The organism is Arachnia propionica, from assembly GCF_003859805.1.
Taxonomy (GTDB): Bacteria; Actinomycetota; Actinomycetes; order Propionibacteriales; family Propionibacteriaceae; genus Arachnia; species Arachnia propionica_C.
Map to the genome: position 1 here is coordinate 1 of NZ_RQZG01000014.1, position 57,671 is coordinate 57,671.

Here is a 57,671-nt window from a genome sequence, read left to right on the forward strand (position 1 = left end):
ATCATCACTTTGCTTGCCGCCCCCAATCCCACCAGCCCAACGTCCCCGGAGCCGTCAAGTTGGACCTCGTATCCCCACGGATGATAGGCGATCACGGTCCCCCGCTCGCCCTCAAGAGCTTCGTCATCAAATTTCATTGCTCAACCTCCACTATATTCCCTTCCTGCAGGCTCGCAAGAACTCCCTATCAGTAGTCCCAGATCCATTCTCGAGACTGAGTCATCTCATTGAATTGCGGGATCTTGTCGGCCGGCACAGCCCACTCCCTTCCCAAGTCCCCGCCCTGGTAAGGGTGACCTTTACCGAAAGCTTCCTCGAATTCGCTGCGCGGAACCTCGAAGCGGGTATAGCCGTTCTCATGGGTTCCAACGTCGTAGTTGGAGTATTCCTGGGCGACCCGTTCATCTCCAACATAAGCAGACCTGTCACCCGACTGGAAGTTGGCTGGGTCAAGACCATGCTCTGCCTCTGCTTGTCCTCTTCCGTTTGGCGGCGTCCGGTACACCGACATCATATCGTCGCCACAGCCGTCGTTGTTGTGGACCAGGACCCACGTCCCAGCTTCGGTGGCCACGTGGTAGTTGTGCAGGCCTTCGACCTCGATGTTGTACACCGTTTGACGGCGGCCCGTGGACTGGATGCTCAGCACCTCGACGGTGTCGCCGTCGGGGGTGCGGAGCTGATCGCCCTCGTGGAGTTCCCCTGCCGGGGTGTAGCCGCGGCCCTCCACGTAGAACGGGTGCGTCGCGGTGGTGGTGACCTCACCCTGCTCGGTGCGCACCACCAGGGTTTCGACGTCCTCGTGGACGAAGGTGCGTGCCACGCTGGCCGCCTCGTTCATCCCGGTCTCGGCGTTGAAGGCCATCACCTCGTCGCCTGCCACCACGTCCTGGATCGGCTTGGCGGAGCCGTCGGCCATCAGCACGTCGGTGTCCTCAGCGAAACAGCCGTAACGGGACACGTCGCTGAGCTTCGCCAGTGCGCCACCGGCACCACCGGTCACGGATCCTTCGAGCGCGCCCTGACCGGTCGCCGACACGAAGCCCTCCACCGTGAGCGGCTGGCCGCTGGTCAGGTACTGGAAGCCGCCGGAGACCCCGCCGTCAATACCGCCCTCGATCGCTCCCGCGAGGACGTTGCGGCCCAAGCAGGAGGTGACCCCGGAGGTCATCCTCGCGGCTGCGGCCGCGGCGCCACCACCGGCCAGGCCGGTGACCGCACCAACCGCCCCGTCGATGGCGACCTTGCCCCAGTCGACGCTGCCGTTGCTGGACTTCTGCGACCAGATCGACGACCCGGCCCCCATCGCAGCACCGGCGATCATCGCCGCACCGATCGGACCACCGATACCGGTGCACATCACCGCGACACCGCCGACGATCAGGGCACCCGCTGCGATGTACTCCCAGTTGTTCGACACCCAGTCGCTGGCCGCGGCCGCCGCGTTGCCCAGGGTCCCGTTGTTGGAGTCCCGGTAGGCCTGCAGCTCGTCCTCGGTGATGGGCCTCAGGCCCTGTGGATCGGACTGGTTGACCGGGTCATTGCCCGCGAACGAGTACGGGTTGCCCGCCCACCCGGTGCCTGCCACTGGAGGCCACGGATCCGTGGAGAGGAAACCGTGCGTGGTCGGGTCGTAGGTGCGGGCCTGCATCCACTCCAGGCCACCGATGTTCACCCCGCCCATCGAGGTGACCGACGTGCCCTGCGGCAGCCCGGCCTCGTGAAGGCCCTGGACCAGCCCCCACGGCGATCCTGCCCCGGTGTCACGGCCGTGGGAATCAGGCATCACCCACGCCGCATCCCCGCCGCCGGCAGCGGTCAGGGCCGTGGCCGCGAGCGCGTTGACCACCACCGTCGCCCCGATCTGCGCGATCGATGCGGCCGCCGACGCAGAATCCCAGTACACCGGGGTGTCATCGATGCGTTCCAGCTCACCCAGCGCATCAACGCGCAGCCGCTGGGTGGCCGTGACCATCCGGTCACCATCTGGGCGTACCGCCGTGATGCGGGCCAGGAAACCCTGCGGGTCCCAGGCGAAGTGCCGCTCGGCGGATGGTCCACGCTCACGCACCCGACGCCCCGAACCGTCGTAGGCGTACTCGGTGCGCGACCCGTCCGGGGCCGTCGCGGTCAGCAGCTGGCCCCCGGCGTCGTAGCTGTACCGGGTGGTCCGGCCGTCAGCGGTCTCGGCCACCAGACGACCATTCGCATCCCACTCGTAGCAGAACTCGGACCCCTCCGACGTGCGACCACCGGTCAGCTGGCCCGCCTCGTCGTAGCTGTACTCGGTGCGCAAGCCGTCGCGCACCTGGGCCAGCACCCGGCCGTCGGTGTCGCGTTCGATGCGCGTCACCTGCAGGAAACCCCGACGGTTCACCCGGTGCTCGACCACCAGCCCGTCGGCATAGGTCCACGTGGCGTGCAGCCCGTCCGCCGCGAGGGAGACCACACGCCCCAGGGCGTCACGTTCCAGCACCGCACGTCCCACCCCGGGATGTTCCAGGGCAGCGACCCGCCCGTTGCCGTCGTACTCGTAACGCGTCACCGACCCGTCGGGGCGCTCCAAGGTGGTGCGACGACCGTTCGCGTCGTAGCCGTAGCGCACGCCCACGCCGTTGCGCAGCCGCGACAGCAGCTGGCCGGTGGTGTTCCACGCCAACTCGTGCACCGTCTCGCCCTCGACGACCCGCATCGTCCGGGCCGCTGGATCACGCTCGACCGAGCTCAGCACCTTGCCGTCGGCCAGCGTCATCGACCTGCGACCACGCTCGTAGCGCCACTCCAGGGCGTGACCGTCCGCATCGAGGCGACGCACCGGCCGCCCGGTGGCGTCGTAGCTGTACCGGGTCACCCGTCCCAGCGGGTCGGTGACACTCAGCACCCGGCCGAGCTGATCGAAGGTGCGCTCCGTCCGCCCACCCAGCGGGTCGATCACCGCGACCTGCTGGCCGAGCTCGTTGTACTCGAACCGGGTCACCCCACCCAGCGCATTCGTGGCGGCGACCAGCTGCCCCGCCTCGTCGTAGGCGAAGGAACGTTTCCCGTTCCACGGGTCACGGATACCGACGATGCGCCCCGCCTTGTCATAGCGGAACCGGATCCGACCCCGGCCCGGCTCGACCCGCTCGACGATACGACCGCACACGTCGAAGGTGGTCATCACCTGGTCGCCGTTCGGCCACAGCTCCTGGGCGATCCGGCCGTCGGCATCCCGGGTCACCTCGTAGCGCTGCCCACCGGTGCTGATCGTGGCAGCCCAGCGTCCCGCGGCGTCGTACTCGTAGTGGAAGGTCCGCCCCATCGGCTGGGTCACCGCCACCACGCGTCCCGCGGCATCGCGTGCGATGCGGGTCACCCCACCCTCGGGGTCCACCGACTCGACCACCCGACCGCACGCGTCGAAACGACGGGTCGTGGCCTCACCGTCGGCCCCGGCGTCCGAGACGATGCGGCCCAACTGGTCGCGCACCACGTCGACCCGGTTGTCACCGTCGATGAACGACAGCGGCAACCCGGTGGGGTCGGTGACCACCTCACGGCGGACCCCGGTGGCATCCGTCGCGCTGGTCATGTACCCCGTCGGGCCGAACTCCATCCGCCAGGTGGCGCCGGTGGCGTCCGTGCTCTCCACCAGCCGGGACAGCAGGTCGTAGCCGAACGACCAGGTGGAACCATCGGGCAGCTCGACGGCGGTCAGCCGCCCCAGGTCGTCATGGCTGGAGGTCATGGTCCGCCCCAGCGCATCCGTCGTGGCATGGCGCTCACCGTCGTCGCCGTAGGCCATCACGGTGCGTGCCCCGGTGGGATCGATCACCGCGGTCATCCGGCCCGCCGCCGAGTGCTCGAACCGCGTCGTGGCCCCGGAGGGATCGCTCCGGGAGACCAGCACCCCGGTGGTCTCGTCGTAGCGGTAGGTGGTGCGATGCCCGAGCGGGGTGATCGCCGCGACCACACGACCAGCGGCGTCCCGCTCCAGACGCGCGGTGTTGCCCAGCGCATCGGTGGTGGCGATCAGGTCACCGTGCTCGTCGTGGGTGAAGGCAACCCTCACCCCGGTCGGGTCGACCACCTCCGTCAGCAGACCACGCTGCCACGTGAAGCGGGTCTCGCCACCACTCGGGTCGACGGCGAGCGACGGGTTGCGGTCCTCGCCGTCATAGCCGTACCGGGTGACCGCGCGCTCACCGTCGGCCTCGACGCTGACCTCTGTGACCCGGTCCCGGTCGTCGAAGACCCAGTCCTGACGTGCCCCGCTCGGACCCTGCTGCGTGACGCAGCGACCACGCTCGTCGAACACCCGCACCGTGGTCGAACCGTCACGCTCCGTGACGATCGCCGGGTTGCCGTGACGGTCGTAGCCCGTCGACTGCCGGTTGCCATCGGCGTCGACCACACCGACCAGCCGACCCCTGGCATCGTGCAGCCACGTGTTGGCCCGGGACCCGTCGGCATCGGCGACCACCGTCACCTGGTTGGTGACATAGGTGAAATGAGTGGTACGACCGTGCTGCGAGACCTGGGTCGTCACCCGCCCCCGGTCGTCATAGGTGTTGGCCGCCTCGACGACCCCGTCGGCGTCGGTGACGGTCGCGATCAGGCCCTCGTCGTTCCATCCGTACGAGCGTCGCCCACCCGGCCCGGATGCGGCGAGCAGCCGTCCGGCCTCGTCGTAGGAGTAGTCGACCCGACGCCCGTCTGAGGCCTGCACCGCGGCGATGCGCTCGCCCTCCCAGAGCACCGTGAGCCAGCGACCGAACTCATGGCTCAGGCGGGCCAGGCGGCCCTCATCGCGCTCAAAGGACACACGGGTTCCGGGGCCGCCGTCGACGGCCAGCAGGACCCCGGTGCTGCTCAACTCGAAGGCCAGGCCGGTGTTGGTGGAGATCCGCAACCCGTACGGGGCGCTCTCCAGCCACAGGTTCTCACCGACGGCGCGTCCCCAGCCCGCTCCCTCGCGGGGGAAGACCACGACGCGGCCGTCCGGCAGCCGGAACCGGGCCACGTCGTCGCTGATCGTCAGCCCACACTCGACCCAGGACGACCAACCGGGCCCGAAGGCACCGGAGGTGGGATCCATCGAGTTGTAGAGGCGCGACCACACCAAGGAGGCCGCCGGTCCGGAGAAGCCCAGGTCGGTCTCGTTCTCCAGGAAGTTGCCCGTCGCGGTGTTCACGGGGTCATTCGAGTACCCCGTCGTGGGCGGGGAACCGTACGCGGTCGGCGGATCGACCTCGATGTCGGTGCGGTTCTCCGCGATCCCCGCAGCCTGGAGTGCGGCGCTGATCGCCGCGTCCGGCAGGGTGATGACCCCCTCACCTCCCGCGCTCTCGAAGGCCTGGGCCACCACATCCGCCCACTGGGCGTCGAGCTCGTTGGCCTCGAGCCATGCCGTGAAGGCGCTGATGACACCGGAGGCGTCCAGGGTCGCCCATGAGCACGAGGTGGTGAACGAGGTGCAGTGGTTGGTCAGGGTGGTCGGGTACGAGGTGAGTTCCTGGTCCGCGGTACGTGTCGACGAGGCGAAGGTCCTGAGGTTCGACGGGCGGGCCGACGACGATCCTCCCGTGTTGGACCCGCCCGAGCCGGGCTGCGGGGTCTCAGGATTCTTCGGGGCCGGTGAGGTCACCGTCTGGCTCGGACCGGTGTCGGGCAGGTCCGTGACCGGCGGGTCCTCCTCGCCGAACAGGGAGTCCCAGAACTTGTCCCACCCGTTGCGGTTCGCCAGCCGTTCCGCCCAGGCCCTGGCCTGGGCGCGACGCCCGTTCTCCTCCCGGGCCGCAGTCTCCAGCTCCAACACCTTGGTGGAGACCAACTTCAAATTGGTGACGATCTCGTCCAGGTCGGTCAACTGCTGGGTGCCGTTGTCCTTGAACACCCGTGAGAAATGCCCCGCGAAGTCGGTCAGCCCATCGGTCCGGTATGTCGAACGCGAACTGCGTTGTCCCTCCAGCGCGCTGGCGGCGTTGTTGAATGCGGTTCGCAATGACGACGACACCTCGAAGTCGTACTCGACATCGGGCATCCCGGCTATCTGACCCAAGGATGAAGTGTTGACCGAAACCATCGTGTCCCCTCAGTGAAGTGTGTGTCTCTCCCAGGAGGCGTACCGTCACAGGAGTCTACGTGAGGTGAGGGTCAGCCCCGGGGCACTGGTTCCTGCGAGGTGCTCTCCGGCCTTGTCATGCACGACCGGCGGAGACGACGGGATCGCTCCTCGGACACGACGTGCCGAGCAGGACCACCAGGGTGTGGTGCAACTCGCGGGCCGGGATCACAGGGTCCAGGCCTCCAGGTGGTGGCTGCGCTCCCAGAACAGTTCCTCGTAGCGGGTGGCATCGGCGAAGACACTGAGCATCTGGGTGCGCGTCGCCTCGTCGGCGGACTCGGCCGCCTCGTCGAGCAGGTCGATGGCGGTCGCCGTGGCCTGCTGGAAGGCCGGGTCGGCGTAGGCCGCCACCCAGGTGCCGTACGGATGCTCCTGCACCGTCGCTGCACGCTCTGCCAGGTCCAGTCCCACCTGGGCGTAGACCCAGTAGCAGGGCAGCACCGCCGCGACCCCGACGGGGTAGGGTTCGTAGGCGACGGCGGTCTGGATGAAGTTCACGTACCCGCGGGTCGTCGGTGAGGGGGTGCTCGCGTGGGGGACGTCCTTCAGCAGCGGATCGTTCAGCAGCGCGTCGTGCATCAGGACCTCCGCCTCGACGGCCTCGCCGGCGCTCCTGGCCCAGAACGCCCGGGCCCGGGCCTGCGGGGCACGGGCCGCGAGTTGGGCCAGGGCCCGGGAGTAGCCGCGCAGGTAGAAGTCGTCCTGCACGATGTACTCGACGAACCGCCTGGCCTCCAGGGTGCCGTCGGCCAGCTCCACCAGCAGCGGCAACCGGTCGATGCGTTGCCTGATCGGGGCGATGTGTTGCCAGCAGGCGGCGGAGAAATCGCGGGTGGGCCAGGTCATGACGCTCCTTCGACGAGGTGGTTGACCGGTCCGTGACCGGCCTCGGGGGTGCGGGAGAGCCGCCACGCCGCACCGGCGGCGATGGCCCGGTGCAGGTAGTCACGTGCCATGGTCACCGCATCGACGGTGAAGCCGCCGGTCAGGGCGGAGGCGGCCGCGACGGCGGAGCTGAGCGTGCATCCCGTGCCGTGGGTGTTGCGGGTGACGATGCGGGCACTGGTGAGGTGCGTCACACCCTCGGCGGTGACGAGGACATCGGTCACCTCGTCCCCGTCCAGGTGTCCACCCTTGGCCAGCACCGCCCGGGCCCCGGCCGCCACGAGCTCCCGCGCCTGGGCCTCGAGCTCGGCGACGGAGCCGGCCGGTGCCCTCCCCAGCAGCACGGCGGCCTCCGGGACGTTCGGGGTGATGACATCGGCCAGGGGGACCAGCCGACTGCGCACCACCTCGACGGCGTCATCGCTGAGGAGTGCGTCCCCGGAGGTCGCGACCATCACGGGATCGAGCACGATGGTCCCGAACTCCGCCCTGCGTGCGGCCAACAGGTCGGCCACCGCCGTCGCGATCCCGGAGTTCGTCAGCATCCCCAGCTTGGTGGCGGCCACCGGGAAGTCGTCGATCACCGCCGTCACCTGGTCGGTGACGAAGGTCGGGTCCACGGCCAGTGCGGCCCGGACCCCGACGGTGTTCTGGACGGTCAGCCCGGCGATGGCGGCACAGCCGTGGACCCCGAAGGCCGAGAAGGTCTTCAGGTCCGCCTGGATGCCGGCCCCACCGCTGGGGTCCGATCCTGCGATGGACAGGGCCACCTCGGGTGTCATGCTCTCCTCCACATGCCGATGAGTTCTTCGGCGGCGCCCCTGGGATCCGGGGCCGCCGCGATGGCCGAGACGACACAGATGCCATCCACCCCGGTCGCGATGACCTCGGCGGCATTCGTGGCGTTGATGCCACCGATGGCCACGGCCCGCAGGTGCTCGGGGCGGTGTGCCAGCAGGGCCCGCACCCCGTCGACGCCGAGGGCCGGTGCGGTGTCGGTCTTGGTGGTGGTCTCCCACACGGGCCCCAGCCCCACCACGTCTGCCAGTCCCTCGGCCACCACCACGGCCAGCTCCTCCGGTGAGTTGACCGAGACGCCGAGCAGTCGATCCGCTCCGATGGTGGCCCGGGCCGCCGCGACCTCGCCGTCGTCCTGCCCGATGTGCAGGTGGGTGCCGAACTCCGCCGCGATGTCGACGCGGTCGTTGACCACCAGTTCGGCCCCGACGGCCCCGGCGGTGACGGCGGCCGCGATGGCGCGCTGGCAGGCCCGCACCCCGTCGCGGAACTGCTCGTCGGTGGCGGTCTTGTCACGGAACTGCACCACCGTGGCCCCACCCAGGACGGCCTGCTCGACCGTGCGTGCGACGTGTTCGCGCCCACCGGCGAGGACCGGGTCGGTGACGTAGTACAGCCGCCAGTCCACCATCACGCCTCCTCGATCCGGGCCAGTTCCGTCACCTCGTCGGGGGTCAGGGTGTACAGGGCGTCCCGCCACGCCACCTCGAAGCTGGCCGGTGCCGAGGAGACATCCCCGGCGACGATCCCGGCGGCGGCGAACAGGGCGTGGGCCGCGACGACGGCGTCGTGCCGGCGGGAACGTGCGGCCCCGAGCGCAGCGGCAACCGTGGCGCCCAACGAACACCCGGTGCCGATCACCAGGGGCATCAGGGCGTGGCCGCCGTGGATCCGGGTGACCCGGCCCGGGGAGACCACGAGGTCGGTCTCGCCGGAGATCGCCACCACGCAGTCCTGCTGCTCGGCCAGCTCCTCGGCGGCCTCGAGTGCGGCCTCCACCGGGTCCGTGGCATCCACGCCCCGTCCACCGGTGCTGTGTCCCGTCAGCCCCAGGATCTCCGAGGCGTTGCCGCGCACACAGGTCGGGGAGTGCCCCAGCAGGTCGCGGGCCAGCCCGGTGCGCACCGGCAACGCCCCGACGGCGACGGGGTCGAGCACCCACGGCACCCCGGCCGCCTGAGCGGCGGCGGAGGCGCGTCGCTGGGCCTCGTGCTGCGCGGCGGACCCGTTGCCCACGTTGATGAGCACCGCCTGGGCGATCCCGGCGAAGATCTCCGCCTCCTCGGGCAGGTCCACCATGGCCGGTGCGGCGCCGATGGCCAGCAACACGTTGGCGGTGATCTGGGGGACGACGGTGTTGGTGAGACAGTGCACCAGCGGCGTGGTGGTGCGGAGCTCGGTCAGGATCGATGCGGTCATGGCGCTCCCTTCGTCAGCATTACCTGCATCAGGTTCAACGGGTGTGTTCTCAGCTCCTGGACCCGGAGCACCCCGGCTGGGTGCAGCGTATCAGGCAGGAAGACGTCAAGGTCGGCCACTCGGACATCGGGGGTCTGCCCCTTCGGTCACCCCGAGGTGGTTTCTCAGGTTAGGGAAACCTAAGATGCTGATCGGGACGCGGCTCCCGTCGTGTCCCGGATCAGTCCAGGAAAGGTGAACTGAGTGCGAAGAAGAATCAGAGTTGTGGCCGGCCTGTCTGCCGCGGCGATGCTCCTCGTGGGCCCACTGGCCCACGCGGAAGAGCCCGACCCGACGTCGATCCAGGACCTCGTGGCGCCGGGCAGCAAGGAACCCCTGCCAGCCGATGCCGCCGACCTGCTCCTCGGGGAAGAGGGCAGGATCAGCGTCATCGTCGAGTTGCAGGCCGCTCCCGTCGCCATGGAGGCCGCCCAGGCCGGAGGGGAACTCCCCGAGTCACGTGAGAACCAGATCAGGGCCGGGATCGAGGCCACCCAGAAGGAGGTCGAGGAACGCATCACCGCCCTCGGCGGAGAGGTCGAGACCCGGATGCAGTCCGCCTACAACGGCATGCGGGTCACCATCGACCGGGCGCAGCTGGCGCAGGTGCAGGAACTGAGTGAGGTCAAGGAGGTCCACGCCGTCCCGGTGCGCGAGCGCGCCAACCACGTCGCCGTTCCCGCGACGGGAGTGCCTGCCGTGTGGCAGGGCGGCGCTGCCGGTGGATTCACCGGCAAGGGCGTCAAGGTGGCCGTCGTGGACTCCGGGGTCGACTACACCCACGCCACCTTCGGTGGTGAGGGCACCCCGGAGGCCTACGAGGCCGCCGCGGCCTCCTCGGTCCCGGCCTTCAACGCCCGGGTCAAGGGCGGGTACGACTTCGCGGGCGACGGCTACGACGGACGCAACACCCCGCAGCCCGATGACAACCCGCTCGACTGCGAGCGGACAGGCCACGGCACCCATGTGGCCGGCACCCTGGGTGGCTCGGGTGTCCTCGACGACGGGACCACCTATGCCGGTCCCTACGATGAGAACACCCACGCCAACAGCTTTCGGGTCGGCCCGGGGGTCGCGCCCGAGGCGGATCTGTACGCCGTGCGCATCTTCGGCTGCGCCGGAGGCACCGGGCTGGTGACCGAGGCCATCGACTGGGCCGTCGCCCATCACATGGACGTGGTCAACCTCTCGCTCGGTTCCAGCTTCGGGCGCGCCACGGATCCTGACGCCGTCGCTGCCTCCAACGCGGCCGCAGCGGGTCTGGTCGTGGTCGCCGCGGCCGGGAACTCCGGACCTGCTGCGTACCTGAGCAGTTCCCCTGCCGTCGGGACCGGGGTGCTCAGCGTGGCGGCCAACGACCCGATGAAGCTCTTCCCAGCCGCTGAGGTCACCGTCGAGGGAAGGGCGATGACCGCGATCAACGCCAACGGGTACCGGCTCATCAGGTCGGGTCCCATCCACGTGATGCGGAAGGACGACGGCACCGTCGCGGACGGCTGTGACCGTGACGAATGGACGAAGGTACCGCACAGCCGGGTCGTGGTCGTGACCCGAGGCAACTGCGCCCGTGTGTTGAAGGCCATCAACGGTCAGCGTTTCGGTGCACTCGCGGTGGTCATGGTCAACGACTCCGACGCGCTTCCGCCCTACGAGGGGCTCATCACGCGCAACCCGGAGAGTGGGGAGGCCTGGCGGGTCCGCATCCCGTTCCTCGGGGTCACCCAGGCCGACGGGGCCGCCCTGATCGCGGCTGACGGCAAGGACGCGACCTTCACCGAGACCACCGTCGAGAACCCGGGCCACGGGAAGTTCGGCGACTTCAGCTCGTCGGGTCCGCGTTCAGGGGACTCCGCACTGGGGGCCAGCGTCACCGCTCCCGGTGTGAACATCCAGTCGGCCCTGGTCGGCTCCGGCACCCGCGGGGAGGTCAAGTCCGGCACCTCCATGGCCACCCCCTACGCCAGTGGCGTCGCGGCCCTCGCGGTCCAGGCCCATCCGGGCTGGAGCAGCCAGGAGATCATCTCCGCACTCGTCACCACCTCCGACGCGGCCCGCGTCCCCGATCACAGGTACAGCCGTGGTGGCGGCATGATCGACCCGGTGGACGTGGTCCACACCGAGCTCTACGCCTACGGGGACAGCCGTGAGGTGGGCGGGACCCGGATCCAGGAGTCCGTGCTCGCCTACGGTTTCGCGGAGTTCACGGGAACCCACGAGGAGTCCCGCACCGTGACCCTGGTCAACAAGGGCGCCACACCGAGAACCTTCAAGGTCGATGTCGCCAGGAGCAAGGTGTCGTTGCCGGCCGAGATCGTCCTGGGGCAGAGCGAGGTCACTGTTCCTGCGCAGGGCAAGGTCGAGGTGCCCGTGACCATCAAGGTCGACGCCAAGGACGTCCCGAGCAGCCTCGCCCGGTTCAACGACCTCAACTTCCGGGAGGTCTCCGGAACCATCCACTTCGAGGATGCCGACGGGCAGGGTCTCGATGTGGCCTACCTGCTCGTGCCGCGCTCCCTGTCCACGGTGAAGGCCGAGGCCACCGCCGTCGACGAGGACACCACCGATCTGACGTTCACCAACGAGGCGGGCAGCAACGCCTTCACGGCTCTCTACACCTGGGGCCTGCAGGATCCCGACGACATCGCTGATGCCGACGACGTGGGCCAGGACATCGCGTCGGTGGGGGTGAGTGCCGCGGGCGACGCCGCGCTGCTGAACCTGAGCTTCGCCGTCAACTCCAGCTCCCGTTGGTCGAACCCGGCCAACATCGTGCACGTCATCACCATCGACAACGACAACGACGGCAAGGACGACTTCCAGGTCATGAGCATGGACTCCGGGTTGGTTCGAGAGCGGGAGATCAACGGCCGTCCTGAGGTGTTCGTCGTGGACCTGGCGACCCGTCAGGTGTACGCCGCCGACACCGAAGCCCTGGCCCCGACGGACTCCAGCACCATGGTGATGCAGGTGGCAGCCAAGCAGGTGGGGGTCACCGGCAAGTTCACCTACAAGGCGTCCGCCAGGAACCTGCTCGACCCGAGTGGGGTGGACGTGGTCGACGGTGCGGCCGTCTACGACCCGCTGGCGAAGCCGTTCGAGGACGGCAGGTTCTTCTCGTCCAAGGTCGGTGAACCCCGATCCTTCCAGCTGGACCGGGGCGCGGCCTGGGCGGATCAGAAGCCGCTCGGCTACATGGCGATCGTCTTCGACAACGCCAGTGGCCGCACCGAGGCCCTGACCGGGACGCTCGAGGTGACCGCGACGCCACCGGCTCCCACCCCGACGCCGACGGCGGCTCCCACGTCCTCCCCGACGGCGGCTCCGACAGCGCAGCCGACGACCGGACCGACGGTGCAACCGACCGCGGCTCCGACGGTTCGGCCGACGGGCAGGCCGACGACGCCAAGTCCACGTCCAGGACTGCCGAAGACCGGTAGCCAGGGCTGAGGCGGCTCGGCCGAGGAACGACGGGGAGGGTCCGGTGCACACCGGGCCCTCCCTCTCCGGCTCACCGCGGGTCGATGACCTTCATCGCGATGTGCCACAGCTCGTCGTGGATCTCCTGGGGCACCTTCAGCCCCAGTGAACGCAGCCAGCGGCGCATCCGGGGCAGCTCGTCGGCCCACTCCTGCGGCACGTAGCGCACCACCTGCTCCAGGTGGTCATCGCTGATGTCCAGGCCCTCGACGTCGATGTCCTCCTTGCGGGGCAGCAGGCCGGCCGGGGTCTCCACCGCGTCGACCCGGCCCTCGAGGCGTTCGACGATCCACTTCAGCACCCGTGAGTTCTCACCGAACCCGGGCCACAGGAAGTTGCCCTCGGCATCCCTGCGGAACCAGTTGACGTAGAAGATCTTCGGCAGTTTTCCGGGCTCGGTCCGCTCACCCATGGTGATCCAGTGCTGCAGGTAGTCACCCACGTGGTAGCCAATGAACGGCAGCATCGCCATCGGGTCGCGCCGCAGGACACCGACGGCCCCGGCCGCGGCGGCCGTCGTCTCCGAGGAGCAGGTCGCCCCCATGAACACACCGTGCAGCCAGTTGCGGGCCTGTGAGACCAGCGGGATCGTGTTCTCGCGTCGGCCGCCGAAGATGATGGCGTCCACCGGCACCCCCTGCGGCAGGTCGTACTCGTCGGAGAGGATCGGGCACTGGGTGATGGGGGTGCAGAACCGGGAGTTCGGGTGTGCGGCCTTCTCCCCGGGACGCCCCCCGACCGGTCCCTTGTCCGGGCTCCAGGAGCGGCCCTTCCAGTCGGTCAGGTGCTCCGGCGGCTCCTTGGTCATGCCCTCCCACCAGATGTCGCCGTCATCGGTGAGGCCCACGTTGGTGAAGATGCTGTGTCCCAGCCTGATCGCCGCCATGGCGTTCGGGTTCGTGTCGTCCCCGGTGCCGGGGGCGACGCCGAACAGCCCGGCCTCGGGGTTGACCGCGTACAGCCTGCCGTCCTGGCCGAACCGCATCCAGGCGATGTCGTCGCCCAGGGTCTCGACGCTCCAGCCGGGAATCGTCGGTTGCATCATCGCCAGGTTGGTCTTGCCGCAGGCCGAGGGGAAGGCCGCGCAGATGTGGTACGACCTGCCCTCCGGTGAGGTGAGTTTCAGGATCAGCATGTGTTCGGCCAGCCAGCCCTCCTCCCGTCCCATGACGGAGGCGATGCGCAGCGCGTAGCACTTCTTGCCGAGCAGTGAGTTGCCGCCGTAGCCGGAGCCGTAGCTCCAGATGGTGCGCTCCTCCGGGAAGTGGACGATGTACTTGATGTCGTTGCAGGGCCAGGGCACGTCCTCGGTGCCCTCCGGCAGGGGCATCCCCACCGAGTGCAGGGCCGGGACGAAGTCCGCCCCGGTCTCCTCCATGGCCTCCATCACCCGGGTGCCCATCCGGGTCATGATCCGCATCGACAGCACCACGTAGGCGGAGTCGGTGATCTCGATGCCGAACTTCGGGTCCTCGGCCTCCAGGTGCCCCATGCAGAACGGGATCACGTACATGGTGCGTCCCACCATGCAGCCGTTGTAGAGCCGTCGCATGATCGCCTTCATCTGGCGTGGGTCCATCCAGTTGTTGGTGGGGCCGGCGTCGTTCTCGTCGACGGAGCAGATGAAGGTGGAGTCCTCGACCCGGGCGACGTCGTCGGGATCGGTCCGGGCGTGGACGGAGCCGGGCTGGTGCTGCTCGTCCAGTCGGACGACGGTGCCGGAGGCGACCAGTTCGTCGACGAGACGCTCGTACTCCTCATCCGTGCCGTCACAGAAGTGGATGGCCTGGGGATTGGTCAGTTCGGCGACCTCCTCGACCCAGGCCACGACCCTCGGGTGTGTCGGGATTCGGCCGGTGACGGGAATGGTGGTGGTCAGACCGTTGGCGGTCAGGGCGGACATGGAACGGGTCTCCTTCGGTCGGCACGTCGGTGGGCTGCCGTCACCTGGCCAGGGAGCCTGATCGCCCCGTGGACAGGCATGTTCCGAGGGTATCGCCCTGAGGCCGGGATCCGGGGTCGGTTCGGGGGAAAGTCGGGGATTTCTGGCCATCCGGCCAGAGTTGAGCGTGATAGACTCAACTTCAAGAATCGCACTCTGGAGGACCATCGTGAACACTGAGAAGCTCACCGCCAAGAGCCGCGACGCCGTGACCGCCGCCGTCCGGCTGGCTCTGACCGCGGGAAACCCCAATGCCGAGCCCGTGCACCTGCTGCACGGCCTGATGCTCACCCCCGACAACACCGTCGGTGCCCTGCTCGCCGCGGTCGGCGCCGACCCGGAGCGGGTCGATGACGAGGCCGAGGCCGCCATCGCCAAACTCCCCTCATCGACCGGCAGCTCGGTCACCCAGCCCTCGCTCTCCGGGGCACTGGCCCGGGTCCTGGCGACGGCCGAGACCCTCGCGGCTGAGCTGGGCGACCAGTTCGTCGCCACCGAGCACCTGCTCATCGGGCTCGCCGGGGTGCCCTCCGAGGCGCAGACCATCCTGAAGCGGGTGGGAGCCTCCCCGGAACGGCTCACCCAGGCCTTCCAGGACTCCCGTGGTGCCAAGCGGGTCACCTCCGCCGAGTCGGAGGGCGGCGAGTCCGCGCTGGAGAAGTACTCCATCGACCTCACCGAGCGGGCCCGTGCCGGAGAGATCGATCCCGTCATCGGCCGCGACTCCGAGATCCGGCGCATCGTGCAGGTGCTGGCGCGCCGCACCAAGAACAACCCGGTGCTGATCGGTGAGCCCGGTGTGGGCAAGACTGCCGTCGTCGAGGGGCTGGCGCTCAGGCTGGTCGAGGGCGACGTCCCGGACTCCCTCAAGGGTCGCCGCCTGGTCTCGCTGGACCTGACCTCCATGGTGGCCGGGGCCAAGTACCGCGGCGACTTCGAGGAGCGCCTCAAGGCCGTGCTGAACGAGATCAAGGAGTCCGACGGGCAGATCATCACCTTCATCGACGAGCTGCACACCGTCGTCGGCGCCGGGGCCAGTGGGGACGGCAGCATGGATGCCGGCAACATGCTCAAGCCCATGCTGGCGCGCGGGGAGCTGCGGATGATCGGGGCCACCACGCTGGATGAGTACCGCGAGCACATCGAGAAGGACCCGGCGCTGGAGCGGCGCTTCCAGCAGGTCTACGTCGGGGAGCCGAGCGTGGAGGACGCCATCGCCATCCTGCGGGGACTCCGGGAGCGCTACGAGGCCCACCACAAGGTACGGATCACCGATTCCGCACTCGTGGCGGCAGCTGCGCTCTCCGATCGCTACATCACCAGCCGACAGCTGCCGGACAAGGCCATCGACCTCGTCGACGAGGCGGCGTCGCGGCTTCGCATGGAGATCGACTCCTCGCCGGAGGAGATCGACATGCTGCGTCGTGACGTGGACCGGATGCTCATGCAGGAACTCCACCTGAAGAAGGAGGACGACCCCGCGTCCCGGGAGCGGCTCGCCGCACTGCAGCAGGAACTGGCCGATGCCCAGGAGCAGTTGCGCGCCCTGGAGGCCCGCTGGGCGGAGGAGAAGTCCGGGCTGAACGCCGTCGGTGACCTCAAGGAACAGATCGACGCCCTGCGCGTCGAGGCCGACAAGGCGCAGCGGGCCGGGGACCTCGGTCGGGCCTCGCAGCTGCTCTACGGGGAGATCCCTGCCATCGAGCAGCAGCTCGCCGAGGCGGAGCAGAACGAGGAGAGGGCGGAGAAGATGGTCTCCGACGAGGTCTCGGACACCGACATCGCCGAGGTGGTGGGTGCCTGGACCGGGATCCCGGTGGGACGGCTGCTGCAGGGCGAGTCCGAGAAGCTGCTGGAGATGGAGGCCCGGCTGGGGGCCCGACTCATCGGGCAGGTGGAGGCGGTGCGCGCCGTCTCGGATGCCGTGAGGCGTTCCCGGGCGGGTATCTCCGACCCCAACCGGCCGTCGGGTTCCTTCCTGTTCCTCGGGCCGACCGGTGTCGGCAAGACCGAGCTGGCGAAGTCCCTGGCGGACTTCCTCTTCGACGACGAGTCGGCGATGGTCCGCATCGACATGAGCGAGTACTCGGAGAAGCACGCCGTCGCCCGTCTCGTCGGCGCGCCCCCCGGCTACGTCGGCTACGAGGAGGGTGGTCAGCTCACCGAGGCCGTGAGGCGCCGCCCCTACTCGGTGGTGCTGCTGGATGAGGTGGAGAAGGCCCACCCGGACCTGTTCAACATCCTGCTGCAGGTCCTCGACGACGGTCGACTGACCGACGGTCAGGGCCGCACCGTGGACTTCCGCAACACCATCCTCATCCTCACCTCCAACCTCGGCTCGCAGTACCTGGCCGATGCCACCCTGTCCCCGGAGGAGAAGCGGGAGCAGGTCATGGCGGTGGTGCGTTCGGCCTTCCGGCCGGAGTTCCTCAACCGGCTCGACGAGATCGTCATGTTCGAGCCGTTGACCCGTGAGGACCTGAGGCGGATCGTCGACATCCAGCTGGGCAGGCTGAACGCCCGGCTCGCGTCGCGCCGCATCGTGGTGGAGCTGAGCGATGCCGCCCGCGACTGGCTCGGCGACGTCGGCTTCGACCCGATCTACGGGGCCAGGCCGCTGCGTCGCCTCATCCAGTCCACGCTGGAGGACCAGCTGGCCAAGGGGTTGCTGGCGGGCCGGATCCACGACGGCCAGACGGTCCGTTTCGACCGCGACGGCGACGGCGACGGCGTGGCCATCGTCTGAGATCGGTAGGGTGTGGGGTGTGACTGACACGTCCCACACCCTCGAAGCCGAAGAGTCGAAGCCCCGTTTCTGGTGCGACAAGCCACTGAGTGTTTCCCGCGTCCACTGGGCGCTCGAGGTGGGGCTGAACGTGGCCACTGCGGCGTTGTGCCTGGTGGAGCAGCGTCGTCTCAGCCGGTCCCAGCGTGGCTGGTACCGGGCGGCACTGGCCACCACCACGGCAGGTCTGGCCGCCCTCGGGGTGGCGAGGGACCGCGGCTGGTGGGAGAGCGGGGATGCCGGGTGGTTCAGTGGGACCCTGGCCACCGTCCTCGCCGTCGCCGGGCCCCTGGAGCGCCTCGATGCCCGCATCGCCGGAGCTCTCGAGGCCCGAGGCGTGAAGCATCTTCGGCGCTGGCAGGCCGGGGCCACCCTTGCCGAGGCAGTGGTCTCCGGCATCCGCAGCTTCCCGAGGCGTCGAGTTCCGGAGCAGGCCGCCGAGGCCACTGAGCCCCGACCGCTCAGCCCCGAGGTGAGGGCGCTGGTGGAACGCATCCTCGGTGCCATCGACGACCACGGGGCCAAGGAACTCCGGGCCCAGCTGGACGGCGCCCAGGAGGTGCGCTGCGAGCACGGCTGCAGCACCGATTTCGTGGTCGCCCCTGATGCGCCACGGGCCAAGGTCTCGAACTACGACTTCCCCGTCGCGCTCCTCGGTGACGACGAGGGCGCCCCGGTGTTGGCCGTGCTGCGGGTGACGAAGGGGTGCCTGGGGGAGCTGGAAGTGCTGCGTGAGGGACTGGCCTGGGAGGAGGGACTGGAGCGCATCCAGGCCCTGGAGCTGGAGCCGACGGACTGGTTCTGACTGGGAGGATGCGCGGATAGGCGTATCTACTGCGGTCATCCCGGTGACCCCCGGCAGCGTTGTCCTCCTCGAACGCACGCTCCAGTGCGCTCATCGTCGTCCGCCTTGCCAAGTGATCACCGTGACGATCCCCCTACCCGCGCATCCTCTCACCCGCTCCGCAGCCAGGCGTCGGATCGTTCCCGCCACCACAGCGTGAGTGCCCGGACCCCCATGAATCCGACGGTGAAGCTCGCCCACAGCCAGGCCAGACCCGCGACCCCCGTCGGGGCGAGCCGGTCCACCACGAGGACCAGGGGAGCGTAGACGACGAGGGTGAGGGTCATCGCGCGGGCCAGGTAGGGGCCGTCCCCGGCGCCGATGAGCACCCCGTCGAAGAGGGTCACCCAGGAGGAGATCACCAGGGCCGCCCCCATCACCACCAGCACCACCGCGACGGCGTGACGCACCTCGACCTCCGGGGTGAACAGGGCGGCGAACGGGTGCCGCACCACCACGACGACGCCCCCGAGCAGCGCCCCGAAGGCCAGGGACCACGCGACCATCCGGCGCGAGATGGCCCGTGCCTCCTCCGGGCGGCCAGCCCCCAGGGCCTGCCCGATGAGGGTCTGACCGGCGATCGCCAGGGCATCCAACACGTTCTGCAGGAAACCCCAGACGGTGAAGCCCACCTGGTGCGCCGCGAGCGCCACCGCACCCTGACGGGCCGCCGCCCAGGTGGTGAGCAGCAGCGCCAACCGCAACGCCACGGTCCGCACCAGCAGTGGGACGCCCACCCGCAGGCTGCGACGCATCCCCGTGGGGTCCGGACGACGCCTGGCCCCCAACCGCCTCGAGCCGCGCAGCACCAGCCACGCCGCCACCGCTCCGAGTGCGGTCTCGGCCAGTGCCGTCGCGGCCCCGGACCCGGCGATGCCGAGTCCCAGACCGAACACCAGGACCACGTCACCGGCCAGGTTGAGGGCCGCGGCCGACAGCGACAGCAGCATCGGGGTGCGTCCATCGGCCAGGCCACGCAGTGCCCCCGTCGCCGCCAGCATCACCAGCATTCCCGGGGTCCCGGGCAGCGCCCACCGCAGGTAGACCACCGCCTGGGTGTGCACCCCACCCTCGGCCCCGAGCCATCCCGCCAGCTGCGGGGCCAGCCCCCAGCCGAGTGCCCCCACCGCGATCCCCAGGACCAGCGCCAGCCACAGCGCCTGCGCCCCTGCCTCCGCCGCCTCCCTGGACCGACCGGCTCCGGCCAGCCGCGCCACCGTCGAGGTCGACGCGTAGGCGAGGAAGATGAACAGGCCGGTCATCGTCCCCAGCACGGCCGCCCCGACCCCGAGCCCGGCCAGTGGTTCGGTGCCCAGTCGGCCGACGATCGCGGTGTCGGCCATGAGGAACAGGGGTTGTGCGACGAGTGCAGCGAACGCGGGCACCGCCAGGCGCATGATGCGACGATCGAGGGAACCGGCCACAGCCGGATCATAAACCGCTCGCCCTGTCCCGCTGTCTCCGCTGGTCAGGTTGAGGGTCGTCCGCGACCTGAATGTCCAGACCCCTGGCGCACGGTGCCGGAACTCGGGCTCAGCGGGGGCGAGTCCCTGCGCATGGTCGCGGGGTCCCAGTGGGGTGTCCTGCGGACAAACCGTCCAGCCGACTTGCCTCGAACCCGCGACGTGCTTGACTGTCAGGTGGAAACAGGGGGTCTTTCTTGGCAGGATGCTCCCAAGGTTAATTGAAGTCTGGCCGAAAGCCGGACAGTGGCAAGGTGTACGGGAACTGAGAGCGGAAGAGACGAGGCCTCGAACATGGCAGTGCTGACCCGTGGGCGGATCGAGACCGCCGCCGTCGCCGTCCTCACGACGGCTCTCGGAGTGCTGGCCTTCGCCCACCCCGGTCTGCCGGCCTCCGAGGTGGAGCTCAACGACGGTGGCATCTGGGTCACCAACCAGAACCTGCTCATGGTGGGGCATCTCAACTACGAGGCGCAGACCCTGGACGGCGGGTTCCAGTCCACCAAGGACAACTTCGACGTCTCCCAGGCGGCCAGCAACGTGCTGGTGACCAGTTCCGACAAGATCCAACCCGTCGACGTGGCGTCGGTGTCGATCCGCAGCGAGGCAGACACCAGCGGTCTCCAGGTCTCCCACAACGGTGATCTCGTGCTGTTCGCCGATCCCGGGGTCGGTCGCGTCTGGGCCACCGACAGCGGCGGGGCCGGGACCTTCTCGACCACCGCGCTGCCACTGCTCAAGGACCTCAGCAGCCCCCGCGTGGTCGTCGGTGTGGACGGGGTCGGCCATGTCATCACCAAGGAGGGGGCGCACTACGCGATCACCCCCGGTGAGGAGGATCCGCAGGTCTCCGACCTCGGGGTGGCCTTCCCCGGGGGGATCAGCGATGACGCACAACTCAGCGTCATCGGCGACGTCCCGGTGGTCCTGGACCAGGGAGAGCTGCGTCACCGGGGCCGGACCATACGCAACGACGACTTCACCGACGCCGTGCTCCAGCAGCCCGGACCGGACACCGGTCGGATCGCGCTGTCCAGCCCCACCGCCATGCTCCAGGTGGACACCGGCAACGGGCGGGTCACCATGGTCGAGGTGCCGAGCGGCGAACCGGCCGCTCCGGTGCAGCTGGAGGGCTGTGTCCACGCCCTGTGGGCACGGACCGGTTACTACCTGCGCGACTGTGAGGGGGCGGACTTCGTCAAGTCCCAGTACGACGAGATCGAGAACGCCACCGATCCGGTGTTCCGGACCAACCGGAAGGTCGTCGTCATCAACGACACCGCCACCGGGGTGGTGCTGCTGCCGATGAAGGACATGGCCCGGGTCGACAACTGGGAACTCATCAAGAACCAGCTTCAGGAGGAGAAGCAGGTCAAGGAGGAGGACGTCGTCGACGGGCGTGTCACCATCCGGGAGTTCACCAACGAGCAGAACCCACCGGAGGCCGTCGATGACCAGCTGGGGGCCCGCCCCGGCACCTCAACCACCCTCCCGGTGCTCCTCAACGACACCGACATCGACGGGGACGTGCTGACCGCCGTCATCGAGACCCAGCCCGAGGGGGTGCAGCTCGCGCTGGCCGACGAGGGACGTCAGATCCGGGCGCAGGTCCCCTCCGACATGACGGGGGAGTTCACCTTCACCTACCGGGCCTCCGACGGGAACAGCGTCTCCAACCCGGCCACGGTGACCGTGAAGATCCGGGCACCCGGAGAGAACTCGGCCCCTGAACGGGTCCGCAACGCCCAGTTGACGGTCGCCGAACGTGCCTCCCTCGAGTACTCGGCACTGGGGGACTGGGTGGATCCCGACGGTGATCCGATCTTCCTCGCCAGCGCCGCGTCGGAGCAGGCCCTGGAGGTGTCGTGGCGTCCTGACGGGTACGTCGCTGTCAAGGACCTCGGGACCGGGGGTCCGGGCAAACGCGCGGTGAACCTGACGGTCAGCGACGGCACCGAGTCGGCCTCCAGCGTGCTCGACGTCTACGTGGTCCCCGGCGCCAGCAACTCCCCGCCGATCGCCAACAGTGACCACTTCGTGGCGACGGTGGGGGAGGCCGTCACCCTCGAGCCGCTCCTCAACGACACCGATGCCGATGCGGACAAGCTGTCGGTCGTCGAGGTGGAGCCCGCCCCGGCCGGCACGGAGATCAAGACCGACTACCAGTCGGGACAGATCCGTTTCACCGCGTCCCAGGCCGGGTCCTACCTGTTCGTCTACGGCATCAGCGACGGGGGCAACAGTGCCAAGGGACGCATCCGGGTGGATGTGATCGACCCGGCGACCGACGACAAGATGCCACTGGCGGAGAACGACCTGGCGCTGCTGCCCGCAGGCGGCTCCGTGGTGCTGGACGCGCTCGCCAACGATCGTGACCCCACCGGTGGGGTGCTGGTGATCCAAGGGGTCTCGCTGGGTTCGTCGAAGGAACTCAACGTGGAGATGATCGCCCACGCCCGGATGAGGATCAGCGCCCCCGCCGGTCTGCAGGAGGCCAAGACCTTCCAGTACACGATCAGCAACGGTCATGGCTCGGCCACCGCGAAGGTGCTCGTGGTGCCGCGGGAGAGCCAGGCCGAGTCCCAACCCCCCGTCGCCAAACCCGACCAGGCGGTGGTGCGGGCCCAGGACATCGTCACCGTGTCCGTGCTGGGCAACGACTACTCGCCCTCGGACCTCGACGTCAAGCTCCAGCCGGAGCTCGACGTGCGCTCCGACGCGGAACTCGGTGAGTTCTTCGTCTCGGACCAGCAGGTGAGGTTCCGCTCCACGGGCAAGGCCGGCACGGCCGAGGCCCTGTACACGATCCGGGACTCCGAGAACCGCATCGCCACGAGCAGCATCACGATCACCATCAACGACTACGACGAGGCGAACCAGCAACCCGTTCCGGGTCCGGTGGTGGCCAGGACCTTCACCGGGAAGAGCATCCGGGTCCCGATCCCGTTGGAGGGGGTCGATCCCGACGGGGACTTCGTCCAGCTGGTGGGGCTCGGACAACGTCCACCGCAGTTCGGTTCCGTCACGGTCAACGGGAACTCCCTGATCTACTCCGCCTCGTCGACGGTGGCGGGTACCGATACCTTCACCTACCGGGTCGCCGACCAGTTCGGGGCCGAGGGGGAGGGCACCATCCGCATCGGGGTGGCGCCTGCCCCCACCACGAACCAGGCCCCGGTGACGGTTCCCGACACCGTGTTCGCCCGCCCCGCCAGCGCGCTGGAGATCCCGGCCCTGGCCAACGACCTCGACCCGGACGGTGACCAGGTCAAGCTGGTCAACGGCTCGGTCCGGGCCGCTGACGAGACCTGGGACCCGCAGGCGGAGGTCATCGGGCAGAAGATCCGCATCACCACGCCCGAGGAGGCCGGACAGTACCGGCTGCTCTATGGCATCCAGGACGGTGGGGGCATCCAGGTCGAGGGTCTCGTCACCGTCAACGTGGATCCCAACGTGCCACCCGTCCCACCGGTGGCGCGCGACGACTTCGTCCCCGAGGCGGGGATCAACGACAAGGACAGCGTCGAGATCGAGGTGTTGAACAACGACTCCGATCCCGACGGAGCGGTGTCCGACCTCAAGGTCTCGGTCGAGGAACCGGCGAGTGTCAGGGGCGGGGTGGTCCGGGTCCCGGTCACCGATGAACGCCAGGTGCTGCTCTACACGGTCACCGACAAGGACGGGTTGACCGCGAAGGCCGCGGTGGTGGTCCCGGGCCGCCAGAAGGTGAGGCCGCAGATCAACCAGGAGGTCGTGCCCGCCCGGGTCAAGGGTGGTGAACAGTTGGTGATCAACCTCGACGAGTACGTGGTCACCCGACCGGGGAACAGGGCGAGGCTCACCCGGGCCGAATCCGTGACCGCGGGCCCCGGGGGGAACACCGAGCTTCCCAACGGCGGGCTCGAGGTGGTGGACGAGGACACCATCCGCTTCACCCCGGCCACCACCTTCAGCGGCCCCACCTCGGTGTCCTTCGAGGTCACCGACGGGGAGACCCTGGAGGATCCCCGCGCGCTCAGGGCCACGTTGAGCGTGCCCGTGCTGGTGCTCTCCTCCGGACTGACGCCGCCGTCGTTGCGGCCGAGCGAGGTCACCGTCGCGCCCGGTGAGGGCCCGGTGTCGGCCAGCCTCGCGGCGATGGTCGATGATCCGGACCCGGGGGACAACGAGCGGATGAGCTTCAAGGTGCTCTCCGCCAGTGAGGGAATCTCGGCCAGCACCAGCGGCAAGGAGATCCAGGTCACCGCCGATGCCACCCTCGCGGTCGGTGCGGAGGCGACGGTGCAGGTGGAGGTGCACGACGGCTCCACCGATCCACTCACCATGACGGTCCCGGTGCGGGTGCTGAAGACCACCCGGCCCCTGATGCAGGTCGCCGACATCGAGGAGCGCAACGCCCGTCTGGACCAGACCTATGCCTTCGACCTGAAGAACTACGTCACCAACCCCTTCGCCGATGTCGGCGGGGAGATCAGCATCGTCGGGGTGGCGACGCTCCGACAGGGTTCGGCGAACGTGTCCCAGAACGGCACCGTCATCGAGGTGACCCCGACCGATCCGGGGACGGGCACCGAGGGGGTGGGGGACGTGGTGGTCTCCTACCGGGTGGCCGATGCCACCAAGGAGGCCTCCCGGGAGCGCAACGGCACCATCACGTTGAGCGTCAAGGGCAAACCACGGCCACCCACCAATGTCACGGCGGAGGTGCTCAGGTCGAAGACGGCCCGGGTGACCTGGACCCATGCCGGATGGCGTGGTGGGACCCCGCGTGGCTTCACGGTCATCTGGGACGACGGGGAGAAGTTCTGCGGGCTCCAGACCACCTGTGACATCGACACCCTGCGCAACGGCAAGGCCTACACCTTCACCGTGGTGGCGGAGGTCACGGAGCCGGACATCGACCGCAGTGCCCCGTCCTCACCCAGCAACCAGATCTGGGTGGACGGCCTGCCCAACCGGCCGGGACGCCCGAGTGCCACCTTCGGGGACCGCTCGATCTCACTGGCCTGGGACCCGGTGGGCACGGCTGACGGCGGCTCCCCGGTCAACCGGTACACGATCTCGATCCAGCCGGCCGACGCCCTGGGACGGACCCGGATCGACACCACCGGCACCAGCCATGTGTGGGACAACCTCAACAACGGCACCGCCTACACCTTCACGGTGACCGCGCACAACAGGCTGACCGACGAGGACCCGCGGGTGAACCCTCCCACCGGGGACGCCTCCGCCCCACAGATCCCGGCGGGGGCACCGAGCGGTCAGGGGCCGCCGACGGTGTCGCTCAACAGGCCGGTGACAGGGGTCACCCCGAGCGCGACGCTGACCTGGGGCCCACCCGCGAACCCCAACGGGGATGCGGACTTCCGCTACGAGGTCCGGGCCACCGGGGGTGACCTGGTGTGCAGCAACGTCTCGTCGAACCAGTGCACCATCAGCATGGACGTCAGCACCTCGGACCGGACCTTCGAGATGCGCGTGACCAACAAGTCGAGACTGTGGTCACCCTGGTCGTCGATCTCCAACAAGGTCAGGCCGCACCAGCCGCCGGGGCAGCCCGGAGGGTTCAGCCTCACCCCCACCCACAAGGGACGGGAGGCGACCTTCAACTTCTCCCCGGCCTCCCCGAACGGGGCCCGTGACGACGAGATCTCCTACGAGTGGAACGTCGGTGACACCTGGGGGCGGGTCTCCCCGGGCGAGACCGTGACCAGCGACGCCTTCGTCTACGGGCGTTCGGTCACCGTGAACCTCCGTGCCGTCGCCACGGTCAACGGGCAGCGGGTGGCGGGGGAGACCGTCAGCGCCACGGTCGCGGTCTCCGGACCGCCGGCGGTCCCGGTGGTCAGCGCCACCCAGCTCTCCGGGAACGAACCGAAGGTCCGGCTGGGCTGGGAGATGCCCGGCTCCAGCAACGGGGCCTCGGTCACCGCGATCGGCCTGGAGATCACCACCGGTGGTGCCAAGGAGAGCAACGAGGTCTCGGACCTGACCGACAGCACCGACAAGGGCACCGCCCACGACCAGCGGGTGTGCATCAGGGCCCGGGCCAAGAACGAGCACGGCGAGTGGAGCGACTGGTCGGGTGAGCAGTGCGCCGACACCATCCCGGAGCCCAGACCCGCCCCGACGGCCTCGATGAGGTCAGGGCCGAAGGTGCAGTGTCCGGATGACGACGATGACGACTGCCACCAGGCGGCTGTGGAGTTGCGCAACTGGAACCCGGACACGAGTGTGTCCTGTCAGCTCAACAACGTCGCGGGCATCACCAGTGAGGCCCGGATCGGGGTGGACGGTTCCGGGAACCGTGACCTGGTCATCAAGGAATGGGTGTTCCCCGAGGACCGCGAGCCGAAGAATCCCGTGGACATCACCGCCAGCTGCCGCCAGGCCTGACCCCGACAAGGAACCCACCACAATGAATGCTGTACTCACCCCGGAGCAGGCGGCCTTCTTCGCCGACACCTTCGCCCGGCTGACCGACAACATCGGGCAGGCCCTGCTGGGCAAGGCTCCCGTCGTGAGGCTGGCGCTGACCTGCATGCTCTCCGAGGGGCATCTGTTGCTGGAGGACGCACCCGGGACGGGCAAGACCGCTTTGGCCAGGGCCATCGCGGCCTCGGTCCACGGCAGCCACAACCGGATCCAGTTCACCCCGGACCTGCTGCCCTCCGACATCACGGGGGTCACGATGTACGACCAGGCGACGGGACGCTGGAACTTCCACCACGGCCCGATCTTCTCCTCCATCGTGCTGGCCGACGAGATCAACCGGGCCTCACCCAAGACGCAGTCCGCGCTGCTCGAGGTGATGGAGGAGTCGCAGGTCACCGTCGACGGGCAGCGCTATCCCACCGAGCGACCGTTCATGGTGATCGCCACCCAGAACCCGGTGGAGCAGGCCGGCACCTACCGGCTCCCGGAGGCCCAGCTCGACCGCTTCCTCATGAAGACCTCGGTGGGCTACCCGGACACCGAGGACTCGGTGGCGGTGCTGGCCGGTTCGGCCCGTCCCGACCGTTCGAAGCTGTTGAAGGCGGTCGTGGCACAGCAGGCCATCGCGGAGATGATCGACTCGGTGCGGGACAACTACGTCAACCCGTCGGTGCTCTACTACATCCAGCGGCTGGTGGAGAGCACCCGCGACGACGCCGACACCGCGATGGGGGTCTCCACCCGTGGGGCCATCGGCATGGTGCGGGCCGCCCGGGTGTGGGCGGCCGCCCATGGCCGCAACTACGTCATCCCCGATGACGTGAAGGAACTGGCCACCCCGGTGTGGACGCACCGTATCATCATGTCCCCGGAGGCCGAGTTCGCCGGGGTCACCGCGGAGGACGTGGTGGCCCGGGCCCTGAGCAGGGTCGAGGCCCCGACGAACCGGACGGTTTCCTGACACGTGGCACGCCGAATCCGTGACGACTCCGCTCCGCCCATCCCGGGGCGGGGCCTGTGGGCACGTCTGGTGCGAAACCCGGTGACGGAGCCCATCACCCCGCTCGGCTGGTTCCTGCTGGGACTGGTCACCGTCGGGGCGATCCCTGCCTGGAGTCTCGGCTGGCTGGAGTTCCGAGCCCTGTGGGTCATCGCGGCGGTGGTGCTGATCCTCGCCGTGCTGAGCGTCATGGGGCGTTCCCAGCACCTGGTCATCTTCGAGCTGGACCGTCCCCGGGTCCAGGCGGGGGAGACCGTGGGCGGGCGTGTGGTGGTGACCGCGGCGGGTGGACGTCGCTCCGTGCCCTCCACCCTGGAGTTCTCCGTCGACGACGACACCGCGTCCTTCCGGGTCCCGGAGCTGGCGGGCGGTACCCGTCACGAGGAACGGTTCAGCATCCCCACCACCACGCGAGGGGTGGTGCGGCTGGGGCCGGTCCGCTCCGTCCAGGCCGATCCCCTGCTGACCCTCAGCCGCATCAAGATGCTCTCGGGAACCCAGGACCTGTTCGTCCATCCACGGATCATCGCGGCGGGGTCGGGGGCCATCGGCTTCCTGAGGGACGTCGAAGGGATCACCACCTCGAACCTGTCCTCGTCCGACGTCTCCTTCCACGCCCTGCGGGAGTACGTCCCCGGAGATGACCGTCGCTCCGTCCACTGGCGCACGACGGCCCGGGTCGGCAAGCTCATGGTCCGCCAGTTCGAGGAGACCCTCCGGGCGCACCTGCTCATCCTGCTGTCCACCCGCACCGCTGACTACACCGACCCGGACGACTTCGAGCTGGCGGTCTCCGTGGCCGGTTCGCTGGGCGCCTCGGCGCTGCAGGAGGAACGTCAGGTGACCTTCGTCACCTCCACCGAGGAGGTCCGTTTCCCCGGGGCCATCGGGTTGTTGGACCGACTCTCCGGGGTGGCCTGCCAGGAGGAGGCCCCGACGATGCGGCAGGTGGCCGCGCGTCACGCCAACGCACCCGGGCTGTCGGTGGTGGCCCTGGTCACCGGGAATGCCGCCCGTGCCGAACTGCGTGGTGTGCAGCGGGTGATCCCGCCGGGGGTGTTCTCGTTCGCCCTGCGCTGCTCCGGGGAGAGTCGGCTGTCCCGCAGCCGGGTCGGACCGATGAGCGTGATCGATCTCGCGGAGCTGGAGCAACTCCGCCCCGCCCTGCGGAGTCTCCGGTGAAGGCGCGGACGTGGTGGCCCCGTGTGCTCGGGGCGTGGCTCCTGATGGTCCCCGGGGTGCTGGCCTTCCAGCCGATCTTCGGGGGGTGGGCCGGTCATGTCCCGGCCCTGGTCGGGGTGACCACGGGAACCCTGCTGGCAGTGGTCGCGGTGGCCCTGCACTTCGGTCCTGCCCTGTGGGTGGGGGCCATCCTGCTGTGCTACCTGCTGCTGGGCGGGCCGATCGCGGCTCCCGAGACGGTGAGCGCGGGTTTCCTGCCCACGGTGGCCACGGTGCGACGACTGGTCGTCCTGATCTGGGAGAGCTGGTCGGAGATCCTCACCGTCGCCGTCCCCGCCGTGGACATCCCAGGGCCAGCGGCAGCTCCGCTGCTGCTCGGCATGGTCGCGGCGACGGCCTTCGTCGGGGTGGTGCTGCGGACCCGCTCGGTGGTCGCACCCCTGTTGATCCCGGTCAGCTGGCTGGGTGCGGGGATCGCCCTCGGCATCCACCACGTCCCGGATGCGTGGTGGCTCGGGATCGTCACGGGGGCCGGGATGCTGGTGTGGACCACGGTCCACCGGCTGCAGCGACGGCGCGACGTCAACGCCCGCTTCCTGGTCCGTCGTGCCCGCGGGTTCTCCAGCACCGCCTGGAAGGCCTTCACCGCCGGCACGGTCATCGCCCTGGCCTGTGGGACGGCGCTCGGGGTCAACCTCGTCTCCGGGGCGCCGGGGCGACAGGTGCTGCGGGACCACGTGACGCCTCCCCTCAACCTGAGTGACTACCCCAGCCCGCTGACCAAGTTCCGCTTCTACGAGGTCAATCTCGAGGACGAGGTGTTGTTCACCGTGGATGCCCTGCCGCCCGGTGGTCGGCTGCGGCTGGCCGTGATGGACCACTGGGACGGCGTGGTGTTCAACGTCTCCCAGGACAGCAGACGCTACCTCCGGGTCGGTCGTGAGATGCCGTGGCAGCCGGAGGGGGAGCTGGTGCAGGCGACGATCACCGCCGAGGGGTACTCCGATGTCTGGGTGCCGAGTTTCGGGGAGCCCTCCCGGGTGGAGTTCAGCGGTCCGCGCAGCCAGGCGGTGGCACGTTCGCTGCACCTGAACCAGGACACCGGGCAGCTGCTGACCAGCACCGGGATCGCCCCCGGCAACAGCATCCAGGTGGCCTCCACGAACCAGGCGCCGCTCAGCGCAGAGGCCCGGGGTGAACTCGCCGGGCGTGGGATCGGACCGGTGCCCCCGGGACGGTTCCCGCTCATCCCCGAGGTCCTCAGTGAGACCGGTCGGTCCTGGGCGGAATCGGGGAGGACCCCCTACGAGCAGCTGAGCCTGATCGAGGAGAAGCTGCGCACCGAGGGACGATTCTCCGACGGGAGGAACAACGACTCCCGTGCGGGTCACACCGCGGAGCGACTCGCCTTCATGTTCAACTCGGACCAGTACGTCGGCGACGACGAGCAGTACGCCGTCGCGATGGCCCTGATGGCCTCCCAGCTCGGTATCCCGGTGCGGGTGGTGCTCGGCTTCTACCCGGAGCAGGCCCCGGCCCCGGGCCAGCCCTGGCAGGTGCTCGGGGCGCATGCCCACGTCTGGGTGGAGGCGAACATCGAGGGTGCGGGCTGGGTCAGCTTCGACCCGACGCCACCTCGCGACCAGCTGCCGAACCCGGACAACACGGTGCCCAAGCCCCAGCCGAAACCGCGTGTCGAGTCCCCGCCCCTGCCTCCTGAGCGGTACGAGGACGAGCAGGTCCAAACGGAGGAGGAGAACGTCGACCTCAAGGAACCCGAGGAGGAGCCCGGGGACCTCAGGCCGCTGCTCATCGCCATCGGGATCGGGCTCGGCAGCGTCCTGCTGCTGTTGTCCCCCCTGCTGCTCGTCGCGGCGTGGAAGCTGCGACGGCGCCGACACCGGAGGAACCGGGGAACCACGGCCGACCAGATCGCCGGGGCTTGGGGGGAGGTCGTCGACCGTGCCCGCGACCTGGGCTTCACCACTCTGGTCGGCAGCACCCGTAGGGAGACGGCCGAGGAGTTGCAGCAGACCTATCCCGAGCTGGGGATCGAACCACTCGCCACCCGGATCGACTCCCAGGTCTTCGGCGCCGACGAGCCCTCCCGCAAGGCCCGTGACGAGTCATGGCAGGAGTCGGATCTGCTGCGCCGCTCGCTCTTGATGACCCGCCCTTGGTACGCTCGTGCAGTTGCACTCTTCTCCGTGAGGTCGCTGCGCCGAGGCAGGTCTGAGGCCGCCGAGGTTTCCTCCACACCGAAACGGGACCCGAGGGCACGCAGGGCCGAGGAGCAACCGGAGGCATCACGAGGAGCGAGGAGGAACTGAGCAGTGCCGACGCGGCGACAACTGGGTGATCGTGTGGTGATGATCCTCGACGGCCAACGTCGAGCCATCGCCCATGTGATCCAGTGGGCGCCGGCAGTACTGCTCATCGTCGCCGGGCTGGGCTTCAGCCTGCTCTCCGAAGGGGTCTTCGGCATCGTCGTCTCGGCCATCCTCGGCATGCTGGGGGTCGGCGGCCTGGTCTGGAGTGCTTGGTTGATGGTCACCCGGTCCGAGACCCTCGGCGCATCGACCCAGCGGTTCAACTACGTGCGGGAGAGCGACGCGGCACCGGCCGGTGCAGGACTGCTCGGCAAGATGGCGGTGGAGGGGGCACTGGAGGTGGCCACCTGTGGTCTGGCGGCGATCTCCTTCCTGGCGACGTATCGGGACGGGCAGCACTGGCTCGACCGGGTCTTCCACATCGTCGCCGTGCACCGGGAGGTGCTGCCGAGCGTCGCCACGGCGCCCGGCGTCCCCCAGGCCACACCTGGATCGGTGACCCCTCGGGCCAGGTGGAACCCGCCCCCGCCACCCGGCAGCCCGACATCGGGTGCCCAGCCCTTCCCGCCGTGTCCGCGTTCCGGTGTCCCGGCCGCGCAGCCTCCCAGTGCAGCGGTGCAGCAGGGCCCCCAGACCGAGGCCGTCTCGCAGAGCACCCCGGTGCGTCCCTTCGGTCAGGCGGCGTCGGCCCGGGGGGCGAACCCCTGGGCCGCCTCTCCCTCGGCCCCGGTGTTCCCGCCCCTCGGCTTCGCCTCCAGCCCGGCACCTGAACCGGAGGACGACCAGGCCCAGCAGGAGACCGTCATCATCCCCGGTGCCCGCCCGCACATGGAGGCGACGGTGATCGACACCAACCCGATGGTGCCGCGTCCCGACCCGGTGCTCGTGCTGGATGACGGGCAACGCATCACGGTGGACGGGCCGCTGGTGCTGGGCCGCAACCCCGTCGCCCCACCCGCCCACACGGGTGCGCGACCCGTCAAGCTGATCGATGCGACGATGCGACTGTCCAAGACCCATCTGGTGGTGCTGGCCGGGCTCGACGGGGTGAGGGTGATCGACATCGGCGCCACGAACGGGGTGTTCTTGGAGAGCGACGGGGAACGCAGCCGTCTCGTCGTGCGTGAGCCGCACCGGCTCCTCCCGAATCAGCTCATCCACTTCGGGGGCCGGACCTTGAGGTTGGTCCAGTGAGGGCCCCCAGCATGGTCGTGCGCTGTGCCGCTGCCACCCACCAGGGTCTCGTCCGCTCCGTCAACGAGGACTCCTGGCTGACCCTGCCTCCGATCTTCCTCGTCGCGGACGGCATGGGAGGCCACGAGGCGGGGGAGTTGGCCTCGAGGAGCGTGGTCGACGTGTTCCGGGAGCTCGCCACCCACGAGTGGGTGGGCAGTGACGACCTGATCACGACGATCAACCATGCGGCCGCCGAGGTCTCGCAGCTTCGATCCCACGGTCGGGCACCGGGATCGACGGTCAGCGGGGTGGCCCTGTCCAGACAGGGTGGGCAACCCTGTTGGCTGGTGTTCAACATCGGCGACTCCCGTACCCATCTGCTGCGTGACGGCGTGTTCACACAGGTCAGTGTCGACCACTCCGCGGCGGCACAGTTCGTCGATGCGCCACGCAACATCATCACGCGGGCGCTGGGAGCCGGCATCGAACACCCCGAGGCCGACCAGTGGTTGATCCCGGCGCTGCCCGGGGACCTCATCGTGATCTGCTCGGACGGGCTGTCCAACGAGCTCAGCCCACAGGTGATCGCAGCCACCGCCGACCACACGGATGACCTCCAGGAAGCGGCGAATCGGCTGGTACAGTTCGCGCTCGACGCCGGTGGGCGGGACAATGTCACCGTGGTTCTTGTGCGTTGCGAGTTCACCGAGGCGGTCGAGGGTGTCACGATGGACGAGGACACCCTGCCGCCGCAGCTGGGCGACACCATCGAGGACTGGGAGGAACGATGATCTCGAGTCATGGCACACCCACCTGGTCGCCCGGTGCCCACATGGGGATCGTGTGGCCCCACGGGCTGGCCCTCGTGCTGAACGGTCTCACCCCGGAGGGCGCCGGTGAACTGTGGCACCGGGTCCACGCCAGCGCGAAGCTGAGCGATTTCGTGCGCTCCCTGGCCGAGGTGGTCGGTACAGGCGTGCTCGAGCTGCCTGAATTCGCCGTGGCGATCAGCGAGGGGGACAACTGGCATCTCGCGATCAGGGGACAGGTGCCGCTGGAGGCCCAGTTCGGCAGCACCTCGGAGGCGATGCAGTGCCACACGATCACCACCTGGACCGAGCGGACCGTGCTCTCCCCCAGCGCTCTCAGGATCGGTGAACCAGGAGGACCGATGGTGCCCGTGAGCGACGGCGTGGTGCTCGCAGGGTGTCTCGAGCTGGGCGCCTTCAAACCGTCGAGCACGGTGCTGGTCGAGGAGACCGGTGGCATCCCCCACGTGCCGGAGGACGAGCGCAGTGACGTGGACGTCGTCGTCTCCCCGCCCGCGACGGCTCCGACCCACGCCGAGGAACGCGCCCCCATCGGATGTCTCCGGATGCCCGGCGGCGAGCTGATCCCGCTGGGTGGTCCCGTCGTCATCGGACGCCATCCCGGGGCGGGTGGTCTCAACCTCAGTGAACCGGCCAGGCTGGTCACCATCGGGGAGCCCCACATCTCGGCCAACCACCTGGCGTTGTTCGTCGAGGAGGGGCAGGCCTACGCCCGCGACCTCGGCAGCCGCAACGGCAGTGCACTTCGTCGTCGTGGTGGGGATCCGCTCCGGCTCCCGGAGCGTTCCATCCCGCTGGAGGCCGGGGACGTGCTGGACCTGGGGCAGGGTGTGCTGATCCACTGCGACGGGTTGCCGTGATGGGGCAGCGCACGCAACCCCCGGAGCTGCCGGGCTTCACCTACATCGGATGGATCGGTGGCGGTGGTTTCGCCGATGTCTTCCGGTACCGGGACTCGTTGGGCCGTGGTGTGGCGGTGAAGGTGCTTCACCAGACGGTGGACGAGACGGCCTTCAACGCGTTCGCGGCCGAGGCCGTCCTCATGGCCCGGCTGTCGGGGCACCCCAACATCGTGACCATCCATTCCTCGGGGCTGTCCCCGGACGGTCGGCCCTTCCTCGTGATGGAGGAGTGCTCCTCCACGCACCTGGGGGCCAGGATCTCCAACCGGGTGCTGCCCCCCACCCAGGCGATCGAGTTCACGATCCAGCTGGCCGGTGCCGTCGAGACCGCCCATCTGCAGGGCATCCTCCACCGCGACATCAAACCCGCCAACATCCTGTTCACGGGGTTCCAGCGTCCGGCACTGACTGACTTCGGGATCTCGGCCTCACAGGACCAGCGGGCGCTGGCCAACGCCCTGAGCCCGTTGTGGGCCCCGATCGAGCAACACCCGAACGCCGGGATGGAGCCCGGGCCGTGGAGCGACGTGTTCTCGCTGGCCGCCACCACCTGGGCGATGCTGGTGGGACGCAGTCCTCTGGCGGTGCCCGGGGCGGACAACAGCACCGCTGCGCTGAGGGAACGGGCCCGGAACTTTCACGCCCCGCGCACCGGCCGCAGCGATGTCCCCCAGACCCTGGAGAACGTGTTGGCAACGGCGATGGCGGGCAACCCGGCGCGCCGCTACTCCAGCGCGCAGGAGTTCGCGCGGGCCCTGCAGAGCGTCCAGACCCGGCACGGGCTGCCGATGACCCCGTTCGACGTCCTCGCCGAGTCGTTGGAGCAGGAGCCGCGACGACTGGATCAGGGCTTCGACCCGTCGTGGCCGAATGCGGACTCCAGCCAGATGCTCACGGGGGGCTACACCTCCGGTCTGTCCTCCTATACCGGCGGCTACCTGTCCTACCAGGATCCCGCCAGCCTCGTCGACGACCCGACCCCGCCCTCGGTCTCGACCGGTGCCCCGGAGGCGGGCGTGCTCCTGCGCGGCTCGGGGTTCGCCGAGGCCGGGCCACGTGACGTCGGTACCCTGCCGGTGCCGGAACCCCAGCCGAGTCCACCGCCTGCCCCGGATCCTGATGCCAAGCGCGGCAAACGCACCCTGTTGATGGTGCTGGGAACACTGTTGCTGGTGGTCGGGGTGAGTGTCGGGGTGCTGTTCGCCAACGGCACCTTCGGTGGTGGGGCCACCCAGGTGCTGCCGACGGGGGAGGCCTCGCGGGTGCCCGGGGTGATCGACGTGGACTGGGCTGTCACGGGTGAGCAGGTGAAGTTCACCTGGACGAACCCGGACCCGCAGTCCGAGGACGTGTTCCTCGTCGAGATCATCGGTGCCCCTGCCAACGAGAACCGGGTCCGGGTCAGCAAGCCCGAGGTGATCGTGCCGGTCCAGGACGGTGAGACCTGCATCGACATCACCCTCAGGCGGCGAGCCCAGGGGCAGGTCTCGGATCCCGTGCGTGCCTGCGCCAAGAACTGAACCACCGATGTCCCTGGTACCCGACCCGCAGCACCCGGGGGCCTTCCGTGTCCTGTTCGGGCAGGCCTCGCAGTCATGGGTGGACCCGAGCCGCCCCGACCTGCTGCTGTTCGAGTACGTCAACCACATCGCCCTGCTCTTCGAGCACGGACTGGCCGACACCGATCCGGGGACCCGACTCAGGGTCGTCCACGTCGGGGGAGCGGGGATGAGCATCCCCCGGTGGGTTGCGTGGCGACGCCCGGGGACGGCCCAGATCGTGTGCGAGCCGGATGCCGACCTCACCGCGGAGGTCCGTCGGAAGCTCCCGTTGCCGCCGCGCAGCGGGATCAAGGTGCGCGACCAGGACGGGCGCAGTGCGACCGTCCTGATGCCTGCGGACTACGCCGACCTGGTCGTGGTGGACGCGTTCGCCGGGGACCGGGTCCCGGGGGAACTGGTGAGCACGGGTTTCCTCGATGAGCTGGTGCGGATCGGGCGTGGTCGCAGGATGGTGGTGTTCAACGTCACGGATCTGTCTCCCTTCACCTGGACCAGACGTGTGGTTGCGGGCATGGTGGGGCGGTGGCGGCACCTGCTCGTCGGGGCCGAGCCCGCGGTGCTCAAGGGGCGAAGGTTCGGGAATCTGCTGCTGGCGGCGAGCGCGCACCGGCTGGACCTGGCCGCTCTGGTCCGAGACACCCGGAAGCAGCCCTGTCCCTACCGGTGGTTGACGGATCGGGAACTGGCCGGCTGGGTGGGTGGGGCGGTGCCGTTCACCGACGAGGACACCGCCGACTCGCCGCCGCCCTCGGGCAGCAAACTGTGGTTCGCATGATGGGAGAATTGGCAGCTGTGACCAGACGATCGCGTTTCCCCGTCACCCTCGTGGTGGGTGTCCTGCTCCTGGCCGCGGTGCTGGCCGGGGGCGGGGTCGTGGCCTGGCAGGTCTGGGGAACGGCCGCTCTGGGGAGGGAGCACGCCGCCCGGGAGGTCGCGGCGTTGCGGGAGCGCTGGGCGGCAGGGCAGACGGTTCCGGTGCAGGGTGAGGCCGCGTGGATCATGCGCATCCCGGCGCTGGAGGACCGGGTGGAGTGGCCCGTCCGGGCCGGGGTGGCCGATGAGCAGCTGACCGATGGGCTCGGCTGGTATCCCGGGAGCGCCAGACCGGGGGAGATCGGCAATTTCGCCGTCGCAGGGCGCTGGCTGACCTCGGGGGAGCCGCTGCGGGGATGGTTCGAGCTCCCGCCGGGAACCACGGTCCAGGTGGAGACCGCCACCGAGATCGTCACCTACGAGCTGATCTCGGCCCCCGGCGGTCTGACCGTGGGTCGTGATGAGCAGTGGGTGCTGGACCCGGTGCCCGGACGCGACGAGGTGCCGTCCCAGGCCCTGCTGACGGTGACCACGCATGAGGATCTCCTCCCCGGCCCCGATGTCTCGGTGGCCTTCGGGAGGCTCACTGACAAGGAGCTGAAATGAATGATCGGCAGAGTCTCGTCCAGGCCGTGAAGGACCTGGCGGTGGTGCGTGGGCGTGTGACGCTCGCCTCCGGCAAGGAGGCCGACCACTACGTCGACATGCGGCGGGTGACCCTCGACGGGGCGGCGGCGCCGGTGCTGGGTCGGGTCATGAACGAGCTGGTCGCGGACCTCGACTTCGACGCCGTGGGTGGCCTGACCCTGGGGGCGGACCCGGTGGCGACCGCGATGCTCCACGCCCGGGCCGCGGCTGGAGGTCGGCTCGATGCGTTCGTGGTGCGCAAAGAGTCCAAGGCCCATGGGATGCAGCGGCTGATCGAAGGCACCGAGGTCGCCGGTCGCCGGGTGCTGGTGGTGGAGGACACCTCCACCACCGGTGGTTCCGCCCTGACCGCCGTCCGCGCGGTGCAGGAGGCAGGAGCTGAGGTCGTCGCCGTCGCGGTGGTGGTCGATCGTGCGACGGGGGCTGCCGAGAAGGTGGCGGAGGCCGGCCTGGAGTACCGGTACGCCCTCGGCCTGGCCGATCTCGGCCTGTGACCGAGGACCCGACCGCGCCGGTCGTCGGGGTCGGCCCGCACCCGGAACCCTGGCCGGGTGACCCCCGTCTCGATCCGGAGCTGCTGGCACACGGGGATCGCCGCAATGTCATCGACCGCTACCGCTACTGGCGGCTCGAGGCGATCGTGGCGGACCTGGACCGGTCCCGGTCCGGGCTGCACGTGGCGATCCAGAACTGGGAGCACGACTTCAACATCGGCTCGATCGTGCGCACCGCCAACGCCTTCAACGTCGGTGGCGTCCACATCGTGGGGAGGCGACGGTGGAACCGTCGCGGGGCGATGGTCACCGACCGGTACCTCCACGTCCACCACCATGCCGACGAGCAGGGACTGAAGGCCTGGCTGGAGGAGCGGGGCATCGCCCTGGTGGGGGTGGACAACCTGCCGGGGTCGGTTCCGTTGGAGACCGCACGGTTGCCCGGGCACTGCTGTCTGGTGTTCGGTTCGGAGGGGCCCGGTCTGACCGAGGAGATGGTGGCGAACTGCAGCACGCTGGTGGCCATCACCCAGCGCGGCTCGACCCGTTCCCTCAACGCGGGCGCGGCCGCTGCCATCGCGATGTACCACTGGAGCCTGCAGCACCCTCTACCATTCGTGTCATGAGCCCCGAGCGATTCGCCGTCGAACTGACCCCCTTGCCCACCGCGAGTCGGGTGGCGCAGCAACGGGGACGGTTGCGCTACCAGATCATCATCGCCGTGGTGTCGGCGGTGGTGCTGCTGGTGCTGTGGTGGGTGGTCAGGCCGGAACCCTGGCTGCTGTCCGGGGCGGCGCTGCTGTGGGGACTGAGCACGGCCTTCTGGATCGGGCTCAGCATGTTCTGGCTGAAGCAGGCGAAACGGGATCTCGCCTCGATCGGTCAGGGGGTGGCGCTCTACATCGACTCGGAGGGGCTGGAGTTCGTGCAGCCCGTCAGCGCCAAGGCCTCCTGGGCGGAGATCTCGGCACTCAAGGTCAGCGGTAGCGGGTTCGGATCGGGGCCGAAGCTCGTGATGGAGGTGGCCGGAGGTCCTGTGGCCTCGGTGCCGATCAGCTTCCTCGACGCGATGCCGGCGGCCATCGACTCGGCCGTGGGTGCCCGTTCCCTGGGCAGGGTGCGGCTGGACGTCTCCGACATGGACAAGATGTTCTAGTTGTTCCTGAAACCCCGGTGGACGTGCTCACCGTGCAGGGCGCTAGGCTGAACCCTGTAACGCACGCCTGACACGAAAAGGGGCACCATGCCTGTTGCAACTCCTGAGGTCTACGCCCAGATGCTCGACCGGGCCAAGGAAGGCAAGTTCGCCTACCCGGCCATCAACGTCAGCTCCTCCCAGACGCTGAACGCCGCCCTCCAGGGCTTCGCCGAGGCCGGTTCCGACGGCATCATCCAGGTCTCCACCGGCGGTGCCGAGTACTTCTCCGGTCCCACCGTCAAGGACAAGGTCGCCGGTGCCGCCGCCTTCGCGGCCTTCGCACAGGAGGTGGCGAAGAACTACCCCATCAACGTGGCCCTCCACACCGACCACTGCCCGAAGGACAAGCTGGACAGCTTCGTCCGTCCGCTGCTGGCGATCTCCGAGGAGCGCGTGAGGAACGGTCAGCTGCCGCTGTTCCAGTCCCACATGTGGGACGGCTCGGCCGTGCCGATGGAGGAGAACCTCTCCATCGCCGATGAACTGCTGGAGCGCTGCGCCAAGGCCAACATCATCCTCGAGATCGAGGTCGGTGTCGTCGGTGGTGAGGAGGACGGCGTCTCCGCGGAGATCAACGACAAGCTCTACACCACCGTCGAGGACGGCATGCGCACCGCAGAGGTCCTCGGCCTGGGCGAGAAGGGCCGCTACATCACCGCCCTCACCTTCGGCAACGTCCACGGTGTCTACAAGCCGGGTGCGGTGAAGCTGCGTCCCGAGGTGCTCAAGGAGATCCAGGACGCGGTCGGCGCGAAGTACGGCAAGGACCGGCCCTTCGACCTGGTGTTCCACGGTGGCTCCGGCTCCACCCCGCAGGAGATCTCCGACGCGGTGGACTTCGGCGTCATCAAGATGAACATCGACACCGACACCCAGTACGCCTTCACCCGCCCCGTCGTGGACCACATGTTCCGCAACTACGACGGTGTGCTGAAGATCGACGGCGAGGTCGGCAACAAGAAGCAGTACGACCCCCGTGCGTGGGGCAAGGCCGCTGAGGCCGGCATGGCCGCCCGGGTGGTCGAGGCCTGCGAGTACCTGCGCTCCGCGGGCACTCACGCCTGAGCCGTCCCATCGGTCAGTCGAGGGCCGGGACCCGTCGGTGTGACGGGTCCCGGCCCTTCGTGTGCCCGCGTGCAGTCCCGGTGCGCGGAGAGGGAGCTCGCATACGGCTTTGACAAGGCGTTCTGCCATTCGGTGATAACGCTTTCGTAACGTCCTTGACGAGTCCGGGGGGAGTGATGTTAGCGTTAGCATCACTCAAGGGAGGACGAGCGCCAAGGTCGTCGGAACCTGAGGGAAGAGACACGAAGGAGTGCACGTGGCGAAGTTGCTTGAGCTGAGGAACATCAGCAAGACCTTCCCTGGTGTCAAGGCGTTGCAGGGCGTCGACCTCGACCTGAACGCCGGTGAGGTGCTCGGCCTGTGCGGTGAGAACGGGGCCGGCAAGTCGACGCTGATGAAGATCCTCACCGGGATCTACACCGCCGACCCGGGCGGGGAGATCTGGATCGAGGGAGAACCGGTGCAGGTGAACGGCGTCAACCACGCGCGTGAACTGGGCCTGTCCATCATCCACCAGGAACTCAACATGGTCCCCGACCTCACGGTGGCCCAGAACCTCTACATCGGTCGCCCGGGATCCCACCGGGCGGGCTGGATCGACGACGCCAAGCTCAACCGCCAGGCGGCGGAGCTGTTCGAGAGCCTCGGCATGACCATCGACCCCAGGGCCCGCATCGGTGACCTGTCGGTGGCGCGGCAGCAGATGGTCGAGATCGCCCGCGCCCTGTCCTACAACTCGCGCGTGCTGGTCATGGACGAGCCGACCGCGGCCCTCACCGTCGCCGAGACCGAGGCGCTCTACGGGATGATCCGCGACTTCATCTCCCCGAGCACCGGACTCATCTACATCTCGCACCGGATGCCGGAGATCGAGGAGATCACCGACCGGGTCTCGGTGCTGCGCGACGGCCAGTACATCGGTACCGTCACCACGAAGGACGTCGAGATGCGTGAGGTGATCTCGATGATGGTGGGCCGCGAGGTCTCCGCCGAGGCCAGGCCGCGCAACACCCCGATCAGCGACGACGTGGTGCTCAAGGTGGAGAACCTCAGCACGAAGAAGCTGCTGCGTGACATCAACTTCGAGGTCCGCAAGGGAGAGATCCTGGGATTCGCCGGACTCATGGGGGCCGGACGCACCGAGGTGGCGCGTTGCGTGTTCGGGGCGGACCCGCGCAGCAGCGGCACCATCACCATCAACGGTGCACAGGTGCCCGTCCGCAACGCCGCCGACGCGGTCAGGGCCGGCATCGGCTACCTGTCCGAGGACCGCAAGCAGTTCGGCCTGCTGCTGGAGCAGGACATCAAGCAGAACGCCGTGATGGCCGCGATGAAGGACTTCAACATCGGTGGTTTCATCCTCGACGGCAAGATCCGTACCGTCGGTGAGGAGTACAGCAGGAAGCTCCGGGTCAAGACCCCCTCGGTCAACCAGCTGCTCGGCAAGCTCTCGGGCGGCAACCAGCAGAAGGTCGTCATCGCGAAGTGGCTGATCCGCAACTGCGAGGTCCTCATCTTCGACGAACCGACCCGCGGCATCGACGTCGGGGCCAAGGAGGAGATCTACGAGTTGCTGGAACAGCTGTGCGCCCAGGGCAAGGCGATCCTCATGATCTCCTCCGAACTGCCCGAGGTGCTCCGCATGAGCCACCGCATCGCCGTCATGGCCCACGGCCACATCACCGGAATCCTCGACAACGAGGACGCCACCCAGGAGAACATCATGGAACTTGCCACGCTCGGCAAGGCGCAACTGAACGGAGAAGCCGCGTGAGCACCACGACCGTGCCCGAGAACAGCCGCACCACATCATCCATCCTCAAGTCGTCGATGCAGCAACTGTTCGTCTTCGGCTCGCTGATCGTGATCTACCTGATCTTCGTGTTCGCGGCGCCGGGATTCAGCAACCCGGCAGTGCTGTCCGACATCCTGCTCCGCTCGGCCGCCATCGGCATCATGGCCCTCGGCGCCACCTTCGTCATCGCCACCGGTGGCATCGATCTGTCAGTGGGGACGGGGATGGCGCTGGCCGGTGTGATGACGGCCTTCTTCCTGGGCGGCAACTTCCTCAACCTGCCGCTGGCGGTCGGGCTGGTCCTCGCCATCCTGTTCGGTGGCCTCGTCGGAGCGGTCAACGGATTCAACATCTCCGTGCTGGGGCTGCCCCCGTTCATCGCCACCCTCGGCATGATGATGGTCGCCAAGGGCCTGGCCCTGGTGATCTCCAACGCCAACCCGATGCCGATCGAGAACCCGGACTTCAAGCTCTTCGGCAGCCAGGAGTTCATCCCGGGAATCCCCAACGCCGCCATCCTCTTCGTGATCCTGACCGTGATCGCCTCGGTCCTGCTGAACAAGACCCTGCTCGGACGCTACGCCCTGGCCATCGGCTCCAACGAGGAGGCCACCCGGCTGTCCGGGGTGAACGTGAAGTTCTGGAAGACGATGGTCTACGTCACGGCCGGGGTGTTCATGGCGATCGGCGCCATCGTCTTCAACGCCCGCACCGCCGTGGTCCAGCCGAGTGAGGGCCTGGGCTACGAACTCGACGTCATCGCCGCAGTCGTGATCGGTGGCACCTCGCTGGCAGGTGGACGCGCGAACATCATCGGGACCTTCGTCGGTGCGGTGCTCATGAAGACTCTCCTCACCGGCCTGCAGATGATGCAGGTCAACCAGTTCTGGCAGTACGTGGTGATCGGCGTCATCGTCCTGGCCGCGGTCTTCGCCGACAACGTCCGACGAGCACGCGCATCCGCCGTGTGACCAATCCCGAACCTCCTCCCACACGAATGAACCCGGGCAGTGAAAGCCCACCCTCATGAGGACCACGGTCCTCGACCTGAAAGGAAGAACCATGCGACTCAACTCGAAGTGGCTGGCCGTTCCCGCGCTGCTGGCTCTCGGTCTCAGCGCCTGTTCCACCTCGGCTGCGCCCGGCACCGCCAACAGCAGCTCCTCCGGTGGCGAGTCCTCGACGGCGTCCCAGACGGTGAGCTGTGACATCCCGTCGGATGTCACCAAGGGTGATGGCAGCAAGACCGTCTACCTGGTCTCGAAGGGGTTCCAGCACCGCTTCTGGCAGGCCGTGAAGGAAGGTGCCGACGCGGCCGGCAAGGATCTCGGCTACAAGGTCGAGTTCGTCGGTCCCCCGAGCGAGCAGGACGTCTCGATCCAGATCGACCAGCTCGAGACCGCCTTCAAGACCAATCCGGCAGCCATCGGTTTCGCCGCCCTCGACACCAAGGCCGCCGCCGACACCCTGAAGAAGATCTCGGATGCCAAGATCCCGCTGATCGCCTTCGACTCCGGGGTGGACTCCGATGACCCGCTGACCACGGTCTCCACCGACAACAAGGCTGCTGCCGCCGAGGCCGCCAAGCACATGGTCGAACTCACCGGTGGCAAGGGCACCGTCGGGCTGGTCTGCCATGACCTCACCTCCGCCACGGGCAAGCAGCGCTGCGAGGGCTTCCAGGAGTACATCAAGAGCAATGCCCCCGAGATCAAGCTGCTCGAGCCGCTGACCGCGGGCAAGGTCGAGGAGGCCACGGGAGCAGCCAAGTCGATGATCCAGTCCAACGCTGACCTCGTCGGCATCTACGGCACCAACGAGGCTGCGGCCACCGGTGCCGTCCAGGCCGCGAACGAGGTCAACAAGGAGGGATTGCAGGTGGTCGGCTTCGACTCCGGCAAGATCCAGATCCAGTCGATCAAGGAGGGCAAGCAGGCCGGTGCCGTCACCCAGTCGCCGGTCAAGATGGGATGTGAGACCGTGGTGGCGGCCGTGAAGGCCATCAACGGTGACTCGCTGCCGAAGACCATCGACTCCGGTTTCGCCTGGTACGACAAGACCAACATCGATGCCGAGGACATCAAGCCGAACCTCTACGAGTGACACCTGTTCCCCGTCGGGCAGGCCGTCCTGCCCGACGGGGTTCTCCCATGACCGGTTCCCGCGCATCGGTGAGTGAAGGAACCAGCAGCGGTCAAGCCACAACGAAGCAAGAGAGAACAACATGACGAATCATCCGAAGATCGGTATCCGCCCCATCATTGACGGCCGCCGTCGCGGCGTCCGGGAGTCCCTCGAGGACCAGACCATGAACATGGCCAAGCGGGTCGCGGCCCTCTACGAGGCCGAACTGCGTCACCCCGACGGCAGCCCCGTGCAGTGTGTCATCGCCGACACCACCATCGGCGGCGTCGCCGAGGCCCAGGCCACCGCGGTGAAGTTCAAGCGCGAGAACGTCGGGCTCACCCTGTCGGTGACGCCGTGCTGGGCCTACGGCACCGAGACCATCGACATGGATCGCACCATGCCGCACGCGATCTGGGGCTTCAACGGGTCCGAGCGTCCCGGCGCGGTCTACCTGGCGGCGGCACTCGCCGGGCACACCCAGCTCGGCATCCCGGCCTTCGGCATCTATGGCGAGCACGTCCAGGACGCCGACGACGAGACGATCCCCGACGAGGTGCGGCAGCGGCTGCTGGACTACGCCGTCTGCGGTCTGGCCGTGGCGCAGATGAAGGGCACCTCCTACCTGTCCATGGGTGCGGTGTCGATGGGCATCGCGGGCTCCGTCGTCAAGGACGAGTTCTGGAGCAAGTACCTCGGGATGCGCAACGAGTACGTCGACATGAGCGAGTTCGCGCGGCGCGTCAACGAGGAGATCTACGACGTCGAGGAGTACGAGCGGGCCTACGCCTGGGTGAGGGAGAACTTCACCCCCGGCAAGGACTACAACCCGCCGGAGAACCAGAAGCCGGAGCTGCACGACGACTGGTGGAGCTACTCGGTGAAGATGACGCTGATCGCCCGTGACCTGATGGTCGGCAACCCGCGGCTGGCCGAGAAGGGCTGGGGCGAGGAGGCACTCGGACGTGGTGCCCTGGCCGCCGGTTTCCAGGGGCAGCGGCAGTGGACCGACGGTTTCCCCAACGGTGACCTCATGGAGACCATCCTCAACACCACCTTCGACTGGGACGGCACCCGCACCCCCTACATCCTCGCCACCGAGAACGATGCGCTCAACGGGGCGTCGATGCTGTTCAACCACCTGCTGACCAACACCGCCCAGCTGTTCAGCGACGTGCGCACCTACTGGTCTCCCGAGGCCGTGGAACGGGTCACCGGTCACAGGCTCGAGGGGCGCGCCTCCGGCGGCATCATCGACCTGCGGAACTCCGGACCGACCACCCTCGACGGCTCCTTCGCCGCCACCCGTGACGGCGAACACGTGATCAAGCCGTGGTGGGAGGTCACCGAGGAGGACCAGAAGGCGATGCTGGAGGCCTCGACCTTCGCCCCCGCCATCTACGAGTACTTCCCGGGTGGTGGCATCTCCACGCACTTCCGCTCCGCCGGTGAGGTGCCGGTGACGATGTGCCGGATCAACTGGGTCGACGGCCTGGGCCCGGTGCTGCAGATCGCCGAGGGCTGGACGGTCGAGCTGCCCGACGAGGCGGCCACCATCATCGAGGACCGCACCAATGCCACCTGGCCGACCACCTGGTTCGTCCCGAACCTGACCGGGGAGGGTGCCTTCACCAGCGTCTACGACGTGATGAACGCCTGGGGGGCCAACCACGGTGCCATCTCCTACGGTCACATCGGTGCCCGCCTGATCACCCTGGCCTCGATGCTGCGCATCCCGGTCAACATGCACAACGTGCCCGCCGAGCAGATCTTCCGTCCGAAGAACTGGCTCAGCTTCGGCACCGCCGACCTGGAGGGGGCCGACTACCGGGCCTGCGCCCAGTTCGGCCCGCTCTACGCCTGAGCACGAGGAGTGGGGGAGACGACGGGGTCGTCTCCCCCACATCCTGACCCCGCCGCGCGAACCGGGCCGTGACCGGGCAGGATGGGGTCAAGACCCAAGAACAGGAGGATGAAGTGCCAGCCACCGCCCTTGCCGTCGACCTGGGGTCCTCCTCGGGGCGCATCATCGCAGGTGTCCTCGAGGACGGCCGGGTCACCGAGACCGAGGTCCACCGGTTCCCACACACCGCCACGAAGGAGGCGGGGTACCTGTGCTGGGACCTCGTCGCCATGTGGAGTGAGGTGGTTCGTGGGTTGCAGCTCGCCATCGAGCGGTTCCCCGACGCCACCACCGTCAGCGTCGACACCTGGGGGGTGGACTGGGTGCCGCTCGATGCCGACGGCAACCCCCTCACCCCGGCCCGTTGCTATCGTGACGAACGCACCGGCCGAACCCTCGAGGCCTATCGTGAGCGGCTTCCCGAGTCCCGGCAGTGGGAGCTCACGGGCATCGCCCCGGCCACCATCAACAGCTCCAACCAGCTCTTCGCCTTCCTCACCGAGGAGGCCCACGTCGCGGCCGAGACCGACCAGATCCTCTTCCTGCCAGACTGGTTCACCTACATGCTGACCGGGGTGCGCGGCTGGTCCCGATCCATCGCATCCACCTCGGGACTGTGTGCACCGGGCGCGCAGGCATGGTCCGAGGAGGTCTTCGAGGCCCTCGGGATCCCGCGTTCCTGGGTCGGGGAGCTGACCCACGAGTGCAGCGTCGTCGGTCCCTGCAGCGTCGACGGACTGGAGCAGCTCACCGTCGTCCGGGCCGGGGCCCACGACTCCGCCTGTGCGGTGGCCGCGTTGCAGCGTGACGACGCCCCGACCTGCTTCCTGTCCGCCGGGTCCTGGTCGGTGCTCGGGGTGCTGCGTGACGAACCCCTCATGGGCGACGACGCGCGTGCGCTCGGGCTGACCAACGAGGCCAGGGCCGAGGGCGGGGTCAGGCCGCTGTTCAACATCACCGGGCTGTGGATCCTCCAGGAGTGTCAGCGGGACTGGCAGGACAAGGGGCTGGAGAGCGACATCGTCGCCCTGCTCGAGGAGGCGGCCGCGGCCGCCTCCCTGGGGGTGACGATCGACCCCGACGACCCACAGTACGCGCACCCCGGATCGATGGTGGAGCGGGTCACGGCCGCCCTCGAGGAGGCCGGGGCGCCGGTCGGGATCAGCCAGGGGCAGCTCGTGCGTGCCCTCTGCGAGTCGTTCGCAGAGCGTTACGCCCGCGCCGTCCACGACCTCTCGGCCCTGACCGGGGAACCCCTGACCAGGCTGAACCTGGTGGGTGGTGGCTCCCGCAACACCTTGCTGTGCGACCTCACCGCCACGGCGCTCGGGGTGCCCGTGCTGGCCGGCCCGGCCGAGGCCTCCACACTCGGCTCCCTTCTCGTGCAGTTCGAGGTCAGTGGTGCCCTGCAACCCGAACAACGCAACGAGGTGATCGCCGCCACGGCCATGACCCGGACGCACCAGCCATGATGGCCGGGGGGAGCAGACGCGCCAGTCTCGCCGATGTCGCGAGGCTGGCGGGGGTTTCCAGCCAGACCGTCTCCCGCGTGGTGCGCGGCGCCGCCGTCGTCGCCCCGGAGACCCGGGAGCGGGTGCAGCAGGCGGTGGAGGAGCTCGGCTACCGTCCCAACCTGGCCGCACGATCCCTGTCCAACCGGAGGACCGGGGTCATCCACATCATCAACGCCACCCCACTGTTCGGTGGCCATGCGCGCACCTTCCTGTCAGTGGTCCAGGAGCTCGGGTCGAGGGGCTACCAGACCTCGGTCTCGGCGGTCCCGGATCAGCAGAACCCCGCCTTCGACGAGCTGGTGCCCCTGGGGGTGGACGGGGTCGTCGTGCTCGGCGGGCACGCGGATTCGGCCGATCTCGTCTCGGTGCTCCACGACAGGGTGCCCGCGGTCTTCGTCGGGCAACGTCACGGCCTGCCCGACGACGTCGCCTCAGTCGCCATCGACCAGGGTCTGGGAGCACGGCTTGCCACCGAGCACCTGCTCAGCATCGGCAGGCGACGGCTGCTGCACCTGTGCGGCCCATCCGACTGGCTCGACGCCCACGAGCGCCGTGACGGTTTCCTGGCCTCCTGCGAGGCGGCCGGGGTCACCCCGCGGAAGGTCTCCGGAAGGTCCTGGTCGGCGGGTGACGGCCACGTGGCGGCGCAGGAGTTCCCGGACGACATCGACGGGGTCTTCGCCAGCAACGACCACCTGGCCCTCGGCGCGATGCGATGGCTGGCCGAGCACGGCCGGGAGATCCCCGGGGATGTCGCGGTGGTCGGTTTCGACGACGCCGAGGGCTCGGCGAACTTCCTGCCACCACTGACCACCCTGCGTCAACCCCACCACGAGGTCGGGGTGTGTGCCGTCGCCCACCTGGCGGCGCTCATCGACGACCGGCCGGCGGAACACACCCTGCTGAGCCCCGAACTCATCATCCGGCAATCGACGAAAGGTTCCTGACATGCTCAACGGTCCCCTCATCCATCCTGACCTGTTGGCCGCCCTCGGACGCAGCGGTCACAGTGGGAAGATCCTCATCACCGACGGCAACTACCCGGCGGCGAGTGGGGCCCCGGCCAGTGCGGAGCGGATCCATCTCAACCTCGCCCCGGGGCTGCTGGACGTCTCCCAGATCCTCGACGTGCTCAAGCAGGCCGTGCCCATCGAACGGGCCGGACTGATGGTGCCCGCCGCCGATGCGGTCGGCATCGAACGTCCCGATTCGATCCCCGCCCACGACGAGTACCGGAAGGCCCTGCCCGGGGTGACCTTCGACGAGATCCCGCGCTGGGACTTCTACGAGGCCGCGAAGGCCGAGGACGTCACCGTCGTCATCATCTCCGCCGATCAGCGGCTCTACGCCAACCTGCTGCTCACCATCGGGGTCCGCACCGCCGACGAGTGAGTCCTCCCCGCCGCCGGGCGCGACACGTCCCGGGCGGCGGGCGGAAATCCCCCCGTTCGGCCTCGTCCTGCCCCATACTCGAGGGACGAGTCTTCAGTGGGGGAGGAATCATGGTGCTGCGGGGGATGGGTCGAGTGATGTCTGGAGCGGCCATCGTCGTGTCCGGGGTGCTGATGGTGGGGTGTGCCCCGCACGAGCAGTCCGCGGAGCAGGCCCCGGCACCGGCCGCGGCCAGTCGGCACGACGCCGGGCCACGCATCCCGGAGGGGTACCAGAGCGATGACTGCCCGCTGCCGGCCGGGGAACTCGTCTCGGCCATCGGGAGCCAGGACACCTACACCCTGACCTACACCGTGGAGGACGCCTCGGCCTTCGACACCCTGCTGGCCGAGTACGACGCGCTCGGCTACGAACAGGTCGGCGCCGGGGAACCGGAGATGTTCAAGTCCGCGACGCTCACCAGGGACCGTTGGCAGGTCGATCTCGCCTACCCCGAGGTGGCGGGGTTCACGTTGATCGTCACGGCGAGGCTCACCTCCTGAACCGGGACGGGAATGATCGGCCCGGTCCGGGAGTTGTACCAGTGACGTCGACGCTCCACTGTGAGGAGGGCCCATGGACCCGGAACGCATCGTTGCCGACCACCTGATCTGGGACACGATCCGCGATGAGTGCAGCCGAGCCGCGGCCAGTGAGCCCCTGCTGGCCGGTTTCCTGTCCCACGTGGTGCTGAGCCAGCCCGATCTCGAGACCGCCCTCGCCTACATCCTGGCCGCGAAGCTGGACAACGCGACCCTGCCTGCCCTGAGCCTGCGCGACATCATCCTCGGGGTGCTGCAGGAGGAGGAGGGCATCCAACGCGCCATCCGGGCCGACCTGCAGGCCGTCGTGACCCGTGATCCCGCGACCCCCGGCTATGCCAACCCGCTGCTCTACTTCAAGGGTTTCCACTCCATCCAGGCCTATCGGGTGGCCCATTCGTACTGGATGCGGGAGCGTCGGGCCCTGGCGTTGTACCTGCAGTCCCGGATCTCCGAGGTCTTCGCCGTCGACATCCATCCGGCGGCACGCATCGGCAAGGGCATCATGTTCGACCATGCGACGAGTGTGGTCATCGGTGAGACCGCCGTGGTGGAGGACGACTTCTCGATGCTCCACGAGGTGACCCTCGGTGGCTCCGGCAAGGAGGGGGGAGACCGCCACCCGAAGATCGGGCGTGGCGTGATGATCGGGGCGGGGGCCAAGGTGCTCGGCAACATCACCGTCGGCCAGGGGGCCAAGATCGGGGCCGGATCGGTGGTGCTGAAGGATGTGCCCCCGCACACGACGGTGGCAGGGGTACCCGCGAAGGTGGTCTCCGTGCCCAGCGCGGCCCTGCCCGCCCTCGACATGGACCAGTGCCTCGGGGTGAGCCCGGCATGAGCAGCCACGTCGTGGGCCCGGGGATCGGTGACCTCCTGCGACGGCGGGGCAGACCGGTGTGATCACTCGGGATCGACGATCTGGCAGAGCACGTCCCCGGCGCTGACACTCTGGCCGACGGCCATCGCGAGCTCCGTGACCTGCCCCGGACGATGCGCCGTCAGGGGCTGCTCCATCTTCATGGCCTCGATGACGGCCACGACCTGACCCTCCTCCACGACCTCGCCCTCAGTGACCGAGACCTTGACCACGGTGCCCTGCATCGGGGAGGGCAGTGCGTTGCCGCTGGGGGCCAGCACCTTCGCACCACCGCGGTCCCGTTTCGTGGGGCGTCTCGGGGACCGGGCGGAACCGCTGCCACGGGTGGCGAAACCGCCGGGTAGCTTCACCTCCATGCGGCGGCCGTTGACCTCCACGGTGATGACCTCGGGCTCCCCGAGGTCATCGGGCTCGCCCAGCATCCCGGTGTAGGGCTGGATCCCGCCGGAGAACTCCGTCTCGATCCAGCGGGTGTGGACCCGGAAGTCTCCGTCGACGGCGACGAAGGCCGGGTCCTGCAGCACCGCCTCATGGAAGGGCACCACCGTCGGCATCCCCTCCACCACCAGTTCGTTCAGGGCCCGTCGGGCACGGGAGAGGGCCTCAGGGCGATCAGCCCCGGTGACGATGACCTTCGCCACCAGGGAGTCGAAGGCACCGGGAACGGTCATCCCGGCGTGGTAACCCTCGTCGACACGTACCCCCGGTCCGGTCGGGGCGTGCCATTTCACCAGGGTCCCCGGGGCGGGCATGAACCCTCGTCCCGCGTCCTCGGCATTGATGCGGAACTCGATGGAGTGTCCCCGAACCGGTGGATCGTCGTAGCCGAGGGGCTCACCGGCGGCGATGCGGAACATCTCCTTGACCAGGTCCAGGCCGGTCACCTCCTCTGAGACGGGGTGCTCGACCTGCAGGCGGGTGTTGACCTCGAGGAAGGAGATGGTGCCGTCGCGCCCGACCAGGAACTCGCAGGTACCGGCCCCGACGTAGCCGGCCTCTTTCAGGATGTCCTTGGAGGAGCGGTACAGCAGGTCCTGCTGTTCAGCGGTGAGGAACGGTGCCGGTGCCTCCTCCACCAGCTTCTGGTGACGACGCTGCAGCGAGCAGTCCCGGGTGGAGACCACCACCACGTTGCCGTGGGAGTCCGCGAGGCACTGGGTCTCCACGTGCCGGGGCGCGTCGAGGTAGCGCTCGACGAAGCACTCGCCCCGTCCGAAGGCGGTGACCGCCTCCCTCGTCGCCGAGTCGAAGAGTTCCGGGATCTCCGCCAGGGTGCGCGCCACCTTCAGCCCGCGGCCACCACCCCCGAAAGCCGCCTTGATGGCCACGGGGAGCCCGTGCTGCTCGGCGAAGGCGACCACCTCGTCGGCATCGACGACCGGATCCGCGGTGCCGGGAACCTGTGGGGCACCCACCCGTTGCGCCAGGTGACGGGCCCTGACCTTGTCCCCGAGCTTCTCGATCGCCTCGGGTGGTGGGCCGATCCAGGTCAGTCCCGCATCGATGACGGCGCGTGCGAACTCCGCGTTCTCAGCCAGGAAACCGTAACCGGGGTGGACCGCATCCGCGCCGGAGCGCTGCGCGACGGTGAGCAACTTGTCGACATGGAGATAGGTGTTGGCCGGGGTGGCACCATCCAGGGCGAATGCCTCGTCGGCGAGCCTCACGAACAGGGACCCCGCATCCGAGTCGGCGTACACCGCGACGGAGGCGATTCCTGAGTCTTTCGCGGCACGGATCACCCGAACGGCGATCTCGCCTCGATTCGCGATCAGGACTTTCGAGATGGCCACGATGCACATCCTTTCCAGAGGTTTCACCTGCTCGGCAGTGTAGTGCGAAGCCCGGCCGCTTCGGGAGAACCGTAGAGTTGGGACATGGCAACACCAGGGTTCATCACGGAGTTGAGACGTCACATCGGACATGCTCCGCTGTGGTTGATGGGGGCCAACGCACTGGTCCTGCGTGATGGCGGGACCGGACCGGAGGTGCTGCTGTTCCGGCGCAGTGACAACGGGGACTGGGCCGGGATCGCGGGCATCGTGGAGCCGGGGGAGCATCCCGCCACCACCGTGGTGCGGGAGGCGATGGAGGAGGGCTGCGTCGAGATCGAGGTCGAACGACTGCTGTGGGTGGTCGTCATGGATGAGATCACCTACGTCAACGGGGACCGCTGCCAGTTCCTCGACCACGGCTTCCGGGCCCGACTCGTCGGTGGGGAACCCGGCATCGGTGATGGTGAGGCGTGCGACTGGGGATGGTTCCCGGTCGACCGGTTGCCCGAACCTCGGCAGGAGCGCCTGGACGCACTGGTGCGGATCTGCCTGGCCGACCCTGCGGAGGTCGTGACTGATCTGGAGGGCTGGTGAGAGGCCCACTCGTCACGTCACTCCTGGCCGGGGGACTGAGCGTGGCGCTGCTGGCCGGATGTTCAGCGGCGCCCGGGCCCATCGAGGTGTCCGTCAGTCCGTCCGCCACGGCGGTGCCGTCCCGGCCGAGCGGTGGGATCCCGCTCGCGGAACTCGGGTTCCGCAACGGCCCGGACGACCTCTGGCTGCCGGAACAGGTGCTCGTCGTCGAGCAGGTGGACATGGCGAACAACGTCACCCTCGTGATGGCCAAGCCGTCCGGTGAGGAACTCACCCACTGGTTGCGGGAACACCTGCCCGCCGCGGGCTACGAGATCACCGCCGACGGTGCGGGCTCCCTGCTGTTCCACAGGGAGCCCTGGCAGGGGGCGTTCACCGTGACCGGGGAGTACAGCGCCCTCAGCCTGCGCACCGACCGGGAGTAGCGGTCACTGGGCGGAGGAGGGGGAACCCACCTCGCCCGGGAGCACGGCAGCCGCCTCCAGCTGCGCCGCGACGGCCGGTGCCCCCATGCTGAGGGAGCTCTCCCCGAGGGTGGCCAGCATCGTGCGGACGTTGGCGAGCTGCTCGGTGATGGAGTCGCGACGGGCGGCCAGCGCGGCCAGTTCGCGTTCGGACTCCCGCTTGACCCGTTCGGCCGAGGCACGTGCGCTCTCCAGCATGGAACGGGACTCCTGGGTGGCGCGTTCCTGCATGGCCGAGGCATCGGTGCGGGCCTGGGTCATGATCCGCTCCGCCTCGTTCTGGGCCTCCGTCACCTTGCTGCTGGCCAGGCTCAGGGCGCGCTCGTGGGTGGCCATCTGGGAGGCGAACTCCTCGGCGGCGCGGTCCCGACGCTCCGCCAGCGAGGCCTCGAACTCGGCCGCGGCGGCACCGGCGGCGGCACGCTGCTTCTCGAACAGTGCCTCTGCCTCCTGGCGCCGGGCCGACGACTCGCGTTCAGCCGCGTCGAGCAGCTCCTCGGCGTCGGACTTGGCCTGCAGCAGGACCCGGGCGGCGTCGGCATCGGCCTTGGAGCGGGTCTCGTAGGCGTACGAGTCCGCCGAGTTGCGGGAGTGCTCGACCTCCTCCTCCACCTGGGCCTGCATGGCCTCGGCGTCCTGCTTGGCCCGGTCGAGGATGTCGTCGGCCTCGGTCTGCGCAAGGTTGAGGATCTTCCCGATCCGCTCACCGAGGGCGGAGAAGTCGGTGGTCCGGGCCGCAGCCTGTGCCTGGGCGTTGGTGGCCTGGTCCTCCAGGTCGGAGATCTTCTCCTTGAGCGAGGCCACCTCCTGCTGGGCGGCCTCGAGGGCCTGGTTCAGGTCGTTGATCTCCACGGTCTGCGTGGCTGCTTCCTGAATGGCGGCGGCATGGCTCTGGCGCATACGACGAAGCACGGAATCCACTTGGGCTGGATCGTAACCGCGTCGCACCATCGCGAAGGTCTCGTCGGTCATCGGGGTCTCCTGGTTCTTGTGTCACGGGAAGGGGGGCCGTTCAGTGCCGATTCGGCGTACTGCCACAAGGCCTAAAGTTAGCACTCCCCACCCGGCGGGATCGACCCCCCTCGGTGGAAGAAGGCCTGCCCGGCTGTCACGTCGAGCAACACGGGTGACCATGTCGTGCTCCCGGGCACGGCAGGACAGGAGGTGCTGGCCGATCAGCCAGGCATCGATGGTTTGTGGGAGCCGCGGTCGGACGTGCCGAGGCCGGAGGGGTGGTGCCGCCACAGCGTCGGCCACTGCACGCCCAGATCCAGCAGGATCTGCCGCAGCAGGGGCAGGGACAGTCCCACCACGTTGTGCGGGTCACCGTCGATCCCGGTGATGAAGGCCCCACCCAGACCGTCGATGGTGAAGGCGCCGGCGACGTTCTCGGGCTCGCCCGAGGCCGCGTAGGCCAGCACCTCGTCCTCGGTGAGGTCGGCGAACCGCACCACGGTGCTGGCGGCACGCAGGGCCCGCTGTTCCCAACCGTCGCGTCGCACCAGCACGAAGTGCCCGGTGTGGAGCACCCCCTGTCTGCCGGACATGCGTCGCCAGAGCTCGGCGGCGACCTCGGGGGAGCGGGGTTTCCCCCGGGCCCGGCCGTCGAACTCCAGCACCGAGTCACAGGCGACGATGACGGCGTCATCGGTGACCCGCGCCGCCACCGATTCCCCCTTGGCACGTGCCAAGGTCTGGACCAGGTCCAGCGGTCGGGACTCGGTGACGGTCGACTCGTCGAAGTCGCTGGCCATGACCTCGGGATCGAGACCGGCGCGGCGCAGCAGCTCCAGCCTCGAGGGTGACTTGGATGCGAGGATGAGTCTCATCAGAATCGGATGAAGGTGCGCCACGCGTCACGGCCATTGACCAGGGGCGTGCGCACCGTGCGGTAGTAGGACTTCCAGCCTCCCGCCAGCGGACGGTCGGCTGCTGGTTTCAGGGTGTCAGGGGTCAGGGCGGCACTGAGCACGGCGACGAGCGCGGCGAGCTCCTCGTCGGTGGCGCCACCCGAGACCGTGAACAGGGGCTGTTCCACCACCCCCTCGACGCCGCTCACAGCGGGATGTTCCCGTGCTTCTTGGGTGGCAGCTGCTCACGTTTCGAACGCAGCAACCGCAGCACCCGGATGATCTGGGACCTGGTCTCGTGCGGATAGATCACCTGGTCGATGTAGCCGCGCTCCGCCGCCACGTACGGGTTGGCCAGTTCGTCGTCGTACTCGGTGATCAGCTGCTGACGCAGCGCCTCCGGGTCCTCGGCGTCCTGGAGGGTCCTGCGGTGGAGGATGTTCACCGCGCCCTGCGCCCCCATCACGGCGATCTGCGCCGTCGGCCAGGCGAAGTTCACATCCGCCCCGAGATGCTTCGAGCCCATCACCACGTAGGCCCCGCCGTACGCCTTGCGGGTGATGACGGTGATCAGTGGCACCGTGGCCTCGGCGTAGGCGTAGATCAGTTTCGCCCCACGGCGGATGATGCCCTGATGCTCCTGGCCCACCCCGGGCAGGAAGCCCGGGACATCCACGAAGGTCAGCACCGGGATGTTGAAGGCGTCGCAGGTGCGCACGAAACGCGCTGCCTTCTCCGAGGCGTCGATGTCCAGGCATCCCGCGAAATTCGTGGGCTGGTTCGCCACGATGCCGATGGGTCGGCCCTCGATGCGTCCGAAACCCGTGATGACGTTCGCGGCGAACAGCTGCATCACCTCGAGGAACTCCTCGTCGTCGAGGACGTTGTGGATGATCTGACGCATGTCGTAGGGCTGGTTCGCGGAATCGGGGATCAGGTGGTCGAGCTCGCGGTCGTGGTCCGTGATCGTCAGGTCCACCTCCGCGTCGTCGTAGACCGGGGGATCCTCCAGGTTGTTCTGGGGCAGGTAGCTGATGAGGTCACGAACGTACTCGAGGGCATCGGTCTCGTCGGCGGCCAGGTAGTGGGAGTTGCCGGACCGGCTGGAATGGGTGCGCCCACCCCCCAGCTCCTCCATGGAGACGTCCTCACCGGTCACCGTCCTGATCACCTCCGGACCGGTGATGAACATCTGCGAGGTCTGGTCCACCATCACCACGAAGTCGGTCAGGGCGGGGGAGTAGACGTGGCCACCCGCAGCAGCTCCCATGATGAGGGAGATCTGCGGGATCACGCCGGAGGCCCGGGTGTTGCGGCGGAAGATCTCACCGTAGAGGGCCAGCGAGACCACCCCTTCCTGGATCCGGGCCCCACCGCCCTCGTTGATCCCGATGAGCGGGCAGCCGGTCTTCAACGCGAAGTCGATGATCTTCACGATCTTCTCGCCGTAGACCTCACCCAGGGCACCGCCGAAGACCGTCACGTCCTGGGAGAAGACGCACACGGGACGACCGTGGATGGCTCCGGTGCCCGTGACGACGCCGTCACCGTAGGGGCGGCGGGCGTCCATGCCGAAGCTGGTCGAACGATGGCGGGCGAACTCGTCGAGCTCGGCGAAACTCCCTTCGTCGAGCAGGGCCAGCACCCGTTCACGGGCAGTCATCTTGCCCTTGGCGTGCTGCTTCTCGACCGCGGCCGTGGACCCGGCGTGGATCGCCTCGTTGATACGACGCCCCAGGTCGGCCACCTTGCCGGCGGTGGTGTGGATGTCGATCTCCATACCGGGCACCCTACCCGGCAACCTGCCCCGAGACAGCGGTTTCCGTCTCGAAGCCCTATCGTGTGCCCATGACGATGAGCCTGTGGCGGGAGATCACGTGGGTGGAGAGCACCGGCTCCACCAATGCCGACCTGGTGTCCCGGGCGCGAGCCGGGGCGACGGAGGGCACGGTACTGGTCGCGTCGGAGCAGACCGCAGGGCGCGGCCGACTGGACCGGACCTGGACCAGTCCTGCCGGGGCCTGTGTGGCGATGTCGATGCTGCTGGTACCCGGACAACCCTTCGACCGGTGGGGGTGGCTGTCCCTGCTGGCCGGGATGGCGGTGCGGGGGGCGTTGGAGAAGATCGCGCCCGAGCCCGGTCGGGTGCAGCTGAAGTGGCCCAACGACGTCCTCATCGACGGCCGCAAGGTGTGTGGCATCCTCAGCGAACGGGTCGAGCATCCCGACGGGGCGCGTGCGGTCGTCGGGCTGGGGGTCAACATCACGATGACCGAGGCGGAGCTGCCCATCCCCACCGCGACCTCCCTCAGGGTCGCAGGTTTCCCCGAGGACCGCGACCAGCTGGTGGCCGAGATCCTGGCCCAGTTCGAGACCTGCTACCGCCGTTGGCAGGAGACCGGTGACGTGCGCTCGGAGTACCGAGAGCTGTGCAGCAGCATCGGGGCCGAGCTTCGGATCGTGGTCGAGCGCGAACAGGGTGTCACGGGCGTCGGGTACGACATCGACCGGTACGGCAGGATCGTCGTCCGCACGGATCAGGGCCTTCGGACCTTCGCGGTGGGGGATGTCATCCACGCCCGTCTCGAGGAACCCGGCCTCCGAGAACCGAGAGCATGACAGACTGGTGGGCATGGCGTTGAAGCAAGACCTCCTGGCCCGTGACGAACAAGTCGTCCTCCACCTTCGTACCCACATGAAGGCGATGTTCTGGCCGCTCATGGCACTCTTCGCGACGGCGGCCGTGTTCGGTGTCCTGCTGGCCTGGCTTCCCACGGACTGGCGGCCGTGGAGCATCTACGCCCTGATCGCCCTGGTGCTGGTGGTGGTCATCGCGCTCACGGTCATCCCGTTCCTCAGGTGGCGGACCTCCACCTACACCGTCACCAACCGTCGGATCATCACCCGGAAGGGAATCCTCAACAAGACGGGACACGATCTGCCACTGCGCAGCATCAACAACGTCACCTACGAGCGTTCCGTCACCGACCGGATGCTGGGCTGCGGCACCCTTGTCCTGGAGACCGCCGCGGACGAACCCCTCGAACTGCCCGATGTGCCCGGCGTGGAACGGGTCAACACGATCATCGCCGATCTGCTCTTCGACGGGGTCCCTGACCAGGAGTAGGCACGATAGTAGGATCCACCCCGTGGATCGTCGTTACCGGGTCGGCATCATCGGGGGTGGCCAGCTGGCCCGCATGATGCAGCAGGCTGCCATCGCGCTGGGCATCGAGGTACGTCTGCTGGCCGAGGCGTCGGATGCCTCCGCGGCCCAGGTGATCCCCCTCACGACGGTGGGCGACCATGACGACGAGGAGACACTTGCCGCCTTCGCCGGTGACTGCGATGTCATCACCTTCGACCACGAGCACGTCCCCACCGCACTGCTGCGGAGGCTTGGTGA

General features: G+C 68.7%; 43 protein-coding genes and 1 riboswitch (1 of these 44 running past the window's edge). Of the genes, 31 read left to right on the forward strand and 12 right to left on the reverse strand.

Annotated features, from left to right (window positions below; all coding sequences use genetic code 11):
- Window positions 1-187: 187 nt before the first annotated feature.
- The 5 genes from EII34_RS11420 to thiM form a co-directional block, all read right to left on the reverse strand.
- The gene (locus EII34_RS11420; protein ID WP_185711314.1) at window positions 188-6,040 is read right to left on the reverse strand and encodes a DUF6531 domain-containing protein; all 5,853 of its coding nucleotides are present in this window, start codon (window positions 6,038-6,040) and stop codon (window positions 188-190) included.
- Between the two features lie 231 nt (window positions 6,041-6,271).
- Entirely contained in the window at window positions 6,272-6,952 is a 681-nt protein-coding gene (locus EII34_RS11425; RefSeq protein WP_124845296.1) for a TenA family protein, read from the reverse strand.
- Window positions 6,949-7,773 carry a bifunctional hydroxymethylpyrimidine kinase/phosphomethylpyrimidine kinase gene (gene thiD / locus EII34_RS11430; RefSeq protein WP_124845297.1) on the reverse strand — a complete coding sequence of 275 codons (825 nt, stop codon included), beginning with the start codon at window positions 7,771-7,773 and terminating at the stop codon, window positions 6,949-6,951. Before thiD ends, EII34_RS11425 begins: the two co-directional genes overlap by 4 nt.
- Window positions 7,770-8,420, reverse strand: coding sequence for a thiamine phosphate synthase (gene thiE, locus EII34_RS11435; protein WP_124845374.1), 651 nt, complete (start codon window positions 8,418-8,420; stop codon window positions 7,770-7,772). The genes thiD and thiE overlap by 4 nt, the downstream gene beginning before the upstream one ends.
- Window positions 8,420-9,208, reverse strand: a complete 789-nt coding sequence (gene thiM, locus EII34_RS11440; protein WP_124845298.1) for a hydroxyethylthiazole kinase — start codon at window positions 9,206-9,208, stop codon at window positions 8,420-8,422. The genes thiE and thiM overlap by 1 nt, the downstream gene beginning before the upstream one ends.
- Window positions 9,197-9,293: riboswitch (TPP riboswitch) on the reverse strand. (Overlaps the previous gene by 12 nt.)
- A 179-nt stretch (window positions 9,294-9,472) precedes the next feature.
- On the opposite strand from thiM, the gene EII34_RS11445 reads away from it, so the two are divergent.
- The gene (locus EII34_RS11445) at window positions 9,473-12,694 is read left to right on the forward strand and encodes a S8 family serine peptidase (protein ID WP_260425136.1); all 3,222 of its coding nucleotides are present in this window, start codon (window positions 9,473-9,475) and stop codon (window positions 12,692-12,694) included.
- A 61-nt stretch (window positions 12,695-12,755) separates the two neighbouring features.
- Here EII34_RS11445 and EII34_RS11450 read toward each other — a convergent pair whose 3' ends face one another.
- Window positions 12,756-14,627, reverse strand: coding sequence for a phosphoenolpyruvate carboxykinase (GTP) (locus EII34_RS11450; RefSeq protein ID WP_124845299.1), 1,872 nt, complete (start codon window positions 14,625-14,627; stop codon window positions 12,756-12,758).
- 208 nt (window positions 14,628-14,835) lie between these two features.
- Between EII34_RS11450 and clpB the strand changes: the two genes are divergently transcribed.
- Window positions 14,836-17,412, forward strand: a complete 2,577-nt coding sequence (gene clpB, locus EII34_RS11455; RefSeq protein ID WP_124845300.1) for an ATP-dependent chaperone ClpB — start codon at window positions 14,836-14,838, stop codon at window positions 17,410-17,412.
- A 19-nt stretch (window positions 17,413-17,431) separates the two neighbouring features.
- Window positions 17,432-18,256, forward strand: coding sequence for a hypothetical protein (locus EII34_RS11460; protein WP_124845301.1), 825 nt, complete (start codon window positions 17,432-17,434; stop codon window positions 18,254-18,256).
- Window positions 18,257-18,405: 149 nt separating this feature from the next.
- Here EII34_RS11460 and EII34_RS11465 read toward each other — a convergent pair whose 3' ends face one another.
- Complete coding sequence (locus EII34_RS11465) at window positions 18,406-19,719, reverse strand: MATE family efflux transporter (protein ID WP_260425137.1); 1,314 nt, start codon at window positions 19,717-19,719, stop codon at window positions 18,406-18,408.
- 333 nt (window positions 19,720-20,052) lie between these two features.
- Between EII34_RS11465 and EII34_RS11470 the strand changes: the two genes are divergently transcribed.
- The 23 genes from EII34_RS11470 to cysE all read left to right on the forward strand — a co-directional run bounded on the left by EII34_RS11470 (window position 20,053) and on the right by cysE (window position 49,543).
- On the forward strand, window positions 20,053-26,154 hold the full coding sequence (locus EII34_RS11470) for an Ig-like domain-containing protein (RefSeq protein ID WP_124845302.1): 6,102 nt from the start codon (window positions 20,053-20,055) through the stop codon (window positions 26,152-26,154).
- A 22-nt stretch (window positions 26,155-26,176) separates the two neighbouring features.
- A complete protein-coding gene (locus EII34_RS11475) occupies window positions 26,177-27,154 on the forward strand; it encodes an AAA family ATPase (RefSeq protein WP_124845303.1) in 978 nt (325 codons plus the stop codon).
- A gap of 3 nt (window positions 27,155-27,157) precedes the next feature.
- Window positions 27,158-28,375, forward strand: a complete 1,218-nt coding sequence (locus tag EII34_RS11480) for a DUF58 domain-containing protein (protein ID WP_124845304.1) — start codon at window positions 27,158-27,160, stop codon at window positions 28,373-28,375.
- Complete coding sequence (locus tag EII34_RS11485) at window positions 28,372-30,705, forward strand: transglutaminaseTgpA domain-containing protein (RefSeq protein WP_124845305.1); 2,334 nt, start codon at window positions 28,372-28,374, stop codon at window positions 30,703-30,705. The genes EII34_RS11480 and EII34_RS11485 overlap by 4 nt, the downstream gene beginning before the upstream one ends.
- 3 nt (window positions 30,706-30,708) lie before the next feature.
- On the forward strand, window positions 30,709-31,899 hold the full coding sequence (locus EII34_RS11490) for an FHA domain-containing protein (protein WP_124845306.1): 1,191 nt from the start codon (window positions 30,709-30,711) through the stop codon (window positions 31,897-31,899).
- The gene (locus EII34_RS11495) at window positions 31,896-32,672 is read left to right on the forward strand and encodes a PP2C family protein-serine/threonine phosphatase (protein ID WP_124845307.1); all 777 of its coding nucleotides are present in this window, start codon (window positions 31,896-31,898) and stop codon (window positions 32,670-32,672) included. The genes EII34_RS11490 and EII34_RS11495 overlap by 4 nt, the downstream gene beginning before the upstream one ends.
- A complete protein-coding gene (locus EII34_RS11500; protein WP_124845308.1) occupies window positions 32,669-33,571 on the forward strand; it encodes an FHA domain-containing protein in 903 nt (300 codons plus the stop codon). The genes EII34_RS11495 and EII34_RS11500 overlap by 4 nt, the downstream gene beginning before the upstream one ends.
- Window positions 33,571-35,133 (forward strand): serine/threonine-protein kinase, encoded by a 1,563-nt coding sequence (locus EII34_RS11505; RefSeq protein ID WP_124845309.1) that lies wholly within the window; start codon window positions 33,571-33,573, stop codon window positions 35,131-35,133. The genes EII34_RS11500 and EII34_RS11505 overlap by 1 nt, the downstream gene beginning before the upstream one ends.
- Window positions 35,134-35,140: 7 nt before the next feature.
- Window positions 35,141-35,950, forward strand: a complete 810-nt coding sequence (locus tag EII34_RS11510; RefSeq protein ID WP_124845310.1) for a spermidine synthase — start codon at window positions 35,141-35,143, stop codon at window positions 35,948-35,950.
- A 17-nt stretch (window positions 35,951-35,967) separates the two neighbouring features.
- Window positions 35,968-36,594: a sortase domain-containing protein gene (locus EII34_RS11515; protein ID WP_124845311.1), complete on the forward strand. Its 627-nt coding sequence runs from the start codon at window positions 35,968-35,970 to the stop codon at window positions 36,592-36,594.
- On the forward strand, window positions 36,591-37,130 hold the full coding sequence (gene pyrE, locus EII34_RS11520) for an orotate phosphoribosyltransferase (RefSeq protein WP_124845312.1): 540 nt from the start codon (window positions 36,591-36,593) through the stop codon (window positions 37,128-37,130). The genes EII34_RS11515 and pyrE overlap by 4 nt, the downstream gene beginning before the upstream one ends.
- Window positions 37,127-37,756 carry a TrmH family RNA methyltransferase gene (locus EII34_RS11525; RefSeq protein WP_124845313.1) on the forward strand — a complete coding sequence of 210 codons (630 nt, stop codon included), beginning with the start codon at window positions 37,127-37,129 and terminating at the stop codon, window positions 37,754-37,756. Before pyrE ends, EII34_RS11525 begins: the two co-directional genes overlap by 4 nt.
- The gene (locus EII34_RS11530) at window positions 37,753-38,286 is read left to right on the forward strand and encodes a hypothetical protein (RefSeq protein WP_124845314.1); all 534 of its coding nucleotides are present in this window, start codon (window positions 37,753-37,755) and stop codon (window positions 38,284-38,286) included. Before EII34_RS11525 ends, EII34_RS11530 begins: the two co-directional genes overlap by 4 nt.
- A gap of 87 nt (window positions 38,287-38,373) precedes the next feature.
- Window positions 38,374-39,393 (forward strand): class II fructose-bisphosphate aldolase, encoded by a 1,020-nt coding sequence (gene fbaA, locus EII34_RS11535; protein WP_124845315.1) that lies wholly within the window; start codon window positions 38,374-38,376, stop codon window positions 39,391-39,393.
- 256 nt (window positions 39,394-39,649) lie between these two features.
- On the forward strand, window positions 39,650-41,167 hold the full coding sequence (locus EII34_RS11540; RefSeq protein ID WP_124845316.1) for a sugar ABC transporter ATP-binding protein: 1,518 nt from the start codon (window positions 39,650-39,652) through the stop codon (window positions 41,165-41,167).
- Window positions 41,164-42,159, forward strand: a complete 996-nt coding sequence (locus EII34_RS11545) for an ABC transporter permease (RefSeq protein ID WP_260425138.1) — start codon at window positions 41,164-41,166, stop codon at window positions 42,157-42,159. The genes EII34_RS11540 and EII34_RS11545 overlap by 4 nt, the downstream gene beginning before the upstream one ends.
- 91 nt (window positions 42,160-42,250) lie before the next feature.
- Complete coding sequence (locus tag EII34_RS11550; protein ID WP_124845317.1) at window positions 42,251-43,291, forward strand: ABC transporter substrate-binding protein; 1,041 nt, start codon at window positions 42,251-42,253, stop codon at window positions 43,289-43,291.
- 121 nt (window positions 43,292-43,412) lie between these two features.
- Window positions 43,413-45,176, forward strand: coding sequence for an L-fucose isomerase (locus EII34_RS11555; RefSeq protein WP_124845318.1), 1,764 nt, complete (start codon window positions 43,413-43,415; stop codon window positions 45,174-45,176).
- Between the two features lie 113 nt (window positions 45,177-45,289).
- Window positions 45,290-46,687: a rhamnulokinase gene (locus tag EII34_RS11560; RefSeq protein WP_124845319.1), complete on the forward strand. Its 1,398-nt coding sequence runs from the start codon at window positions 45,290-45,292 to the stop codon at window positions 46,685-46,687.
- Window positions 46,684-47,676: a LacI family DNA-binding transcriptional regulator gene (locus EII34_RS11565; protein WP_124845320.1), complete on the forward strand. Its 993-nt coding sequence runs from the start codon at window positions 46,684-46,686 to the stop codon at window positions 47,674-47,676. The genes EII34_RS11560 and EII34_RS11565 overlap by 4 nt, the downstream gene beginning before the upstream one ends.
- Before the next feature lies 1 nt (window position 47,677).
- Window positions 47,678-48,121, forward strand: coding sequence for an RbsD/FucU domain-containing protein (locus EII34_RS11570; protein ID WP_124845321.1), 444 nt, complete (start codon window positions 47,678-47,680; stop codon window positions 48,119-48,121).
- A 137-nt stretch (window positions 48,122-48,258) separates the two neighbouring features.
- A complete protein-coding gene (locus EII34_RS11575) occupies window positions 48,259-48,663 on the forward strand; it encodes a hypothetical protein (RefSeq protein ID WP_124845322.1) in 405 nt (134 codons plus the stop codon).
- Window positions 48,664-48,736: 73 nt separating this feature from the next.
- The gene (cysE, locus tag EII34_RS11580) at window positions 48,737-49,543 is read left to right on the forward strand and encodes a serine O-acetyltransferase (protein ID WP_124845323.1); all 807 of its coding nucleotides are present in this window, start codon (window positions 48,737-48,739) and stop codon (window positions 49,541-49,543) included.
- Between the two features lie 62 nt (window positions 49,544-49,605).
- Here cysE and EII34_RS11585 read toward each other — a convergent pair whose 3' ends face one another.
- Window positions 49,606-51,384: an acetyl/propionyl/methylcrotonyl-CoA carboxylase subunit alpha gene (locus EII34_RS11585; protein ID WP_124845378.1), complete on the reverse strand. Its 1,779-nt coding sequence runs from the start codon at window positions 51,382-51,384 to the stop codon at window positions 49,606-49,608.
- Between the two features lie 75 nt (window positions 51,385-51,459).
- Here EII34_RS11585 and EII34_RS11590 point away from each other — a divergent pair, with 75 nt between their 5' ends.
- Window positions 51,460-51,951: an NUDIX hydrolase gene (locus tag EII34_RS11590; RefSeq protein ID WP_124845324.1), complete on the forward strand. Its 492-nt coding sequence runs from the start codon at window positions 51,460-51,462 to the stop codon at window positions 51,949-51,951.
- On the forward strand, window positions 51,948-52,376 hold the full coding sequence (locus EII34_RS11595; RefSeq protein ID WP_124845325.1) for a YajG family lipoprotein: 429 nt from the start codon (window positions 51,948-51,950) through the stop codon (window positions 52,374-52,376). The genes EII34_RS11590 and EII34_RS11595 overlap by 4 nt, the downstream gene beginning before the upstream one ends.
- Before the next feature lie 3 nt (window positions 52,377-52,379).
- Here EII34_RS11595 and EII34_RS11600 read toward each other — a convergent pair whose 3' ends face one another.
- The 4 genes from EII34_RS11600 to EII34_RS11615 all read right to left on the reverse strand — a co-directional run bounded on the left by EII34_RS11600 (window position 52,380) and on the right by EII34_RS11615 (window position 56,045).
- Window positions 52,380-53,387: a coiled-coil domain-containing protein gene (locus EII34_RS11600; protein ID WP_124845326.1), complete on the reverse strand. Its 1,008-nt coding sequence runs from the start codon at window positions 53,385-53,387 to the stop codon at window positions 52,380-52,382.
- 203 nt (window positions 53,388-53,590) lie between these two features.
- Complete coding sequence (locus EII34_RS11605) at window positions 53,591-54,244, reverse strand: Maf family protein (protein WP_311767290.1); 654 nt, start codon at window positions 54,242-54,244, stop codon at window positions 53,591-53,593.
- Window positions 54,244-54,474: an acyl-CoA carboxylase epsilon subunit gene (locus EII34_RS11610; protein WP_395858090.1), complete on the reverse strand. Its 231-nt coding sequence runs from the start codon at window positions 54,472-54,474 to the stop codon at window positions 54,244-54,246. Before EII34_RS11610 ends, EII34_RS11605 begins: the two co-directional genes overlap by 1 nt.
- Window positions 54,471-56,045 (reverse strand): acyl-CoA carboxylase subunit beta, encoded by a 1,575-nt coding sequence (locus EII34_RS11615; RefSeq protein ID WP_124845327.1) that lies wholly within the window; start codon window positions 56,043-56,045, stop codon window positions 54,471-54,473. Before EII34_RS11615 ends, EII34_RS11610 begins: the two co-directional genes overlap by 4 nt.
- A gap of 68 nt (window positions 56,046-56,113) precedes the next feature.
- Between EII34_RS11615 and EII34_RS11620 the strand changes: the two genes are divergently transcribed.
- The 3 genes in view from EII34_RS11620 to EII34_RS11630 are tightly spaced (at most 22 nt apart) and all read left to right on the forward strand, a layout consistent with a single transcriptional unit that may run on beyond the window.
- A complete protein-coding gene (locus EII34_RS11620) occupies window positions 56,114-56,884 on the forward strand; it encodes a biotin--[acetyl-CoA-carboxylase] ligase (RefSeq protein ID WP_124845328.1) in 771 nt (256 codons plus the stop codon).
- Between the two features lie 13 nt (window positions 56,885-56,897).
- Window positions 56,898-57,392 (forward strand): PH domain-containing protein, encoded by a 495-nt coding sequence (locus EII34_RS11625; protein WP_124845329.1) that lies wholly within the window; start codon window positions 56,898-56,900, stop codon window positions 57,390-57,392.
- A 22-nt stretch (window positions 57,393-57,414) separates the two neighbouring features.
- Window positions 57,415-57,671, forward strand: the 5' end (the start) of a protein-coding gene (locus EII34_RS11630) for a 5-(carboxyamino)imidazole ribonucleotide synthase (RefSeq protein WP_260425139.1). It continues 901 nt past the right edge of the window; only the first 257 of its 1,158 coding nucleotides appear in the window; the start codon lies at window positions 57,415-57,417; the stop codon falls past the right edge of the window.

Bases quoted from the DNA above. Each gene is read 5' to 3' on its own strand.
- EII34_RS11555 (WP_124845318.1), top strand. From the start codon at position 43,413: ATGACGAATCATCCGAAGATCGGTATCCGCCCCATCATTGACGGCCGC.
- EII34_RS11575 (WP_124845322.1), top strand. From the start codon at position 48,259: ATGTCTGGAGCGGCCATCGTCGTGTCCGGGGTGCTGATGGTGGGGTGT.
- EII34_RS11450 (WP_124845299.1), bottom strand. From the start codon at position 14,627: ATGTCCGCCCTGACCGCCAACGGTCTGACCACCACCATTCCCGTCACC.
- pyrE (WP_124845312.1), top strand. From the start codon at position 36,591: ATGAATGATCGGCAGAGTCTCGTCCAGGCCGTGAAGGACCTGGCGGTG.
- EII34_RS11600 (WP_124845326.1), bottom strand. From the start codon at position 53,387: ATGACCGACGAGACCTTCGCGATGGTGCGACGCGGTTACGATCCAGCC.
- cysE (WP_124845323.1), top strand. From the start codon at position 48,737: ATGGACCCGGAACGCATCGTTGCCGACCACCTGATCTGGGACACGATC.
- EII34_RS11500 (WP_124845308.1), top strand. From the start codon at position 32,669: ATGATCTCGAGTCATGGCACACCCACCTGGTCGCCCGGTGCCCACATG.
- EII34_RS11475 (WP_124845303.1), top strand. From the start codon at position 26,177: ATGAATGCTGTACTCACCCCGGAGCAGGCGGCCTTCTTCGCCGACACC.
- EII34_RS11505 (WP_124845309.1), top strand. From the start codon at position 33,571: ATGGGGCAGCGCACGCAACCCCCGGAGCTGCCGGGCTTCACCTACATC.
- EII34_RS11590 (WP_124845324.1), top strand. From the start codon at position 51,460: ATGGCAACACCAGGGTTCATCACGGAGTTGAGACGTCACATCGGACAT.
- EII34_RS11510 (WP_124845310.1), top strand. From the start codon at position 35,141: ATGTCCCTGGTACCCGACCCGCAGCACCCGGGGGCCTTCCGTGTCCTG.
- thiD (WP_124845297.1), bottom strand. From the start codon at position 7,773: ATGACACCCGAGGTGGCCCTGTCCATCGCAGGATCGGACCCCAGCGGT.
- thiE (WP_124845374.1), bottom strand. From the start codon at position 8,420: ATGGTGGACTGGCGGCTGTACTACGTCACCGACCCGGTCCTCGCCGGT.
- EII34_RS11605 (WP_311767290.1), bottom strand. From the start codon at position 54,244: ATGAGACTCATCCTCGCATCCAAGTCACCCTCGAGGCTGGAGCTGCTG.
- EII34_RS11565 (WP_124845320.1), top strand. From the start codon at position 46,684: ATGATGGCCGGGGGGAGCAGACGCGCCAGTCTCGCCGATGTCGCGAGG.
- EII34_RS11615 (WP_124845327.1), bottom strand. From the start codon at position 56,045: ATGGAGATCGACATCCACACCACCGCCGGCAAGGTGGCCGACCTGGGG.
- EII34_RS11530 (WP_124845314.1), top strand. From the start codon at position 37,753: ATGAGCCCCGAGCGATTCGCCGTCGAACTGACCCCCTTGCCCACCGCG.
- EII34_RS11625 (WP_124845329.1), top strand. From the start codon at position 56,898: ATGGCGTTGAAGCAAGACCTCCTGGCCCGTGACGAACAAGTCGTCCTC.
- fbaA (WP_124845315.1), top strand. From the start codon at position 38,374: ATGCCTGTTGCAACTCCTGAGGTCTACGCCCAGATGCTCGACCGGGCC.
- EII34_RS11585 (WP_124845378.1), bottom strand. From the start codon at position 51,384: ATGTGCATCGTGGCCATCTCGAAAGTCCTGATCGCGAATCGAGGCGAG.
- EII34_RS11550 (WP_124845317.1), top strand. From the start codon at position 42,251: ATGCGACTCAACTCGAAGTGGCTGGCCGTTCCCGCGCTGCTGGCTCTC.
- EII34_RS11425 (WP_124845296.1), bottom strand. From the start codon at position 6,952: ATGACCTGGCCCACCCGCGATTTCTCCGCCGCCTGCTGGCAACACATC.
- EII34_RS11620 (WP_124845328.1), top strand. From the start codon at position 56,114: ATGACGATGAGCCTGTGGCGGGAGATCACGTGGGTGGAGAGCACCGGC.
- EII34_RS11470 (WP_124845302.1), top strand. From the start codon at position 20,053: ATGGCAGTGCTGACCCGTGGGCGGATCGAGACCGCCGCCGTCGCCGTC.
- EII34_RS11570 (WP_124845321.1), top strand. From the start codon at position 47,678: ATGCTCAACGGTCCCCTCATCCATCCTGACCTGTTGGCCGCCCTCGGA.
- thiM (WP_124845298.1), bottom strand. From the start codon at position 9,208: ATGACCGCATCGATCCTGACCGAGCTCCGCACCACCACGCCGCTGGTG.